The organism is Streptomyces sp. NPDC047974, from assembly GCF_040653375.1.
Lineage (GTDB): Bacteria > Actinomycetota > Actinomycetes > Streptomycetales > Streptomycetaceae > Streptomyces.
The window spans coordinates 57,672-106,843 of the sequence record NZ_JBEZNU010000026.1 but is presented as its reverse complement, the minus strand read 5'-3'; the positions used below and the strand labels follow the sequence as shown (position 1 = coordinate 106,843).

Below are 49,172 nucleotides of genomic sequence, written 5' to 3'. Positions count from 1 at the left end.
TCGACGAGCGCTGCCTCACCGGCTGCTCGGCCTTCGACGAGACCAACGCCCCCAACTGGCCCGACGTCCCGTACGACCAGTACTGCAAGGACGGCGCGACCGAGTGCGAGGACCAGTTCTCGCCGACGTTCTGGTCGCGCAAGCGCCTCACGTCCATCACCACCAAGGTGCTGACCGGCGGCGCGTACAAGGACGTCGACGGCTGGACGCTGACGCAGGGCTTCCCCGCGGCCGGTGACGGCATCTCGACCCCGATGTGGCTGAGCTCCGTCCAGCGCACCGGCAAGGCGGGCGCCACCGTCACGATGCCGCCCGTGACCTTCGCGGGCGAGCAGTTCGCCAACCGGGTCGACAAGACCGGCGACGGCCTCGCCCCCTTCGTCCGGCTGCGGCTCTACCAGGTCACCACGGAGACCGGCGGCACCGTCGGCGTCACCTACTCCCAGCCCGGGTGCACCGCGACCTCGCTCCCGGCGGCCGACGCCACCAACACCACCCGCTGCTACCCGGTGAAGTGGGCCTTCGAGGGGTATGAGCCCCAGCTCGACTGGTTCAACACCTACGTGGCCACCCAGGTCGTCGAGGGCGACAACCTCGTCGAGTCCCCCGACAAGGTGACCACCTACTCCTACCTCGACGGCGCCGCCTGGACGAAGAGCACCGACGAGTTCACCGAAGCCGAGGACCGGACGTACTCCGTCTACCGCGGCTACGAGCGGGTGCAGACCCGCACCGGTGCCGCCGACGACCCGAGGACCCTGACCGAGCGCCGCTACTTCCGCGGCCGCGACGGCACGAGCGTCGAGGACTCGGCCGGCATCGGGGTCACCGACCGCGAGCAGTTCGCCGGCATGCTCCGCGAGGAGGTCACCTACAACGGCGACGACACGACGAAGCCGCTGACGGCGAAGTCCTTCACGCCGTGGCGGTCGGCCGCCCTCGCCACCCGGACCCGCTCCGGCCTGCCCGCCCTGACGGCGCACCACGTCGGCACGGAGAAGGAGCAGAGCCGCGCCACGGTCACCGGCGGCACCCGCACCACCGAGCTCAGCCGCGACTTCGACGCCTACGGCATGGTCACCGCCGTCTCCGAGACCGGCGACACCGAGAAGCCCGGCGACGAGCGGTGCACCACCACGGCGTACGCCCGCAACACCGGGGCGAACATCCTCGACAAGGCCGGCCGGGTCGAGACCGTCGCCGTCCTCTGCGGCACGACCGTCTCCCGCCCCGCCGACGTCATCGACGACGTGCGCACCTCCTACGACGGCGGCGCGTTCGGCACGGCGCCCACCAAGGGCGACGTCACGAAGATCGAGCGGATCGAGGGCGACGGCACCGGGTACGCCACCACGTCCAGCACTCCGGTGACCGACTTCGACGTCTACGGCCGCGCCCTGTCCGCGACCGACGCCCTCGGCGCCACCACGACGACCCGCTACACCCCGGCCACCGGGGAGCCCCCGACGTCCGTGCTCGTCACCAACCCGCTCGGGCACGCGGCGACCACCACGATGGACCCGCGGCGCGGGCTGCCGACCCAGGTCAGCGACGCCAACGGCAAGATCACCACGACGGCGTACGACGGGATCGGCCGGACGACGAAGGTGTGGCTGCCGACCCGCTCCGCCGCCACGTACCCCGACTCGCCGAACCGGATCTTCGAGTACCAGGTGCGCAACGACGGCCCGACGGTCGTCACCAGCAAGTCGCTGACCCACGACGCGGACTACAAGACGTCCTACGCGTTCTTCGACGGCCTGCTGCGCGCCCGCCAGACCCAGGAGAACTCCCCGGACCTCTCGGGCCGGCTCGTCACGGAGAACTTCTACGACACCCGCGGCCAGGCCTGGCGCTCCTCCGGCGTCTACTACGCCACGGGCTCGGCGGAACCCGCCCTCGTCACCGGCGAGGAGCTGCACTACCCGGCGTCCACGGACACCCTGTACGACGGGGCCGGTCGCGTCACCGCCGTGATCGCCCGCCGCTTCGGCGACGAGACCAAGCGCACCACCACCGCGTACACCGGTGACACCACCACCGTGGTCCCGCCGAAGGGCGGCATCGCGACCACCACGGTCGTGGACGCGCTGGGCCGGACCGTCGAGCTGCGGCAGTACACGGACGCGGCCCGCACGCAGTCCCAGACGACGTCCTACCGCTTCGACCGGAAGGGCCGGATGGACCGGCTCGCCACCCCGGCCGGCGCCGCCTGGGAGTACGGCTACGACGTCCGCGGCCGCCAGGTGCGGACCGTCGATCCCGACAAGGGGGTGACGACCACCGGTTACGACGCGGGCGACCGGCCCGTCGACGTCACCGACGCCCGGCAGATCACCCTGCACACCGACTACGACGCGCTCGGCCGCAGGACCGCGGTCAAGAAGGGCACCACGACCCTGTCGTCGTGGGTGTACGACACCGTCGCCAAGGGGCAGCTGTCCAAGGCGAGCGTCTGGGCCGACGGCCAGGCGTACGAGTCCGCCGTGACCTCGTACAACAGCCTCTACAAGCCGGTGCTCACCCAGATGACGATCCCGGCCCGCGAGGGCGCGGCCGCCGGCGTCTACAAGTGGACGACCTCCTACAACCTCAACACCGGACAGGTGATGTGGACCATGCAGCCCGCGATGGGCGGACTGCCGGCGGAGAAGGTCGCCAACACCTACAGCCCGGTCACCGGGCTGCTCAGCACGGTCGGCGCGGGCACCGACGCCCTGGTGGCGCAGAGCGCGTACGACCACTACGGCCGGCTGATCCGCCGGAACCTCGGCTCCTTCGGCCAGCAGGTCATCCTCTCCCAGGTCTACGACGAGCACACCGGCGCGCTGACGGAGCGCTACGTCGACCGCGAGGTGGCGCCGCAGCGCATCGAGGACGCGCGCTACGGATACGACCCGGCCGGCAACATCACCTCCATCGCCACCGCCTACGGGCAGGACGCGACCCGCACCACGGACACCCAGTGCTTCGCGCTGGACTCCCTGGCCCGGATCACCGAGGCGTGGACCAACACCGGGACGGCCTGCGCCGCGGCCCCGTCGACGACGGTGGTCGGCGGACAGGACGCCTACTGGACGTCGTACACGTACGACGCGGTCGGCAACCGCAGGACCGAGACGCAGCACAAGACCGCCTCGGGTCCGACCGCCGACACGCTCCGCACCTACACGGCCCCGCCGACGGGCACCCACAAGCTGCCCAAGGTCACCCAGACCGGAACCAACCCCCACGAGGAGACCTTCACCTACGACGCCACGGGCAACACCGCCACCCGCAAGATCGGCGCCGCGGCCCAGCAGACCCTCAAGTGGAACGACCAGGGACACCTCGCGTCGGTCACCGAGGGCACCACGGAGAAGGCGGGCTACCTGTACGACACCGAGGGTCAGCGGCTCGCGGCGAAGGACGCCGACGGCACGACCCTCTACCTGCCGGGCGGCAACGAGCTGCACCTGAGCAAGACGGGGGTGCTGACCGGCACGCGCTACTACAGCGCCGGCGACCGGACCGTCGCGGTGCGGACGGGCGGGAAGCTGAAGTTCACCGTCTCCGACCACCACGGCACCGGCACCACGCAGATCACGGCCGACGCGGCGCAGACCGTCACGCGCCGCAAGACCGCGATCTTCGGCGGTCCCCGGGGCACCCAGCCGTCCGGCTGGACCGGTGAGAGGGGCTTCGTCGGCGGCACGAACGACACCGCCACGGGCCTGATCCACCTGGGCGCCCGCGAGTACGACGCGGCCCTCGGCCGCTTCGTCTCGGTGGACCCGCTCTTCGTCTCCGACGACCCGCGCCAGCACAACGCGTACGTCTACAGCAACAACAACCCGGTGACGCTCTCCGACCCGGCGGGCACGGAGATCGGCTCGATGCCGAACAGCTGCCTGTACGACCTGAAGTACTGCACGAACGACGAGAAGACCGGCAAGTCGGACACCGTCTGCTGCACCCACCTCGGCGGCGGCTCCGGCTCCGGCGGCGGCTCGGGCGGCGGCTCGGGCGACGGCTCGGGCGGCGGTTCCGGCGGTGGCTCGGGCGGTGGCTCGGGTGGCGGTTCGGGTGGCGGTTCGGGCGGCTCGACGCACTACTGCGACGGCTGCACCACGCTGATCAAGCTGCCTCCGAACGTGTACGTGCCGGACGGCGGGAAGGACGTCCTGTGGCACACGACGGTGCAGACCGGCCTCGGCACCTACACCGATTACACGACCGCGGCGATGCTCGACACCACGCAGGACGACACGGAGATCAGTTTCGTGTACAGCGAGCAGGCGATGTACGCGGCCTCCGAGGCGTTCGCGGACCAGTTCAACTGGAAGGTGGACGCCAAGACATCCTTCGGGGTGGGTCTTCCGGTCTTCAAGGGCGAGATCGAACTCACCGTGGGCGTCGGTGGCAACTACACCTGGACCAGTACCGACACCGCGACGCGCAGTGCGACCGTCACCAAGACGCACCCGCTGAAGGTCAAGAAGGGCGACATCTTCGGACTGTCGCCGTTCGGGCAGGCGAAGACCTTCTCGACCACCTACCACCACAAGGGCGGACGGACCTCCACCAAGACCTGGGGGACCTTCGACATCACGTCCTGGACCCCGGTCACGTACTCCGAGACCCCGCCCAACATCGCGTCCCTCAACGCCTCTGTGCTGCAGAAGGGAAGTGAGCCGTTTTGATCTTCTCGGTGTGGCGCCGGCGCATGAGGCCGGCGCCGGCCGCCCTCGCGGCCTGCCTCGTCCTCGCCGCCTGCGGTACGCAGGCCGCGAGGGCGGGCGGTCCCGCCTCCCCGTCCGCCTCTTCGGCTTCTTCCGGTCACTCAGGGGCGGAGCAGGTGGAGGCGGCCATGATCGAGCAGGCCCGGAAGAAGGGACAGGGACCCGACGGCTCCGGCGTCAGCAGGGTCGAGACGCCGCACGCCACGGCCTTCCTCTGGGAGGCGGCCGGGGACCGGCTGTGCCTCGGCGAGGCGGTGCTCGACGGCGGGCTGACGTCGTTCAAATGCGTCCGGTCCCTGGTGGCCGGGCCGCCGGACTCCCCGGCTGTCTCCCTCCTCTTCGGCCCCGGGGTGCTGGGCGAGGGAGGGCGGGTCGTCCTGGCCGGCCCTCCCGGCGGGACGATCGCTTCGGTCACGTACCGGGGCGCGAAGGCCGGGACGACGTTCGTCAGGTCGCTCTCGTCCGGCTGGGCCGGCCGCGACCTGTACTACGTGGTGCTGCCCGAGTTCCCGAAGGAGCCGCTCGGCGTGACGCTCCGTGCCGGAGGGAAGGAGCGTGTCGAGCACCTGCCGATGACCGGGTGACCGGCTGAGACGAAGGGAGCCCCGCTCCGGCGACGAGGTCGCCGGAGCGGGGCTCCCTCGCGTCCAGGGGGAAGCTCAGAGCGGCTTCACGAAGCAGAGGCTGCTGTCGTGGTCGCGGTAGTGGCCGAACTTGGCGGGGCTGGGCGCGTAGCCGCTGGAGGTGTAGAGGGCGATGGCCTCGGGCTGCTCGGTGCCGGTCTCCAGGACCATGCGGGTGTGGCCGGCGGCGCGGGCGTCGTCCTCCAGGAGGGCCAGGATGCGGCGGGCCAGGCCCAGGCCGCGGGCCTCGGGTATGACGTACATGCGCTTCAGCTCGGCGTCGCCGTCCGCGTACCCCTCCTCGTTCTCCTCCTGGCCGCGCCAGGCGCCGCTGGCGACCGGACGGCCCTCGGGGTCGTAGGCGAGGAGGTAGAGGCCCCGCGGCGGGGCGAACATCGAGGCGTCGAGCGGGGTGGCGTCGCCCTCGTCGTCGCCGTAGCGGACGACGTACTCGGCGAGTACCTCGGCCTGCAGTTTCGCGGAATCGGGGTGGTCGTAGGGGGTGGGCTCGATGCGCATGGCGTCGATCGTACGTGTATGCGAGTGGCGGGTGTCGGTATTCTCCCGGGATGTTCACTGTCACCAGCGCGAACGTCAACGGTCTCCGTGCCGCCGCCAAGAAGGGCTTCGTCGAGTGGCTGGCGGAGACCCCCGCCGACGCCGTCCTGCTCCAGGAGGTGCGCGCCGAGGAGGCGCAGCTGCCCGAGGAGGTCAGGACCCCCGAGGGCTGGTTCACCGCCCACGCCCCCGCCGCCGCCAAGGGCCGCGCCGGCGTCTCGCTCTACCTGCGGCGCGAGCCCGACGCCGTCCGCGTCGGCTTCGGGTCGGCCGAGTTCGACGGCTCCGGCCGCTACATCGAGGCGGACCTGCCCGGTGTCACCGTCGCCAGCCTCTACCTGCCCTCCGGCGAGGCGGAGACCGAGAAGCAGGACGAGAAGTACCGCTTCATGGGCGAGTTCCTGCCCTATCTGAAGGAGCTGCGGGTCCGCGCCGCCGCCGACGGCCGCGAGGTCGTGGTCTGCGGCGACTGGAACATCGCCCACCGCGAGGCCGACCTCAAGAACTGGAAGGCCAACCGCAAGAGCGCCGGCTTCCTCCCCGAGGAGCGGGACTGGCTCTCCCGGGTCCTGGAGGAGACCGACGGCGGGTACGTGGACGTGGTGCGGGCCCTCCACCCCGAGCAGGAGGGGCCGTACTCCTGGTGGTCCTACCGCGGCCGGGCCTTCGACAACGACTCGGGCTGGCGGATCGACTACCAGATGGCCACGCCGGGCCTGGCGGCGAAGGCCGTGAAGGCGTACGTGGAGCGGGCGGCCACCCACGCGGAGCGGTGGAGCGACCACGCGCCGGTGACGGCGGTGTACGCGCTGTAGGTGCCGCCGTCAGGCCCCCGGGCCGTGCAGGCGGCGGTCGAGGGCCAGCGAGAGCTCGGCCTCCACGACGGCCTTGGCCAGGGGGCGCAGGCGCTGGATGTCGGCGTCCTTCACGTGGGGGCCGAGGGCCTCGGTGAAGAGCTCGGCGAGGGCTTCGGCGTGCTCGCGGACGCGCGCGCCGGCCTTCAGGACCTCGGCGAGGGGGACGCCCTCGCGGACCAGGGCGGCCGAGACGTCGAGCAGCCGGCGGCTGATGTGGACGATCTCCTCGCCGTCGGTCGCCAGGTAGCCGAGGTCCAGGGCGGCCGCGAGGTTCTCCGGGGTGACCTCGCCGTCGAAGTGGTCGGCGAGCTCCTCGGGGGTGAGGCGGACCGGCTCCTCCTCGGTGGGGGAGCCGAGTTCCAGGACCTCGCCGACGTCCCGGCCCGATTCGAAGGCCGTGGTGAGGTCGGCGATGCCGGTGAGGGTGTGGCCGCGCTCCAGCAGGGCGGCGATGGTGCGCAGGCGGGCCAGGTGGCGGTCGTCGTACCAGGCGATGCGTCCCTCGCGGCGGGGCGGCGGGATCAGGCCGCGCTCGCGGTAGAAGCGGAGCGTGCGGACGGTGATGCCGGCCGCCTCGGCCAGCTCCGTCATCCGGTACTCGTGGGGTGGGTTCCCTGATCGTTCTGCCACACCGGCCAGCCTATGTTGTACCGCCGGTAACTTTCCCTCGCCGGACCCCTACCGCTCGGTATGGAGCTGCTCTACAGTCCGACTGTGCCAGTGATTGCTGGCGGAATCTTGGCCGGGCGCACGGGAGGCGGCATGGCGAAGCACGAGCACGTTCGGGTGGCGGTGATCGGATCGGGGTTCGGTGGGCTCGGGGCCGCCGTCCGGCTGCGCCGCGAGGGGATCACCGACTTCGTCGTCCTGGAGCGGGCCGACTCCGTGGGCGGCACCTGGCGCGACAACAGCTACCCCGGGTGCGCCTGCGACGTGCCCTCGCACCTCTACTCGTTCTCCTTCGCGCCCAACCCCGACTGGCCCCGGACCTTCTCCGGACAGCGCCACATCCGGGCCTACCTGGAGCACGTCGCCGACACCTTCGGGCTCCGGCCGCACCTGCGCCTGAACCACGAGGTCACGAAGATGGCCTGGAACGAGGAGGAGCTGCGCTGGGACATCGAGACCGGTCGCGGCAGCTTCTCCGCCGACGTCGTCGTCTCCGCCACCGGCCCGCTCTCCGACCCGAAGATCCCGGACATCCCGGGGCTCGACGGCTTCACCGGCAAGGTCTTCCACTCGGCCCGCTGGGACCACGACTACGACCTGAGGGGCAAGCGGGTCGCCATGGTCGGCACCGGCGCCTCCGCCATCCAGATCGTGCCCTCGATCCAGCCCGAGGTCGCCCGGCTCACCCTCTTCCAGCGCACGCCCCCGTGGGTCATGCCCCGCATGGACCGCGCCATCAGCGGCCCCGAGCGCTGGCTGCACCGCAAGCTGCCCGCCACCGCCACCCTGCGCCGCGGCATCCTGTGGGGCATCCGCGAACTCCAGGTCGGCGCCTTCACCAAGCACCCCGGCGAGCTCGGCCTGGTCGAGAAGCTCGCCAAGGCGAACATCGCCCGGGCGGTCAAGGACCCGGCACTGCGGGCCAAGCTCACGCCCTCGTACCGCATCGGCTGCAAGCGGATCCTGCTCTCCAACGCCTACTACCCGGCCCTCGCCCAGCCCAACGTCGACGTCGTCGCCGGCGGTCTGAAGGAGGTCCGCGGCAATGTCGTCGTCGGTTCCGACGGCACCGAGACCGAGGTCGACGCGATCATCTTCGGCACCGGCTTCCACGTCACCGACATGCCGATCGCCCCGCGCGTCGTCGGCGCCGACGGCCGCTCGCTCGCCGAGGCCTGGAAGGGCGGCATGGAGGCGCTGCGCGGCGCCACCGCCGCCGGCTTCCCCAACTGGATGACGATCATCGGGCCCAACACCGGCCTCGGGAACTCCTCCATGATCCTCATGATCGAGTCCCAGCTGAACTACATGGCCGACTACCTCCGCCAGCTGGACGTGCTGGGCGGCAGGGCCGCCCTCGCCGTCCGCCCCTCCGCCGTCAACGCCTGGAACCGCAAGGTCCAGAACCGCATGGAGCGGACCGTCTGGAAGGCCGGCGGCTGCGACAGCTGGTACCTCGACGCCAACGGCCGCAACACCACCCTCTGGCCGGGCACCACCGGCGAGTTCCGCCGCGAGACCCGGCAGGTCGACCTCTCCGAGTACGAGGTCCTCCGCGCCCCGAAGCCGGTGAAGGACCCGAAGCCGGTGAAGGCCGTGGAGCCGGTGAAGGCCGTGGAGCCGGTCGAGGACGCCGAGGCGGTCACGGACGCCGAGCCGGTCGAGGCCGTCCGCGCCGCCCGCAAGAAGGAGGCCGCATCGTGAACGTCCGCACCCTGACCGTCCGTTCCGCCGACGGCGCCGAACTGCACACCGAGGTGCACGGCCCCGAGGGCGCGCCCGCCGTCGTCCTCGCCCACGGCTGGACCTGCTCCACCGCCTTCTGGGCCGAGCAGATCCGGGACCTCGCCGTCGACCACCGGGTCGTCGCCTACGACCAGCGCGGCCACGGCCGCTCGCCCGTCCCCGCCGACGGCGGCTACTCGACCACCGCGCTCGCCGACGATCTGGAGGCGGTGCTCGCCGCCACCCTCGGGCCCGGCGAGCGGGCCGTGATCGCAGGGCACTCCATGGGCGGCATGACGATCATGGCCGCCGCCGCCCGTCCCGGCTTCGTCCAGCACGCCGCCGCCGTCCTGCTCTGCTCCACCGGCCCGTCCCGGCTCACCGCCGAGGCCACCGTCGTGCCCCTCGGGCCGGGCGGGCTCCGGACCCGGCTCACCGGCGCCGTCCTCGGCTCGAAGGCGCCGCTCGGACCCGTCAACGGGATCTCGAAGAAGGTCCTCAAGTACGCCACCATGGGCCCCGGTTCGGCACCCGGGCGGGTCGAGGCCTGCGCCCGGATCGTGCACGCCTGCCCCCGCCCGTCCCGCTACGGCTGGTCGCAGGTGCTCGCCCACCTCGACCTGGAGGCCGGCGTGCGCGACCTGCGGGTCCCGGCCGCCGTCCTCGTCGGCACCGCCGACCGGCTCACCCCGCCCGTCCACTCCCGGGCCATGGCCGAGGCGCTGCCGCACTGCACCGGGCTCACCGAGCTGGCCGGCATGGGCCACATGACGCCGGTCGAGGCCCCGGAGGCCGTCACCGCGCAGATCCGCGAACTGACGCTCACCTATCTCGGAGCGCGTCCGACCAGCAAGGAGGCAGGGGTATGAGCAGGGTCAGCCTGGAAGGACAGGTCGCGGTCGTCACCGGCGGCGCCCGCGGCGTGGGCGAACTGCTCGCCCGCAAGCTCTCCGCGCGCGGCGCGAAGATCGCCCTCGTCGGCCTGGAGCCCGAACTCCTCAAGGAGGTCGCCGGGCGGCTGCACACCGAGGCCGACTGGTGGGAGGCGGACGTCACCGACCACGAGGCGATGGCCCGGGTCGCCGCCGAGGTCAAGGAGCGCTTCGGGAAGGTCGACATCGTCGTCGCCAACGCCGGCGTCGCCGCCGGCGGCCCGTTCGTCGACTCCGACCCGGTCGCCTGGCGGCGGGTCGTCGAGGTCAACCTCATCGGCGGGGCGGTCACCGCCCGCGCCTTCCTGCCGGTCCTCATGGAGTCCCGGGGGTACTTCCTCCAGATCGCCTCGCTCGCCGCGATCACCCCGGCCCCGATGATGACCGCCTACTGCGCCTCCAAGTCCGGCGTCGAGGCCTTCGCGCACAGCCTGCGCGCCGAGGTCGCCTACAAGGGCGTGAAGGTCGGCGTCGGCTACCTCTCCTGGACCGACACCGACATGGTGCGCGGCGCCGACCAGGACGACGTGATGAAGGAGCTGCGGCAGCGGCTGCCGTGGCCGTCGAACCGCACGTACCCGCTCGGCCCGGCCGTCGACCGGATCGTCGAGGGCGTCGAGCGCCGCTCGGCCCATGTGTACGCGCAGTGGTGGCTGCGCGGGATGCAGTCCGTCCGCGGCTATCTGCCGGGCCTCATCGCCACCGTCGGCAAGCGCGAGGTGGCCCGCTTCGAGCCCCGCCTCGCCACGGTCTCCAAGGGCCTGGTGGGCGCGGGCGGCGCGGCCGACGAGCAGGCCCGCACCGAGAGGGCGTGAGGCCGCGGCCCACGGACCGTGACTGATCGAAATGCGTGCGATGTTCGCTCGTGCAAGGCTGGTCGAGGCCCTGGGGCATGCCGCCCCGCACCCCTCACACCCTTACTAGGAGTGAACCTTCATGGGCATCAAGGACCAGTTCCAGGACAAGGCGCAGGAGCTCCAGGAGCGCGCCAAGCAGGCCATGGGCAATGCCAAGGACGAGGCCTCCGAGCGCGCCCGGCAGGAGCGCGAGGGGTCGCAGGAGGCCAAGGAGCGCGGGCAGCAGCAGCTGCGCGAGCGCACCGGCCGCGACGAGGCCTGACGCCTGTCCTGTGACGGAAGGCGCACCCGGGACGCCGGGTGCGCCTTCCGCGTGTGCGCGCACGGCCGTTCCGGCGTGGCTTGAACTGCTCAACTCGCGCGCGCCCGCGCGTGGATCTTCGTACGCTCCCCTCATGTCCGTCGTACTCGAACGTCTCCGTCTCGACCACGCGCCCGCCCTGCTCGCCTTCGAGCGGGAGAACCGCGCCTACTTCGCCGCCACCGTGCCCGACCGGGGCGACGCGTACTTCGCCGACTTCGCCGCCCGCCACCAGGCCCTCCTCGACGAGCAGGAGGAGGGGACCATCCGCTTCCACGTCCTGGTGGCGGAGGACGGGCGGATCGTCGGCCGGGTCAACCTCGTCGACGTCGCCGACGGCGCGGCCGAACTCGGCTACCGGATCGCGGAGTCGGCCGCCGGCCGGGGCCTCGCCACCCGGGGCGTGCGGGAGGTGTGCCGGCTCGCCGTGGACGAGTACGGGCTGCGCCGGCTGTACGCGAAGGCGTCGCCGGAGCACGCCGCGTCCCGGGCGGTGCTCGCCCGGGTCGGCTTCGGGGCGGTCGGCGGGGAGCGGTTGAAGACCGGGGAGTCCGCGATCGCCTACGAGCTGGATCTCGGCGGCAGCTTCGGACGGGAGCGGTCCGGCACGGACTCGTAGCCGGGCGGGCTCGCGGCGGGCTCCGCTTCGAGCAGGGCGAGGGCCCGGTGGACGGCGTCGTCGAGCTGGGCGTGCCGGCCCTCGGCCCAGTCGAGCGGGGTGCGCAGGACGGCCAGGTCGGGTTCGACGCCGTGGTTCTCCACGGACCAGCCCCAGTCGGTGAACCAGGCGGCGTTCATGGGGACGGTGATCGTGGTGCCGTCGCCGAGCTTGTGGCGGCCGGTCATGCCGACGACTCCGCCCCAGGTGCGCTGGCCGACGACGGGGCCGAGGCCGAGGAGCTTGAAGGCGGCGGTGATCATGTCGCCGTCGGAGGAGGTGGCCTCGTCGGCGAGGGCGACGACGGGGCCGCGCGGGGCGTTGGAGGCGTAGCTCACGGGCTGGGCGTTGCGGGTGAGGTCCCAGCCGATGATCTTCCGGGTGAGGGTCTCGACGACGAGTTCGCTGATGTGGCCGCCCGCGTTGCCCCGGACGTCGACGATGAGGGCGGGCCGGGAGACCTCCATCCGCAGGTCGCGGTTGAACTGGGCCCAGCCGGAGCCGCCCATGTCGGGGATGTGGAGGTAGCCGCAGCGGCCGCCGCTCAGCTCGCGGACGACGGCCCGGCGTTTGGCCACCCAGTCCTGGTAGCGCAGCGGGCGTTCGTCGATCAGTGGGACGACGGCGACGCGGCGGGAGCGGCCCTCGCCGCCGGCCGGGGTGAAGGTGAGCTCCACGGTGGTGCCGCCGGTGCCGGCGAGCAGCGGGTAGGGGCCGGCGACGGGGTCGACGGGCCGGCCGTCGACGTGGGTGAGGGCGGCGCCCTCGCGGATGCCGGTGCCGGCGAGCGGGGAGCGGGCCTTGGAGTCGGAGGACTCGCCGGGCAGGATCCGCTTGACCACCCAACCGTCGTCGCGGGGCACGAGGTTGGCGCCGAGGAGGCCCTGGGGGCGCTGGTAGTGCGGCGGTCCCTCGTTGCGCCGGGCCGGGGTGACGTAGGCGTGGGAGGTGCCGAGCTCGCCCATGACCTCGCGGAGCAGGTCGGCGAACTCGTCGGGGGAGGCGACCCGTTCGAGCAGGGGCCGGTACTGGTCGAGGATCGCCGGCCAGTCGACGCCGCCCATGCCGGGCTCCCAGAAGTAGGCGCGGACGATCCGCCCGGCCTCGTCGTAGGCCTGGCGCCACTCGGCGCCCGGGTCGACCTCGTGGAGGATGCGGCGCAGGTCGAGGTAGACGGTGGAGTCGCCGTCGCCTGCCTCGGTGGCGGGGACGGCCCGCAGCTCGCCCTCGTCGAAGACGACGAGCCGGGTGCCGTCGCCGCTGACGGCGAACCAGTCGAGGTCGCGGGCGAGTTCGGTGCGGCGGGCCTTGGTGACGGAGAAGTGCTCCAGGGTGGGGCGGCCGGAGGTGTCGGCGGGGTTGGCGAAGGTCTCGCCGAGGGCGCCGGAGATGGGCCAGCGAAGCCAGACGAGGCCGCCGCCGGAGACCGGGGCGAGCGCCGAGTACTTGGAGGCGGCCACGGGGAAGGGGGTGACCCGGTCGGGCAGGCCCTCGATCTCGACGGTGACCGTGCCGTCGCCGCTGTCGGCGCCGTCGTCGGCCGGGTCGAGCCCGCCGGCCGCCGGGCGCCCGTCGGGCAGCAGCGCGAAGGGGGAGGGGGTCGCGGAGGAGAGCGGCACCAGGTAGGGGCGGCAGCCGAGGGGGAAGGAGAGGTCGCCGGTGTGGACGTCGTACACCGGGTCGAAGCCGCGCCAGGAGAGGAAGGCGAGATAGCGGCCGTCGCTGGTGAAGACCGGGTTCTCGTCCTCGAAGCGGCCGTTGGTGAGGTCGATGACCGTGCGCGGGCCCGGTCCCGAGATGCGGACCAGTTTGATGGAGCGCAGCGAGCGGCCGATGCCGGGGTGGGACCAGGTGAGCCAGGCGCCGTCGGGGGAGAAGGCGAGGTCGCGGACGGGGCCGTTGACGGAGCGGATGAGCTCGGTGACCTCGCCGTTGGAGTCCTCGGTGGCGTCGATGAGGAGGAGGCGGCCGTCGTTCGAGGCGATGGCGAGGCGCTCGCCGTCGGGGTCGGCGACGAGCTCCTCGACGCGGCCGAGCTCCCCGGCGGCGAGCCGGCGCGGCGGCCGGTCGCCGCTGGCCCGGGGGAGGTAGGCGATCTCGACGGCGTCCTCGCCCTCGGCGTCGGTGACGTAGGCGATCTGGCCGCCGCTGCCGAGCATCTCGGGGAGCCGGACGCGGACGCCGGGGGTGTCGGTGATGGTCCGGGCGGGCCCGTCCCGGTGCGTGAGCCAGTACAGGCTGCCGCGCACCCCGACGGCGCTGGCCCGGCCGGTCTCGTCGACGGAGAGCGCGTCGACGTGGCGGGCGGCCGGCACCTGGTAGGGGCGGCGGCCGGCCCGCTGTCCGCCGAGCCGCACCTCCAGGCGGCGCGGTGCGGCGCCGGCGCTCAGGTCGTCGGCGATCCACAGCTCGCCGGCGCACTGGTAGACGACCCGGCGCCCGTCGGAGGAGGCGTGCCGGGCGTAGAAGTCGGCGTGGTCGGTGTGGCGGCGCAGGTCCGTGCCGTCGGGGCGGCAGGAGTACAGATTGCCGACGCCCTCGTGGTCGGAGAGGAAGGCGATCCGGTGCCCCTCCTCGCCGGGCGGCGCGGCGACGAACATCGGGTCGGCGAGGTGGCCGCCGAGGTCCGGAAGGAGCCGCTCGCCGTGGAGCCAGAGCCGGCCGGTGGCGCCGCCCCGGTACCGCTTCCAGGCGGCGGGCTCGTGCGGCGGGGTGCCGGTGAGCAGGAGGGTGCGGCGCTCGCCGTCGACGTCCCGGACGGCGATGTCGGAGACCGGGCCCCAGGGCATCCTGCCGCCGGGCGAGCCGTCGGTGGCGACGGTGTGGGCCCAGGAGAAGTACGAGAAGGGCTGGCCCTGCGAGGAGACGGCGAGGATGTCGGAGCGGCCGTCCTTGTCCGGGGGCGACCAGCCGCAGACCCGGGTGTCGGTGGAGCCCCAGTGGGTGAGCTGGCGGGCGTGGCCGCCGTCGACCGGTACGAGGTGGATCTCGGGGTCGAGGCTGCGCCAGTTCGTGTAGGCGATGTGGCGGCCGTCGGGGGAGAAGCGGGGGTGCCCGGCCCGGGTGCGGTCGACGGTGAGCCGCCACGCGCGGCCGGGGCGATGGCCCTCGGGCACGAGCGGGGCGATCCAGAGGTCGTCCTCGGCCGTGAAGCACAGCAGGTCGTCGTGGAGGTGCGGGAAGCGGAGGTAGGCCACGTCGTCACTCACCCGTTCATGCTTTCCGCGCGGACGGGGTGCGGCAACCTGTGGACGCGAACCTCTGGACGACCGGGTGTGGCCCAGGACACGTACGAAACGGTTTCGTTTCGCTGGAGACGGGGGTACCTTCGTACCGTACGAAGAGTACGAAACCGTTTCGTTCGGTCCGGAGGTACGGCATGGCCCGCAGCAGACTCACCCCCGAGCGGGAGTCCGAGCTGTACGCGGCCGTCCTCGACCTCCTCCGCGAGGTCGGCTACGACGCCCTCACCATGGACGCCGTCGCCACCCGCACCCACTCCAGCAAGGCCACCCTCTACCGCCAGTGGGGGAGCAAGCCGGAGCTGGTCGCCCGGGCCCTGCGCCACAACAAGCCGGTCAACATCACCGAGATCGACACCGGCTCGCTGCGCGGCGACTTCCAGGCCCTCATGGCCCTCACCGACGACTGTCAGATGGAGAAGGACACCGCGCTGATGCGGGGTCTGGCCCATGCCGTCCACGACAACCCGGACCTGCACCGGGCCCTGCGCGAGCTGCTCATCGAACCCGAGCTGAACAGCTTCGACGAGGTCCTCGCCCGCGCGGTCCGGCGCGGCGAGATCGACCCGGACAATCCGGCGCTCAAGCTCGTCCCGCACATGCTGATCGGGGCGTTCGTCGCCCGCCCGCTGGTCGACGACCAGCCGGTCGACCACGCCTTCCTCAGCGCCTACGTCGACGCCGTCGTGCTCCCCTCACTCGGCGTCTGACCCGCACCACCCGCTAGTGCCCGTCTGACAATTCCCGCCGGGTCCGGCCCGAATTGTCAGACAGGCCCTAGTCCCCTGCTCCACCTGACTGCGCACCGCTCACGCCGTCGGGCCGGCTCCCCATGCCCTGTCCCACCCCACAATGGGAGTACGCACCCGTGGCCACCTTCCTGTACAAGCTGGGCCGCACCGCCTTCCGGCGCCGACGGCTCGTCGCACTGCTCTGGGTGGCGCTGCTCGCGCTCGCCGGAGTCGGCGCCGCCACCGCGCCCGCCGCGACCTCCAGCTCCTTCTCCATCCCCGGCACCGAGGCCCAGCGCGCCTTCGACCTGCTCGAAGAGCGCTTCCCCGGCGCCGGCGCCGACGGCGCCACCGCCCGGGTCGTCTTCAAGGCCCCCGACGGCGGGAAGATGACCGACGCGGCCCCCAAGGCCGTCGTCGAGGAGACCGTCGCCGCGCTGAAGTCCGGCTCGGACCAGATCGTCTCCGTCACCGACCCGTACACGGCGCAGGCCGTCTCCCAGGACGGCTCCACCGCCTACGTCTCCGTCGCCTACAAGGTGAACGCGATGGAGCTGACCGACGAGACCCGTGAGGCCCTCAAGCAGGCCGGTCACGGGGCCCAGGGCAAGGGCCTGACCGTCGAGCTGGGCGGCGACGCCCTCCAGACCATGCCCGAGACCGGCGCCGGCGAGATCGTCGGCGTGGTCATCGCCGGCATCGTCCTCGTCCTCACCTTCGGCTCGCTCGTCGCGGCCGGACTGCCGCTGCTCACCGCGATCATCGGCGTCGGCATCGGCGTCTCCACGATCACCGCGCTCGCCAGCGTGCTGGACCTCGGCTCCACGACCTCCACGCTCGCGATGATGATCGGCCTCGCCGTCGGCATCGACTACGCCCTCTTCATCGTCTCCCGCTACCGCGCCGAGCTCGCCGACGGGCGCAGCAAGGAGGAGGCCGCGGGCCGTGCCACCGGCACCGCCGGCTCGGCCGTCGTCTTCGCCGGACTCACCGTCGTCATCGCCCTCGTCGGCCTGGCCGTCGTCAACATCCCGATGCTGACGAAGATGGGCTTCGCCGCCGCCGGCACGGTCGTCATCGCCGTCCTGATCGCCCTCACCCTGATCCCGGCGCTGCTCGGCTTCGCCGGCGACAAGGTGCTCGGCCGCAAGCAGCGCAAGGGCACCGCCGACCCGGAGAAGGCCGCCAGGCCGAACGCCGGCACCCGCTGGGCCCGCTTCGTCATCCGCCGGCCGCTCTTCGTGCTCCTCGCCGGCGTCATCGGCCTCGGCGCCATCGCGATCCCGGCCGCCTCCCTGGAGATGGGCCTCCCCGACGACGGCGTGAAGCCGGTCTCCGCGACCGAGCGCCGCGCCTACGACCTGCTCTCCGACGGCTTCGGCCCCGGCTTCAACGGCCCGCTGCTCGTCGTCGTCGACGGCGACAAGGCCGCGGCCGACAAGACGGTCGACACCGTCAAGGGCCTCGACGGCATCGCCGCCGTCACCCCGGCCACCCCCAACAAGGCCGGCGACGCCGCCATGATCACGGTGATCCCGAAGGACCGCCCGTCCTCCGGCGCCACCGAGACCCTCGTCCACGACATCCGCGACGCCACCGGCGACGACGTCCTCGTCACCGGCGCCACCGCGATGAACATCGACTTCTCGCAGAAGATGAACGACGCCCTGGTGCCCTACCTGGCCCTCGTCGTCGGCCTCGCCTTCCTCCTGCTGACCGTGGTCTTCCGCTCGATCCTGGTGCCGCTCAAGGCCGCCCTGGGCTTCCTGCTCTCGGTGGTCGCCGCCCTCGGCGCCGTCGTCGCGGTCTTCCAGTGGGGCTGGCTGGGCAGCCTGTTCGGCGTCGAGCAGACCGGCCCGATCATGTCGATGATGCCGATCTTCATGGTGGGCGTGGTCTTCGGCCTCGCGATGGACTACGAGGTCTTCCTCGTCACCCGGATGCGCGAGGCGTACGTCCACGGCGAGCGGCCCGGCGAGGCGATCGTGACCGGCTTCCGGCACAGCGCCCGGGTGGTCACCGCCGCCGCGGTGATCATGATCGCGGTCTTCTCCGGCTTCATCGGGATGACCGACCAGATGATCAAGATGATCGGCTTCGGTCTCGCCGTCGCCGTCCTCTTCGACGCCTTCGTCGTCCGCATGGCGATCGTCCCGGCCGTCCTCGCGCTCCTCGGCCACAAGGCCTGGTGGCTGCCGAAGTGGCTGGACCGGGCGCTGCCCAACGTGGACGTGGAGGGCGAGAGCCTGGCCGCCCACGACGCCGGGACCGCGGTGAAGGACCTCGTGAAGGCCTGATCCGCCGCCGAACCCCGGGGCCGCCCCTGAGCGGGGGGCGCGCCCCGGACCGCGCCGGGACCTGTGGGGACGGGGAGCCGACGCGGCCGTACGCCGTCAGCGTGTCGTGAGCGACGACGCGCCGGCGGCGTACGTGTGCTCCAGGAACCGCGTCAGTGCGGCGTTGTCGAACTGGACGACGGCGACCTCGTCCCGGCCGTGGAACTCGACGACCGTCTGCACCCGCCCGCACGGCCACACCGCGATGTCGCCCCGGTGCGCGGGCTCCCGCAGCCCGTCCTCCAGGAGGGCGCGGGGGAAGGACCACTCGACCCCGCCGGGCAGCACGAAGCGGACGGTGGCGGGGGCGAAGCCGGGGTCGTAGCGGAGGGCGACCGCGACGGCCCGCGCGACGGGGGCGTCGTCGCTGATCAGCCGGGCTCGGGCATGGTCCTCGACGGCGCGCATGGGAAGGCTCCTCGGATCGTGGTCGAGTGCTTTTTGTTCCTCGATGTCGGATTCTTCCCCCGTAGTCGCGTGGTCACTCGCGACGTGTCCGGGCTCACACGCACCATCTTGTGATCCGGACGCTCTTGCAAGCTCTTTGCAGCTGCGCTCATCATTCGGTTCGTGCATGTACCCGACGGATTCATCAACGCCCCCGTATCGGCGGTCGCCGGCGTCGCCGCCGCGGCGGCCGTCGCCGTGAGCCTGCGCGGAGCGCGCAGGGAACTCGACGAGAAGGTCGCCCCGCTGGCGGGCCTCGTCGCGGCCTTCGTCTTCGCCGTCCAGATGCTCAACTTCCCCGTCGCGGCCGGAACGAGCGGCCACCTCCTCGGCGGGGCGCTCGCCGCGATCCTCGTCGGGCCGTGGACCGGCGTCCTGTGCATCGCCGTCGTCCTGCTCATGCAGGGCGTCCTCTTCGCCGACGGCGGCCTCACCGCGCTCGGCGTCAACATCACCGTCATGGGTGTGGTGACCGTCGTCACCGCCCACGTCCTCTTCCGCGGGCTCCGACTCGTGCTGCCCCGCACCCGGGGCGGCGTGACCGCCGCGACCTTCGTCGCCGCGCTCGTCTCCGTGCCGGCCTCGGCCGCCGCCTTCACCCTCATCTACGCGATCGGCGGCACCACCGAGGTGCCGATCGGCAAGGTCCTCACCGCGATGCTCGGCGTCCACGTCCTCATCGGCATCGGCGAGGCCGTCATCACCGCCCTCACCGTCGGCGCCGTCCTCGCCGTCCGCCCCGACCTCGTCCACGGCGCCCGCGGCCTCACCGCCCCGCTGAAGCTCCGGGTCGACGGCGAGCTGGTCGACGCGGCCCCGGCCCAGGCCCCGGCCGAGGCCCCCGCCGCGAAGAGCCCGAGGAAGGTCTGGATCGGCGGCGTCGTCACCGCCCTCGTCCTCGCCGGCGTCGTCTCCTTCTACGCCTCCGCCAGCCCCGACGGCCTGGAGAAGGTCGCCGCCGACCAGGGCATCGACGCCAAGGCCGAGGAGTACGAGCACGCCACCGCCGACTCCCCGCTCGCCGACTACGGCGTCAAGGGCGTCGACTCCGCCCGCCTCTCCGGCGGCCTCGCCGGCGTCATCGGCGTCGGCCTCACCCTGGCCGTCGGCACCGGCGCCTTCTGGGCCGTCCGCCGCCGCCGCGCCGCCGCCGAGACCGGCGCCCGGGTCTGACCCGTGGGAGCGGGCCACGCACACCGGCTGTACCGGCGGGGGGACTCGCCGGTCCACGGCCTGCCCCCGCACACCAAGCTCGTCGCCGTCCTCGGCTTCGTCCTGGTCGTCGTCACGACGCCCCGCGAGGCCGTCTGGGCCTTCGGCTGCTACGCGGCCCTGCTCGGCGCGGTCGCCGCGCTCGCCCGCGTACCGGCCGGCTTCCTGCTCCGCCGGCTCGCGATCGAGATCCCCTTCGTCGCCTTCGCCGTGCTCATGCCCTTCGTGGTCCCCGGCGAGCAGACCACGGTCCTCGGCGTCTCCCTGAGCGTCCCCGGCCTCTGGGGCGCCTGGAACATCCTCGCCAAGGGCACCCTCGGCGTCGCCGCCTCCGTGCTCCTCGCCGCCACCACCGAGCTGCGCGCCCTCGTCCTCGGCCTCCAGCGGCTCGGACTGCCGTCGCTGCTCGTCCAGATCGCCTCGTTCATGATCCGGTACGGGGACCTCGTCACCGACGAGATGCGCCGGATGTCCATCGCCCGCCGCTCCCGCGGCTTCGAGGCGTCCGGCGTACGCCACTGGGGCGTCCTCGCGAAGTCCGCGGGCGCCCTCTTCATCCGCTCGTACGAGCGCGGCGAGCGCGTCCACCTCGCCATGGTCAGCCGCGGCTACACCGGCACCATGCCGGTCCTCGACGCGACCGTGACGACCCGGGCCCAGTGGGCCCGCGCCCTGGCGCTGCCGCTGGCCGCCCTCCCGATCTGCCTCCTCGCCCTCCTCGGACGGACCCCATGACCGCTCCCTCGCTGGAAGTCTCCGGCCTCGCCTACGCCTACCCCGACGGCCACCAGGCCCTCTTCGGCGTGAACCTGAGCATCGGGCGGGGCGAGCGGGTCGCCCTCCTCGGCCCCAACGGCGCCGGCAAGACCACCCTCGTCCTCCACCTCAACGGCATCCTCGCCGCCGGCGCGGGCAGCGTGACCGTCGCCGGGCTGCCCGTCGGCAAGAAGCACATGGCGGAGATCCGGCGGAAGGTCGGCATCGTCTTCCAGGACCCCGACGACCAGCTCTTCATGCCGACCGTCCGCGAGGACGTGGCCTTCGGCCCCGCCGCGGCCGGGCTGCGCGGCGCCGAGCTCGACGCGGTGGTCGAGCGGGCCCTGTCCCGGGTCGGCATGGCGCAGTACGCGGACCGGCCGCCGCACCACCTCTCCTTCGGCCAGCGCCGCCGCGTCGCCGTCGCGACCGTCCTCGCCACCGAGCCGGAGATCCTCGTCCTCGACGAGCCGTCCTCCAACCTGGACCCGGCCTCCCGCCGCGAGCTCGCCGACGTGCTGCGCTCCCTGGACGTCACCGTGCTCATGGTCACCCACGACCTGCCGTACGCCTTGGAGCTCTGCCCGCGCTCGCTGATCCTCAGCGAGGGCGTGATCGCGGCGGACGGCCCGACCCGGGAGATCCTCGCCGACGAGGAGCTCATGGCCCGTCACCGGCTCGAACTTCCCTTCGGTTTCGTTCCGGGGTCCGTGGCCTGAGACCATGGGACCCGTTCGTACGAAAGGATGAGTGGGTCAGGTGGACGTCCAGGGCACGGTGGCACCGGGCTGGGAACCGGTCAGGGACGCGTTCCTGCGCAACTTCGAGCAGCGCGGCGAGAAGGGCGCGGCGGTCGCCGTCCACCACGACGGCGCCAAGGTCGTCGACCTGTGGGCCGGCACCAAGGACGCCGACGGCACGGAACCCTGGGCCGAGGACACCGCCCAGGTCGTCCGCTCCGCGACCAAGGGCGTCGCCGCCGCCGTCCCGCTCCTCCTCCACCAGCGCGGCCGGATCGACCTGGATGCCCCGGTGGCCACGTACTGGCCCGAGTTCAAGGCGGCCGGCAAGGACCGCGTGACGGTACGCCGGCTCCTCGCCCACCAGGCCGGCGTCCCCGTCCTCGACCGCCCCCTCGGCCTCGCCGAGGCCACCGACCTGGAGGCGTCCACCGCCGCCATCGCCGCCCAGGCCCCCGCCTGGGAACCCGGCACCGACCACGGCTACCACGCCCACACCTTCAGCTGGCTGCTCTCCGGCCTCGTCCACCGCGTCACCGGCCGCACCATAGGCCGCTGGGTCGCCGAGGAGCTCGCGGCCCCGCTCGCCCTGGACCTCTGGATAGGCCTCCCGGCCGCCGAGCAGCACCGCGTCGGCCGCCTGGCCCCGGTCGAGGCCCCCGAGGAGGCCGGCGCCCTCCGCCTCCGCCCCAAGCGCACGGTCACCGAGGCCTGGGAGGACCCCGGCTCCCTCACCCGCCGCGCCTTCGAGGTCATCACCCCGAAGCCCGACGAGAACGACCCCGCCTACCGGGCCGCCGAACTCCCCGGCTCGGCGGGCGTCGCCACCGCCCGCGCCCTCTCCCGCTTCTACGCCGCCACCCTCGGCCCCCTCGCCGACGGCACCCCCCGCCTCTTCGCCCCCGCCACCCTCGCCCTCGCCCGCACCGAGGAGTCGGCGGGCACGGACCGGGTCCTCCTGGTCGGCACCCGCTTCGGCCTCGGCCACATGCTCCACGGCCCCGCCTCCCCCCTCCTCGGCCCCACCTCCTTCGGTCACCCCGGCCGAGGCGGCTCCCTCGCCTTCGCCGACCCCGAATCCGGCACCGCCTTCGCCTACGTCACCAACGGCATGCGCAGGACGGTCACCTCGGACCCCCGCGCCCAGGCCCTGGTGAGGGCGGTCAAGTCCCTGCTCTGATGGGGCACATGAACCGCTTCGAAGGACAGACGGCACTGATCACCGGCGCGGGCAGCGGCATCGGCGCGGCGACGGCCCGCCGACTCGCCGCCGAAGGCGCGCACGTCCTCGTCACGGACCTCGACGAGGCGGCCGCCCGGAAGGTGGCCGCCGGCCTCCCGCGCGCGACCGCCCACCGCCTCGACATCACCGACCGCGCGTCCATCGACCGGCTGATCGCCGGCCTCCCCGCCCTCCACGTCCTCGTCAACAACGCCTTCGTCCCCTTCGTCGAGGACCCCGACGAGAACTGGCGCCGCCAGCTGGACGGCACCCTCCTGGGCGCCGTCCACTGCTCCGGCGCCGCCCTCCCGCGCCTGTCGGACACGGCGGGCGCGATCGTCACCATCGGCTCGGTCAACGCGGAGGCCTCCTTCGGCGACCACGCCTACAGCGCCGCGAAGGCCGCCCTCGGCTCCTTCACCCGCACGCTCGCCGCCGAAGCGGCCCCGAAGGGCGTCCGCGTCAACCAGATCCACCCCGGCACCGTCGCCACCCCCTCCTGGGCGGGCCGCGAACAGGCCCTCGCCGCCCTCGCCGCCCGCGCCTACCCCCTCGGCCGCGTCGGGACCCCCGACGACATCGCCGCCGCCGTCGCCTTCCTCGCCTCCGCCGACGCCGCCTGGATCACCGGCACCACCCTCCGCGTCGACGGCGGCCTGATGTCCGTGAACACCCACTTCCGCGAGATCCTGGACGGCCACTGACCCCGTCTCAGCCGCTGGTCAGCATCAGGCCGATGCCCGCGACCATCAGGCCGGCCGCGGCGACCCTCGGGCCGCCGAAGCGCTCCTTGAAGAAGAGGGCGCCGATGGCGGCGCCCACGATGATCGAGGACTCGCGGAGGGCGGCGACGGGGGCCAGCGGGGCCCGGGTCTGGGCCCACAGGACGAGGGCGTACGCGGCGACCGAGAGAGCGGCGCCGAGGAGCCCGCGCGCCGCGTGGGGCCGGAGCTCGGTGAGCAGGGCCCGGCGGCGCACCGCGCACGCGTACACCGGGATCGCCAGGCCCTCCAGGGCCATCAGCCAGGCGATGTAGCCGAGGGTGGTGCCGGAGGCGCGGACGCCGACGCCGTCGACGACCGTGTACAGGGCGATGGAGAGGCCGGTCGCGAGCGCGGCGAGGAGGGCGGGCCAGTGCGCGCCCCTGCCGCGGATGCCCCACAGGGCCAGGCCCGTCAGGCCCGCGCACGCGACCGCCACCCCGAGGAGCTGCCACCGGTCGGGGACCTCGCCCACGAAGACGGCCGCGAGGAGCGTGACCACCAGCGGCGCCGTGCCGCGCGCGATCGGGTACATCTGGCCGAAGTCGCCCAGGGTGAAGGACTTCATCAGCAGCGCGTAGTACGCGACGTGCAGGACCGCCGAGGCGAGCAGGTACGGCCACGCCCCGGCCGCCGGGAGCGGCGTGAAGGGGACCAGCGCCAGGCCGATCAGCGCCCCGCCGCCGGAGATGAGCGTGAAGGAGAGCAGCTGGTCGCGGATGTGGTGGGCCAGCGCGTTCCACGAGGCGTGGGTGACCGCCGCGACCAGCACCGCGCACGCGACCAGCGGCGTCACGCCGTACGCTCGCGCACGTCCGCGACGGTCGCGCCCGCGTGGGCGATCAGTTCCTTCGGGGGCAGCGCGAAGACCGAGTGCGGGGTGCCGGCCGCCGCCCACACCAGGGCGTGGTCGAGCAGCCCCTCGTCGGCGAGGACGCGGGTCCGGGTGCGGTGCCCGAAGGGCGGTACGCCCCCGATCGCGTACCCGGTCGTCTCCCGCACCACGCGCGCGTCCGCCCGCGTGACCTCCCCGGCGCCGAGCGCCTCCCGGACCCGCTCGACGTCCACCCGCGAGGCCCCGTCCATGAGGACCAGCACCGGCACCCCGTCGGCGGCGAAGATCAGCGACTTCACGATCTCGGAGACCGCGCAGCCGATGGCGTCGGCCGCCTGCTGCGCGGTCCGCGTCTCGTCAGGGAAGCGCCGCACCTCGACGTCGAGGCCCAACTCGGCGAGGGCGGCGGCGAACCGGGGGTGGGCGGAGGAAGCGGCGTCGGTCGTCATGCCCCGCACGGTAGCGGTGCGTGTACGGGGCACGCGACCGCATTCCGCCTGCCGGTCAGCCCGCCTTCAGCACGGCCGCCACCACCGGCCCCGCCGCGTCGCCGCCGTGCCCGCCGGCCTCGACGACGGCCGCGGCGGCGAGGTCACCGGAGTAGCCGGTGAACCAGCTGTTGGAGGTGGACTGGGTACCGACCTCCGCCGATCCCGTCTTCGCGCCCTTGGGCGACGGCACCCCCCGCATCGCCTCCAGGGCCGTGCCCTGCGAGGCGGTGGCCGCCGCGTTCATCATCTTCCGCAGCCCGCGGGCGACCTCGTCCGGCAGCCGCTCGGCGGTGGCGAACTCCCGCCCGTCCACGTCCTTCGGGACGAGGTACGGCTGGCGGAAGCCGCCGTCCTTCACGGTCGCGGAGACCGACGCCATGTTGAGCGCGTTCATGGTGAGGGCGCCCTGCCCGATGTACGAGGCGGCGGTCTCGGTGCCGCTGGACTCGGGCACCTCCCCGTCCTCGGTCAGCACGCCGACCGACCACACCTCGCCGATCCCGAACCACTTGCGGGCGGTGTCGCCGAGCGCGGTGTTGTGGACGCCCTTGTTCTTCAGCGGGTTGATCGCCTTGATGAAGGCGGTGTTGCAGGACCTGGCGAACGCGTTCGTCAGGTCGCCCTTGGTGGTGAAGTCCTTCAGGTTGTGGAACGTGTACCCGTCCCACTGCACGGTGGCCGGACACTCCACCGTCGAGTCCGGCCCGGCGACGTCGTACCGCATCATCATCGCCGCCGTCACGATCTTCATCGTGGAGCCGGGCGCCTGCTTCCCCTGGAACGCCGTGTTGAAGCCCGACGCCGGGTTGTTGGCGACCGCCCGTATCGCGCCCGTCGACGGTTCGACCGCCGCCACGGCCGCCGTCGGGAACTCCTTCACCGCCTTCTCCGCCGCCGCCTGCACGTCCGCGTCGATCGTCGTGCGCAGCTCGCCCGGCTTGCCCTTCGACAGCACGAGGAGCGTGGCGCTCGGCGTGCCGTTCGCGCTCTCGATCCAGGTCTCGACGCCCGCCTTGCCGCCCGTCTGGCCGCCGTACCGCTGCCGCAGCGCTTCCAGGACGGGCGCGAGCGAGGGGTACTTCTCCGGCGGCAGGGCGACGCCCTCGTGGTCGACGGCCTCGACCGGCGGGGCCTTCGCGGTGCCGGTCCGCAGCGTGGCGCCGGCGGTCAGCTTCGGGTGCAGCACGGCGGGCGTCCACTTCACCAGCGGGCGGCCGGTGGACTCGCCGCGGACGACGCCGAGCTTCGACTCGTACGTCCACGGCTTCGACACCCCGTCGTAGGTGACGGTCGCCTTCACCGTGAACGGCACGACCGCCCCGGTCGGCGTCCCGGCCGTGATGACCGCCTCCGAGACGCCCGCCCCCTCCCGGTACGCGGCGATCGCCGGGCCCGCCGTCACCGGGTCGTTCGTCAGCTGGCCCGCCTGGTCGGCCTCGCCGGCCGCCCACGCCGCGAGGAAGTCCCGCGCGGTGGCGGTCACCTCCTCCGACGTCACCGGCCCGGTCTTCGGTGCCGACTGCGTCCCGACGTCCGAAGAGCCGCCCGTGATCCCGTTCCAGAGGTTGTACCCCCCGTACGCGACCCCGCTCGCGACGACGACGAACACGCTCCCGACGATCCCGACCTTCGCTCCACTTCGCATCTCTGGGTTCCCTCCCCGTGTGGACCGTCGAGTCAAGCAGCCGCCACTGACAACTGTCGAGCGACGTCCGTCACTTCCGTCACCATGCCCGTCGGCCGCGTACAACCCTCGGGGCCGCTCGGGTGTCTTCCAGGTGAACGTGCGGACGCCCGCACGGCTTCACCACCGAATCTGGGGGGATTTCCGATGAAGCGCACGCACAGCAGCGCAGTGATGGCGACCGCTCTGCTCGCCGGTGTCGTTCCGCTGGTGCTCGGGGGAACGCCGGCCCTGGCCGCGACCGCCCCGGTGGCGGCGGAGGCGCAGGCCACGGTCGAGCCGGGCACGATCGTCCAGGAGGGCGGCCGTGCGACCGTCCCGGCCGGCACCGAAGGACCGGTGACGGTGAGGTTCACCGCCGCCCCGGCTGCCGGTTCGACCGGCCCGCTGACGGCTCGCGTACGCCTGCCGGTCACCGACTACCCCGCGGGCGGCTGGAACCCCTACCGCCTCTCCGACGCGATCGACTCCACCTGCTCGGCCGCCGGCGGTGCCTTCCAGAGCTGCGTCTGGCTGACCGACGATGACCTGAACGAGAACTTCTCCGGTGTCGCCGTCGACTTCCCGGCGGTGCAGACCGCCGACCGGATCGCGTACGCCGTCACCCTCGACCTCCCCCAGGGCCTGGAGTGGATCGGCTCCCTCGACGCACCCGTGACCCTGAAGGACTCCACCGGCAAGGTGGTGGCCGAGGGCCGGCTCGGCATCGACGTGACGGACGGCTCCGACTACCGCAACCTGCTCTTCGGCCGTGACCGCGACGGCGTCCTGTGGTCCTACCAGGGCACCGGCGACCCGGCGCGGCCCCTGCAGAGCAAGGTGCGGGTCGGCGGCGGCTGGCAGCAGTACACGGCGATCGCGCCGCTCGACACGACCGGCACCAACGGTCGCGGTGACCTCGTCGCCCGAGACCGGGACGGCGTCCTCTGGTTCTACGAGGGCAACGCCGACCCCACCGGCGCCGCCCCGTTCAAGCCCCGCGTGCGCGTCGGCGGGGGCTGGAACAAGTACACGGCCCTCACGGGCCAGAGCGGCGGTCTCGTCGCCCGCGACAGCGGCGGCGTTCTGTGGAACTACGAGCGCGTCCAGGAGCCCACCGGCGGAGACGTGTTCAAGCCGCGCGTGGCGGTCGGCGGCGGCTGGAACACCTACAACACGATGACCGACTTCGACAACGGCGGCGCCCTCGCCCGGGACAAGAGCGGCGTGCTGTGGAAGTACGAGCGCGCCCACTACGCCGGCTCGTACCCGGCGGAGCCGTACAAGCAGCGGGTCAAGGTCGGCGGCGGCTGGCAGATCTACACGGCCATCGCCGGTACGGGCAGCCTTCAGATGGACCCCGCGGTCGGCCCGCCGGACGACGTCGTCGCCCGCGACGCCGAGGGCCGGCTCTGGATCTACAAGAGCAAGTCCGGAGCCGGCGGCTGGGTGCCCACCACCCGCACCCTCGTCGGCGGCGGCTGGAACACGTACAACCTGATCTTCTGACCCCGGCCCCGAAAAAGACCGGCCGCGGATCCCGATTCCCCCCGGGGATCCGCGGCCTCGCCGTGCCCGGCCTCCTACCGCCCGCTCAGATCCAGGTGTCCAGCCACATCCTGGCCCGCCACTGGTCCATCGGGATCGGCGTCGCCGTGTAGATCGGCCAGAAGTAGACGAAGCCTCGCGAATCCCGGCCCGCACGGCCCTGACCAGTGACTTCTTCGGCGTCTGGGGCCGGCATGTCGGGGCTGGGCCGTCCCTGGGCCGTGACGGTCGCAAACAGGGCGACCTCGGCGACCTTCGGGGCGGCTCACGGACCGTCGGGAGTTCGTCCGCCGGGGCGGGGATCAGGCGCGTTGGAAGCCGTCGACGGCCATGGAGACGGTGAGGGCCAGGAAGGCGAGACCGACGGCGATGACGACCAGGAAGGCGAGCGTGCCCGCCGCCTTGGCAATCCACGATTTCGCATGGACCGGGTCGGCGGGGTTCCTCGGGTCGTAGGCGACCTTGACGGTCGGCGCGCTGCCGGAGATGTACGCGCCGCGGACCACGCCGTGCAGGTCGGTGTAGGCGTAGTCCTTGGGGCCGCGGCGCACCGCCTCGACGGTGATGCCGTACCGGGGGTAGGTCCACTCGCGGTACTGCATGGACAGGGCCGCGACCCCGAATGCGGCGATGCCCACGGCGATGGGGGTGAACACCAGGAACGCGACCGCGCGGCTCACCGACTCGACGACGTCCAGGGGCACGGCCACCCCGACCGCCACCAGGCCGGTGACCCATGCCGTGAGCCTGAACGCGCGCGTGTACCAGTCGTCATCGGACCCCGCCGGCGCGCTGTCGGTGACGAGAGCCGTGCCGTCGGCCGCCCGCTCCTCCGGCAGGAGCGCGGTGACGGCGTCGGCGAACGCCGTGGCCGCCACCTCACTCACGCCCCGGACCTCGTACGTGACCGGGGCCGTCCCGGCCGGGGCGGTCAGCTCCACGGCAAGGGCACGGCCCTCGGCGCCGACTCGGCGGACGGCCTGGAGCGGGATCCGCTTCTCCTTGCGCCGCCGGCTCAGGACGAGGACGTCGTCCTGAGCCTGGAGGGTGGTACCAGCGCGGCCCCGGAGGACGGGTATCGGTGAGGTGGTGGTGGACATGAGCGTCGATAGTAGGGCGGGGACGTCTTTCAGGCGTGGGGTTACCTGTACAGAGCCGCCGGGAACATCGGGCGCTCACCGCTGACGCCCTGCTCGCAGGCGGCTTGGCCCGCTAGCGGGGCCGCTAACGCTAGCGGGTGCTCCTACTGGCGCTAGCGGGGGACCAGGGCCGTCCTGGGCCGTCTGTGGGCCGTCGAAGGGTGGCCGATGGCCACCGAGAACCACCGACAACAACCAAGAGGGCGCGACCACCGGTCGCGCCCTCTTGTCGTGCTTTCCCAGCTAGATCCAGGTGTCCAGCCACATCCGGGCCCGCCACTGGTCCATCGGGATCGGCGTCGCCGTGTAGATCGGCCAGAAGTAGATGAAGTTCCAGACGATCAGGAGGACCAGGCAGCCCGCCACCACGGCGCCGATCGTGCGGCGCCTCTCGGTGGAGCCCTTCGGGCCGATGATGGCGCCGATCATCATGGCCACCGCCAGGCACAGGAAGGGGACGAGGATCACGGCGTAGAAGTAGAAGATCGTGCGCTCCTGGTAGCGGAGCCAGGGGAGCCAGCCGGCGGCGAAGGCGCAGAGGATCGCGCCGGCGCGCCAGTCGCGGCGGAACAGCCAGCGCCACAGGACGTACAGGAGGGCGGCGCAGCCGGCCCACCACAGGAGGGGGGTGCCGAGGGCGAGGATCTCCTGGGCGCACTTCTCCTTCGCGGAGGCCGGGCAGCCGCCGGTGCCGGGGGCGGGGGACTCGTAGAAGTAGGAGACGGGGCGGCCCGCGACCAGCCAGGACCAGGGGTTGGACTCGTACGTGTGGGGCGAGGTCAGCTCGACGTGGAACTTCCACACCGCGGACTCGTAGTGCCACAGGCTGCGCCACCACTGCGGCAGCCAGCTCCAGAAACCGGGGTCCACCGCGTCCTGCTCGGCGGCCCAGTTCCGGAAGTACCCCTTGTCGGAGACGAGCCAGCCCGACCAGGTGGCCAGGTACGCGGCGAACGCCACCGGCACCGTGGAGACGAAGGCGGGCAGCACGTCCCTCTTCAGGACCGCCACGTACGGGCGGACCGCGCCCGCCGTCCGCCGGGCGCCGATGTCCCACAGGACCGTCATCAGGCCGAACGCGGCCAGGAAGACCAGGCCGTTCCACTTCGTGGCGCCCGCGAGGCCCAGCATCACACCGGCCGCGAGCCGCCACGGGCGCCAGCCCAGGCGCAGGGTCTCGGCGATCTCCGCGTCCGGACGGAGGACTCCCTCCTCGTCCTCGGGGAGCGCGGCGGCGAGCCGTTTCCGCGACCGGTCCCGGTCGACGACCAGGCAGCAGAAGGCCGCCAGGATGAAGAACATCAGCACCTGGTCGAGGAGCGCGGTGCGGCTCATCACGAAGTGCAGGCCGTCGACGGCGAGCAGCAGCCCGGCGAGGCAGCCGAGGAAGGTGGAGCGGAAGAGGCGGCGGCCGATCCGGCACACCATCAGGACGGAGAGCGTCCCGAGCAGCGCCACCATGAACCGCCAGCCGAACGGTTCGAAGCCGAAGAGCTTCTCGCCCAGGCCGATGACCCACTTGCCCATCGGCGGGTGGACGACGTACCCCGGGTCGGTGGGGATCAGGACCGAGCCGGGGTCCTTCAGGATCGTCTTGTCGATGTCCTTGGGCCACGCCCCCTCGTACCCCTGGTTGATCAGGGCCCAGGAGTCCTTGGCGTAGTACGTCTCGTCGAATATCACCGCGTGCGGCTTGCCCAGGTTCCAGAACCGGAGCACCCCGGCGACGGCCGCGACGAGCAGCGGACCGCCCCAGGCGGACAGCCGCCACAGCCGGTCGGCGGCCGCGGGCCCGAGCCCCAGGAGGGACGTCACCCGCGGCGACGGCCGGGTGTACGGCGGGTCGAGCCGGTCCCGCGTGCCGATGGCGAGCGAGCCGGCGGCGGGCGGGCGGTAGCCGAAGCGCCGCAGCCGCAGCTGCCACGAAGAGGGCTCGGCCACGGTCGGCGCCATGGAGTGCTGGCCCTCCAGGGCCTCGGGTGCGGTACGGGTCACCGCGCCATCGTAGGGACTGCGCCTGTGCGCGTCGCCCGTCCCGGCGGTACGGGGCGCCGTGACGGGTGCGACTCCTGGGAGGATGGGACGCGTGACTGGAACGCTGGTACTCGCAGGGACCCCCATCGGTGACGTCGCGGACGCGCCGCCGCGGCTCGTCGCCGAGCTGGAGGGGGCGGACATCGTCGCGGCCGAGGACACCCGCCGGCTGCGCGGGCTGACCCGGGCGCTCGGCGTGCACACCACCGGGCGGGTGGTGTCGTACTTCGAGGGGAACGAGTCGGCGCGCACGCCCGAGCTGGTCGAGGCCCTGCAGGGCGGCGCCCGGGTGCTCCTCGTGACCGACGCGGGCATGCCGTCGGTCTCCGACCCGGGCTACCGGCTCGTCGCCGCCGCCGTCGAGGCGGACATCAAGGTGACCGCCGTCCCCGGCCCGTCCGCCGTGCTCACCGCGCTCGCGCTCTCCGGCCTTCCGGTCGACCGGTTCTGCTTCGAGGGCTTCCTGCCGAGGAAGGCGGGCGAGCGGCTCGGCCGGCTCAGGGAGGTCGCGGCCGAGCGGCGCACCCTCGTCTACTTCGAGGCCCCGCACCGGCTCGACGACACCCTCGACGCGATGGCCGAGGTCTTCGGCACCGACCGGCGCGCCGCCGTCTGCCGCGAGCTGACCAAGACGTACGAGGAGGTCAAGCGCGGCCCGCTGGGCGAGCTGGCGGCCTGGGCGAAGGAAGGGGTGCGCGGCGAGATCACGGTCGTCGTCGAGGGCGCCCCGGAGACCGGCCCCGAGGAGCTGGACGCGGCCGAGCTGGTGCGCAGGGTGCGGGTGCGCGAGGAGGCGGGGGAGCGGCGCAAGGAGGCGATCGCCGCGGTCGCCGTCGAGGCGGGGCTGCCCAAGCGGGAGGTCTTCGACGCGGTCGTCGCGGCGAAGAACGCGTCCTGACAATTCCAGGAAAGGCCCTGGAAACGGTAAAGGGCTAACCTTTAAGGCAAAGCCGAATCCGGCGCCGGGAGTCTTCAGAGGGCGCTTCGGCAAGGGAACGCCCAAAACCGTTCCACGGTTTCTTCCCCGCTGATGCGCTCCGGCCCGAAAAGGCGTCCACTGGACCAGTGGAGAGGAGCTGGCATGAGTGAGACCACCGGCACCGGAACGCCCGTCGTCCATGAGGCCTACGCCTTCGCCTGCATGAGGTGCGGGTACGGCTGGGAGCAGTCCTACGAGATAGAGCACCACACGGACGCGCACGGCCAGGCGTTCGTCGTGTACAAGGCGGACGGAGAGCGGGTCCCCTCCCCGCTCTCGAATCCGACCTGCATGAACTGCGGCGGCCATGTGGTGCGGATCATGCGCGCCGGGCAGGTGTCGACCGTGCTGGACCTGATCGCGTCGATGGAGCACCACGGGCGCGGGGCGAAGGAGACCAGTCCCGTCTCGGCGGCCGGACCGATCGGCCAGTCGCTGACCGAGGGCGAGGAGGCCCCGCCGCCGGTCCCGCACCACTGGCACCTCTCCGATCTGCTCCACCCCTTCCGCTCCCGGCACTGAGAGCGGGCGCCGGAACCGCCGCGCGGACGTGCTCATGGCCCTCGTACGATCGGGGCCATGAGTGCCAAGGACGCCCCGCCGCCGCTGCCCGAACCCCTCCTCGTGGAGGTCGCGGACTCGCACACCCACCTCGACATGCAGTCCGGCACGGTCGAGGAGGCGCTGACCAAGGCCGCGGCCGTCGGCGTCACGACGGTCGTGCAGGTCGGCTGTGACGTGAAGGGCTCCCGGTGGGCCGCGGAGACGGCGGAGCGGTACGCGAACGTGCACGCGGCCGTCGCCCTGCACCCCAACGAGGCGCCCCGGATCGTCCTCGGGGACCCCGACGGTTGGTCGCGGCAGGGGGCGCGGGAGGCGGGCGGCGACGCGGCGCTCGACGACGCGCTCGCCGAGATCGACCGGCTCGCCGCCCTTCCGCACGTCCTCGGCGTCGGCGAGACCGGCCTCGACTTCTTCCGCACGGGCCCCGAGGGCATGGCCGCGCAGGAGCGTTCCTTCCGCGCCCACATCGAGATCGCCAAGCGGCACGGCAAGACCCTCGTCATCCACGACCGGGAGGCCCACGCCGACGTGCTGCGCGTCCTGGACGAGGAGGGCGCCCCCGAACGGACCGTCTTCCACTGCTACTCCGGCGACGCCGCGATGGCGGAGATCTGCGCCGCCAAGGGCTACTACATGTCCTTCGCCGGCAACATGACCTTCAAGAACGCCCAGCCGCTGCGCGACGCGCTCGCCGTCGCCCCGCTGGACCTCGTCCTCGTCGAGACCGACGCCCCCTTCCTCACCCCGGCGCCCTTCCGGGGCCGCCCCAACGCCCCGTACCTGATCCCGGTCACGGTCCGGGCGATGGCCTCGGTGCGCGGGATCGACGAGAACGCGATGGCGGAGGCGCTCGCCGTGAACACGGCCCGCGCCTTCGACTACTGAGTGTGCATGTTCGGTTGCTGAATGTATAGCCGTGTGGTAAGCTGCACGCCTGCCTCGGCAGCGGTCAGGGCTTGGCCGTCCTGTGGACTTCGGTCGCAAGGGAGAAGCCCCCTCGTTCGCGAGGGGGAGGAGTCACAACGGTTACGTGTCGTAGCCGAGTCGTTCGCGAGAGTGGCCGGGATCGGGCGGTAGGGTCCCGGCCTCGTGAGCACTTCCCAGGGCAGTCACCGCGCCGGACGGCGGGGGGCGGCGGCCATGCTGCCCGTCCACGAGCAGCCCACCCAGGCCGTCCCCCTGACCGTCCCCCCGCAGGGCCGGGCCGCGGCCCGGCGCGGGGCCCGGCGCCGCAAGGCCGCCCGCCCGGCCGGCGACGGACTGCGCAGGCTCGTCCCGCAGGCCCTCGTCGTCGCCTTCCTGGCCGGCGGCACCAGCGCCTTCGTCGCCGACGACAAGGCCGTCCGGCTCACCGTCGACGGCGTCCCCCGCACCCTGCACACCTTCTCCGACGACGTGCGGGAGCTCCTCGCCGACGAGGGCCTGGAGGTCGGCGAGCACGACCTCGTCGCCCCCGCCCCCGGGGCGCCGCTGGCCAGCGGCGACGAGGTCGTCCTGCGGTACGGCCGGCCCGTCGCCCTCACCCTCGACGGCTACCGACGCCAGGTGTGGACCACCGCCGACACCGTCGACGGCGCCCTGCGCCAGCTCGGCGTCCGCGCCGAGGGCGCCCATCTGTCGGTCTCCCGCTCCGCCGCGATCTCCCGCACCGGCCTCGCGCTCGACGTCCGCACCGAACGCGCGGTCACCTTCCTCGCCGACGGCCGCGAGCGGACCGTCCGCACCAACGCGGCCACCGTCGCCGAGGCCCTCGACGAGGCCGGCATCACCCTCGGCGGCGAGGACACCACCTCCGTCCCCCGGGACGCCTTCCCCCGCGACGGGCAGACCGTCACCGTGCTGCGGATCACCGGCTCCACCCAGACCCGCGAGGAGGCCGTCCCGTACGCCGTCGAGCGCGTCCGCGACCCGGAGCTCTTCGCCGGCACCGAGGTCGTCGAGCGGCAGGGCGTGCCGGGCCTGCGCCGGATCACGTACCACCTGCGCTCCGTCAACGGCGTGAAGCAGAAGCCGCGCCGCACCGGCGAGGAGCTGGTCCGCGAACCCGTCTCCCGCAAGGTCCGCGTCGGCACCCGCGCGCTCCCCGGCTCCGTGGCCGGCGCCGACGGCCTGAACTGGGGCGCGCTCGCCGCCTGCGAGTCCGGCGGCCGGCCGGGCGCGGTCGACCCCTCGGGGACGTACGGCGGCCTCTACCAGTTCGACCCCGGTACGTGGCGCTCCCTCGGCGGCACCGGCGTCGCCCAGAACGCCCCCGCCGCCGAGCAGACCTTCCGGGCGAAGAAGCTCTACGTCCAGCGCGGCGCGGGGCCCTGGCCGCACTGCGGACGCAGGTTGTTCCAGTGACCGGCACGGCGACCCGTAGGCTGTACCGGTGAGCACCACCACCGGCCCCGACGGCCCCGACGCCCTCCTCGGCCCCGCCGACATCCGTGAGCTGGCCGCCGCCCTCGGCGTGCGCCCCACGAAGCAGAAGGGCCAGAACTTCGTCATCGACGCCAACACCGTCCGGCGCATCGTCCGCACCGCGGGCGTCCGCCCGGACGACGTCGTCGTCGAGGTGGGGCCCGGACTCGGCTCCCTCACCCTGGCGCTCCTGGAGGCCGCCGACCGGGTGACCGCCGTCGAGATCGACGACATCCTGGCCGCCGCGCTGCCGTCGACGATCGCCGCGCGCATGCCGGAGCGGAAGGACCGCTTCGCGCTGGTCCACTCCGACGCCATGCTCGTCCAGGAGCTGCCCGGCCCGGCGCCGACCGCGCTCGTCGCCAACCTCCCGTACAACGTGGCCGTGCCCGTCCTGCTCCACATGCTCGACCGCTTCCCGACCATCGAGCGGACCCTCGTCATGGTCCAGGCCGAGGTCGCCGACCGGCTCGCCGCCGGACCGGGCAACAAGGTGTACGGCGTCCCCTCCGTCAAGGCGAACTGGTACGCCGAGGTCAAGCGCGCCGGGGCCATCGGCCGCAACGTCTTCTGGCCCGCGCCCAACGTCGACTCGGGTCTCGTCTCCCTGGTCCGCCGCACCGAGCCGATCGCGACCACCGCCACCAAGGCGGAGGTCTTCGCGGTCGTCGACGCGGCCTTCGCGCAGCGCCGCAAGACGCTGCGGGCCGCCCTCGCCGGCTGGGCGGGCTCGCCCGCCGCCGCCGAGGAGGCGCTGGTGAAGGCCGGGATCTCGCCGCAGGAGCGCGGCGAGGCGCTGACGGTCGAGGAGTTCGCCCGGATCGCGGAGAACAAGCCGGAGGCGCGGGCGTGAACGGCGTGACGGGCGCGAGCGGTGTGACCGTACGGGTCCCGGCCAAGGTCAACGCGCAGCTCGCGGTGGGCGCGGCCCGCCCCGACGGCTTCCACGACCTCGCCAACGTCTTCCTCGCGGTGTCGCTGTACGACGAGGTCACCGCCACCCCCGCCGACCGGCTGACGGTCACCTGCGAGGGCCCCGACGCGGACAAGGTCCCCCTCGACGGCACCAACCTGGCCGCCCGCGCCGCCACCCTCCTCGCCGCCCGGCACGGCCTCTCCCCGGACGTCCACCTGCACATCGCCAAGGCGATCCCGGTGGCCGGCGGCATGGCCGGCGGCAGCGCGGACGGCGCCGGCGCCCTCCTGGCCTGCGACGCCCTGTGGGGACTCGGCACCCCGCGTGACGTGCTCCTGGAGATCTGCGCCGAACTCGGCTCCGACGTCCCCTTCAGCCTCGTCGGCGGCGCGGCGCTCGGCGTCGGCCGCGGCGAGCGGCTGACGGAACTGCCGGTGGCCGGGCCCTTCCACTGGGTCTTCGCGGTCGCCGACGGCGGCCTGTCGACGCCCGCGGTGTACGGCGAGTTCGACCGCCTCGCCGAAGGCGTCGAGATCCCGGAGCCCGCGGCCGCCCCGGAGCTCCTGGACGCCCTGTCCTCCGGCGACACCGCGGCCCTGGCGGCCGCGCTGTCGAACGACCTCCAGCCCGCGGCGCTCTCCCTGCGTCCCTCCCTTGCCGCCACCCTCACGGCCGGTACCGAGGCCGGCGCCCTGGCGGCCCTGGTCTCCGGCTCGGGCCCGACGACGGCGTTCCTGGTGAAGGACGCGGACGCGGCGGACCAGGTGGCGCGGGCCCTGCGCGCCTCCGGCACGTGCCGCGCCACCCACACGGCGACCTCGCCGGCGCCGGGCGCGACGGTCGTCTAGAGCTTGTTCTTGGAGAGCGTGGCCAGGAGCAGGTTCGGGTCGGGGTCCAGCGTGTTGAAGAAGGCCGCGCTGTTCACGTAGACGGTCTTGTGGCGCACCGCCACGGAGGTCGGGTCGTCGAGCCCGTCCGTGCCGGTGAGCACGGTCTTGTGGGTGCCGTCCGGCCGGACGAGCTCCAGCTTGTCGGCCATGATCAGCGCGGCGAGGACCGTGTCGCCGTGCCCGGTGAAGTCGAAGTCGTCGATGAAGTCGAGACCGGTCGCCCGGGTCTCGGTCGGGCCGGCGGTCAGGTCCTTTCGGACCGGGATCCGCAGCAGGGTCCCCTGGGCGGTGTTGGACACCCAGACGGCGCCGTCGTGGACCTTGAGGCCGTTGGCGCCGAACGGGACCTCGGCGGTGGGTTCGAGCGCGGCCCCGGTGGCCCAGGCCGTGGGCTCGCCGCCGGTCACCGGGAGGCTCCACACCCTGCCGAGCCGCGTGTCGGCCGTGTAGAGGGTGCCGCACTTCTCGTCGAGGGCCAGGCCGTTGGGGAAGGCGTCGGCCGGGAAGAAGCCGATCTGTTCCGGCGTGCCGCCACCGGGCGGGATACGCCAGATGCCGGTTTCCTTCCTGCCGGTGGCGTAGGTGACGTACAGGGTGCCGTCGTGGGCGCGGGCGATGCCGAGGGCGACGGCCCCGCCGACGGGGGTCTGCGCGTCCGGCACCTCGGGCAGGGTGGCGAGGATCGTCGTCTCGCCCTGCCGGGTGACGCGGGCGACCTGGTGGGCGAAGGCGAAGGTGATGTCGGCGGAGCCGTCGGGTTCGAGGGCGATGTTCTCCGCGTTCTGCCCGGCGGCGAAGTCGAAGTGGGCGACGACACGGGGATCGGTGACGGTCGGGTCGCCGGCCGACGCGGGGCCGGCGGCGAGCACGGTGAGGGCGACGGCGGCGCCGGCGGCGGCCGCCAGGCGTGGGTGTCTCGACATGGATCTCTCCTCGGAGGTGGTGGGTGATCCGAGGAGAACATGACGGTTTGCGGGGTGCGTCCTCCGGCAGCCCCGGCCGGGAGGTCGCCCGCGTGGCCGACGGCGTGAGCCGGTTGGCAGGCGTGCGCGGGCGGCGGACGCGGGCGCCGACACCCCGTACTCAGGCGCCGGTTGAGTATCCGCGCCCTGACGGAGCCCCGGGCCGGCGAGGGACGGTGGCGCCATGGGAATCAGCGCGCGTGAGCTCGCCGCCGCCACCCCGGCGGCGCGCGACCGGTATGTGGACCTGCTGCGGGTCGTCTCGCTCGGGGTCGTCGTCCTCGGCCACTGGCTGATGGCGGCCGTGACCCAGGACGGCGTCGGCAACCTGCTGGCGGTCGTGCCGGAGCTCCAGGCGGCGACCTGGGCGCTCCAGGTGATGCCGGTGTTCTTCTTCGTGGGCGGCTTCGCGCACGCCCTCGCCCACCGCTCCCGCCCCCGGTACGCGGACTTCCTGCGGGCCCGGCTGCGCCGGCTGCTGCGGCCGACGATGGTGTTCGTCGCGGTGTGGGGCGCGGCGGCGCTCGCCCTCCAGGTGGCCGGGGCCGACGGCGGGCTGACCGGTGTCGCGCTGCGGCTGGTCACGCAGCCGCTGTGGTTCATCGGGATCTACCTCGCGATGGTCGCCTTCACCCCGCCGCTGCTGCGGGCGCACGAGCGGTACGGCTGGGGCGCCTTCGCGGGGCTCGCGGCCGCCGCCGTCCTCGTCGACGCGGCGCGCTTCGCCGCCGGCGTCCCGTACGTCGAGTTCCTGAACTTCGCGTTCGTCTGGCTGGCCGTGCACCAGCTGGGCTTTCTGAAGGCCGACGGCATGATCCGGCGCCCGGCGCTCCTCGCGGCGGCGGGGCTCGCCGGAGCGGGCCTGCTCGTGGCCTTCGGCCCGTACCCGCTGTCCATGGTGGGGATGCCCGGCGAGAAGGTGTCGAACATGGCCCCGCCGACGCTGGCCCTGCTCTGCCACGGCCTGTGGCTGATCGGCGCGGTGGAGCTGCTGCGCGGCCCGGGGGCGCGGTTCGCGGCCCGGGCGCGGGTCTGGCGGACGGTGGTCGCGGCCAACGGCATCGCGATGACGGCCTTCCTGTGGCACCTGACGGCGATGCTCGGCGTGTACGGCGGGATGCTCGCGCTCGGCGTGCGGCTCCCGGCCCCGGCGACGGCCGCCTGGTGGGCGCAGCTGCCGCCCAGGCTCCTCGCGGCGGCCGCGCTGACCGCGCTCCTCGTCGCGGTCTTCCGCCGCTTCGAGGCGCCCGCCCCCGTCCCCCGCACCGGCGGCTCGGGACCGCTCGCGGCGCTCGGCATCGCCCTCGCCCTCCTGGGCGTCCTGGGCCTGTCGATGACGGGCTTCGGCGGCCTCCTGGAGGGCCACACCGCCACCCTGATCGCGGTCAGGGTGACCGCGCCGGCGGCGGTCGCGATGGCCCTGGTGGGCTGGCTCCTGGTCGACCGGCCGGGCCGCTCCCGGTCCTGACCCGGTCGGCAGGGCCGCCGAGGGGCGCGGGGACGTACCCTGGTACGTCGATCGATCACCCCGCACTGGAGTCAACGTGGCCGTCAACCTGGTCAATGTCGAGAACGTCAGCAAGGTGTACGGCACCCGTGCCCTGCTCGACGGGGTCTCGCTCGGCGTCTCCGAAGGGGACCGGATCGGGGTCGTGGGGCGCAACGGCGACGGCAAGACCACTCTCATCCGGATGCTGGCGCGCCTGGAGGAGGCCGACACCGGCCGCGTCACGCACAGCGGCGGGCTGCGGCTCGGGGTGCTGACCCAGCACGACTCGCTCGACCCGAAGGCCACCATCCGGCACGAGGTCATCGGCGACATGGCCGACCACGAGTGGGCCGGCAGCTCCAAGATCCGGGACGTGCTCACCGGCCTGTTCGGCGGGCTCGGCCTGCCCGGCTTCGAGCACGGCCTCGACACCGTCATCGGCCCGCTCTCCGGCGGCGAGCGCCGCCGCATCGCGCTGGCCAAGCTGCTCATCGAGGAGCAGGACCTGCTCGTCCTCGACGAGCCCACCAACCACCTGGACGTCGAGGGCATCGCCTGGCTCGCCGGCCACCTCCAGACCCGCCGCTCGGCGCTCGTCTGCGTCACCCACGACCGCTGGTTCCTCGACCAGGTCTGCACCCGCATGTGGGACGTGCAGCGCGGTGACGTGTTCGAGTACGAGGGCGGCTACTCCGACTACGTCTTCGCCCGGGCCGAGCGGGAGCGGATCGCCGCCACCGAGGAGGTCAAGCGGCAGAACCTGATGCGCAAGGAGCTGGCCTGGCTGCGCCGCGGCGCCCCGGCCCGCACCTCCAAGCCCCGCTTCCGCATCGAGGCGGCCAACGCGCTCATCGCGGACGTGCCGGAGCCCCGGGACTCCACCGAGCTGATGAAGTTCGCCAACGCCCGGCTCGGCAAGACCGTCTTCGACCTGGAGGACGTGACCGTCACCGCCGGTCCCAAGACCCTCCTCCAGCACCTGTCCTGGCAGCTGGGCCCCGGTGACCGCGTCGGACTCGTCGGCGTCAACGGCGCGGGCAAGACCTCACTCCTGCGGGCACTGGCGGATGCCGCCACCTCCCAGGGCGAGAAGCAGCCGCCGGCCGGCCGGGTCGTCGTCGGCAAGACCGTGCGCCTCGCCTACCTCTCCCAGGACGTCACCGAACTCCCCGGGCAGCTGCGGGTCCTGGAGGCCGTGCAGCAGATCCGCGACCGGGTCGACCTCGGCAAGGGCCGGGAGATGACCGCCGGGCAGCTGTGCGAGCAGTTCGGCTTCGGCAAGGAGAAGCAGTGGACGCCGGTCGGCGACCTGTCCGGCGGCGAGCGCCGCCGGCTCCAGCTGCTCCGCCTGCTGATGGACGAGCCGAACGTCCTCTTCCTCGACGAGCCCACCAACGACCTCGACATCGAGACCCTGACCCAGCTGGAGGACCTCCTCGACGGCTGGCCGGGCTCCATGGTCGTCATCTCCCACGACCGCTTCTTCCTGGAGCGCACCACCGACCGCACCTTCGCCCTGCTCGGCGACCGGGCCCTGCGGATGCTGCCGCGCGGCATCGACGAGTACCTGGAGCGGCGCCGCCGGATGATCGAGGAGGCCGCCCCGGCGCCCGCCGCCGCGGCCGCCCCGCAGCAGAAGGCCGGGGTCTCCGCCGCCGACGCCCGCGCCGCGAAGAAGGAGCTCCAGAAGGTCGAGCGGCAGCTCGACAAGATCTCCGAGCGGGAGACGAAGCTGCACGCGCAGATCGCCGACAACGCGACCGATTTCGAGAAGGTCGCGAAGCTCGACGCCGAGTTGCGAGAACTTTCTGGAGAACGTGAAGAGTTGGAGCTGCGCTGGCTCGAACTGGCCGAGAACGCATAACGAGGGCATCACGGACCGGTCCTCCCTTGGGCACAAGGGATGGACCGGTCGCTTTTGCGCCACCGGGTGAGTGGTAGAAAGAAAACCCGCTCACAGCAAGGGGGAAGCGCTGATGACCCAGCCGCCCAGCAACCAGCCGCCGGGGGGCTTCGGAGCTCCCCAGGATCCGAACCAGGGCGGCATGCCGCCCGTCCCGCCGGCGCAGCCGCCGCAGATGCCGGCCCAGCCGCCGCAGATGCCGCCGGTCCCGCCGCAGGCGCCCGGCCAGCCGCCGCAGGCCCAGCCCGGCTACGGCTACCCGCAGCAGCCGCCGCAGCACCAGCAGCCGGTCCCGCCGCCGTACGGCTACCCGCAGCAGGCCCCGCAGCCGGGGCCGTACGGCCAGCCGCAGCAGCCGGGTCCGTACGGGCAGCCGCAGCAGCCGGGCCCCTACGGCGGCTACCCGGGCCAGACCCAGCCGATGTACCCGGGCGCGCCCGCCCCGGACGGCGGTTCCGGCGGGGGCCCGTTCAAGGGCCGCACCGGCCTCGTCGCGATCGTCGCGGCGGCCGCCGTGCTCGTCGCCGGTGTCACCACCTGGGCCGTCGTCGGCGGCGGTGACGACGAGAAGCCGACCGTCGCGCAGCCGACGGCGAGCGCCTCCAGCGCCACCACCGGCCCGAAGCCGACCGAGTCGGTCGACCCGGGCGACGGCTCCGGCGACGGCGACAAGGGCGGCGAGGACGACCTCAACGCGGCCCGCCAGGAGGGCGAGGCGAAGGTCAACTTCCTCACCACCAACGACGTCGACCTGCCCCGCAACGGCTCCGAGGTCTTCGGCCCCTGGATCGTCGGCGACACCGTCGTCAAGGCGATGTACAAGGGCGTCTCCGGCTACTCCCTGACCGACGGCGCCAAGAAGTGGTCGGTCGACCTGCCGTTCAAGCTGTGCGCGGCCCCGGCCCAGCCCGGCGCCAACGGCATCATGGTCTTCGGGTACGAGGAGAGCGCCAAGGACGGCGCCAAGTGCTCGATGCTCCAGCAGATCGACCTCAAGACCGGCAAGGCGGGCTGGAAGAAGGCCGTCCCGAAGCCGACCGGCCTCTTCGCCTTCTCCGACAACACCCTCGCCATCGGCGGCAACACGGTCACCGCGGCCGGCAGCAGCAGCGCCTACGGCTTCTCCCTCACCGACGGCAAGCAGGTCTTCACCGGCCCCACCGGCGACTGCAAGCCGTACGCCTACGCCGGCGACGCCACCAAGCTGATCGCCGCCAGCCAGTGCCGCACCGCCGACGTGAGCAAGGAACAGCACACGATCAGCGAGGTCGACCCCAACACGGGCAAGGCCAAGTGGACCTACCGGCTCGCCGCCACCTGGGAGGTCGACAAGGTCTACTCGGTGAACCCGCTCGTCGTCTCCGCCTTCCAGCGCGAGCAGAAGAAGTGGTCGATCGTCGCGCTCAAGCCGGACGGCAAGGTGCGCTCCGAGATCCAGGGCGGCAAGGACAAGTACGCCCCGCGCTGCGGCGGCGGCCTGGTCATCTTCGGCCGCAACCTCCAGGGCTGCACCGGCGTCGCCGCCGGCGGCGACACCTTCTACATGGCGACCGACACCGCGTACGGCACCTCCAACGAGGTCGTCGCCTTCGACCTCAACACCGGCAAGCCGAAGTGGCGTTCCAAGGCCCCCGACGAGCAGCAGATGTCCCCGCTGCGCATGGAGGGCGGCGAGGTCCTCGCCTACGTCTCGCCCAAGTACGACAAGGGCGGCGCGGTCGCGACGATCGCCCCGGCCGGCGGCGCGCCGAAGATCCTCCTCAAGCACCCCGTGTCGGTCGCGCAGATCGAGAGCGGCTTCTTCAGCGCGGGCTACGCCTACGGCAACGGCACCTTCGTGATCGCGGCGGGCCGGGTCTCGGCGTCCAGCGACGCCGAGGAGAAGGAGACCAAGACGATGATGGGCTTCAGCAAGTGACCCAGCCGCCCCCGCCCCCGAACCAGCCGCCGAACCAGCCCCCCGGCCCGCCGCCGGGCGGCTTCGGCGCCCAGCAGGACCCGGGCCAGGGACAGGGCCAGGGCGGCTTCGGCGCGCCCACGCCCCCGCCCCCGCCGCAGGGCCAGCCGGGCTACGGCCACCCGCAGCCCCCGCAGGGGCAGCCCGGCTACGGCCACCCGCAGCCCCCGCAGGGCCAGCCCGGCTACGGCTACCCGCAGCAGGCTCCCCAGCAGGCCCCGCAGTACCAGCAGCCGGTTCCGCCGCCGTACGGCTACCCGAACCAGCCGCAGCAGCCGCAGCAGCCGTACGGCTACCCGACCGCGCCGCAGCAGCAGGTCCCGGCCGCCGCTCCGGGCGGCCGCCGGAAGCTGTCCGCGCAGGCGCAGATCATCGTCGCGGCGGCCGTGGCCGTCGCCCTGATCGTCGGCGGCGGCATCTGGTACGCCAACTCCGGCTCGGACCCGTCCCCGGACGCCAAGCCCACCGGCGGCACCAGCCAGTCCCCGAACGGCGGCGGTGACGGCGGCGCCTCCGGCGGCGGCGACGGCCCCGCCGCCAACGGCCTGGGCGGCAAGGGCAAGGAGAAGCCGGGCGGCAAGACCGGCGCCCGCCTCGCCTTCCGGATCGACGTGCCGCAGGTGCCCGACACCACGCCCGTCGACGGCTCCTGGCTCACCGACAAGACCTTCGTGAAGACGGGCGTCAACTCGGTCGTCGGCTACGACATCGACAAGGGCACGGTCTCCTGGACGATCCCGCTGGCCGGCCAGGTCTGCGGCGCGTCCCGGCACAAGACCGAGGACAACAAGGTGCCGGTGCTCTTCGAGGAGAAGAAGCGCGTCGCGCCCCGGTACTACCAGAGCTGCAACCAGGTCGGCATGCTCGACCTGAACACCGGCAAGCTCCTGTGGTCCGCCTCCGTCAGCGGCGGCGGCGACGAGAAGGCCCGCTTCAGCGAGGTGACTCTCGGCGGCGGCACCGTCGCGGCCGGCGGCACCGACGGCGGCGCGGCCTTCGACGCCGCCACCGGCAAGGTGCTCTGGAAGCCGCAGTCCAACGACCAGGGCTGCTACGACATGGGGTACGGCGGCGGCGCCGGCCTCGTCGCGGTCCGCAAGTGCGGCAAGTACGGCGCCCAGACCATCTCCGTCCAGAACCTGGACCCGAAGTCGGGCAAGCCGCTCTCCGAGTTCAAGATGCCGCAGGGCGTGGAGTACACCTCGGTCGTCTCGACCAAGCCGCTGGTGGTCGCGGCCAACGTCGGCGACGCCGCCGACGACGGCAGCAGCATCTCGGACTTCTTCTCCATCGACGAGAAGACCGGCAAGCTGCGGACCAAGATCACGGCCAACCCGGACCGCTACGCGGCCGAGTGCGGCGCCACCTCGGTGGAGGAGTGCTCGCAGGCCCTCGTCGGCGACGACCGGCTCTACCTGCCGACCGAGGAGCACGAGGGCTCCACCGGCGAGTACGGCGACGAGACCAACGAGATCGTCGCCTTCAGCCTCGCCGACGGCAAGATGGCGCCCGAGAAGGCCGACGCGGGCGACGGCTACGTGCTGATGCCGCTGCGCATGGACGGCGGCGACCTCATCGCGTACAAGATGCCCCCGCACGACAAGGGCGGGCAGCTCGTCTCCGTCCACGCGGGCACCATGAAGTCGACGCTGCTCCTGGAGAACCCCTCGGACAAGGCGAACCGGTCCATCGAGTCCAGCTTCTCGATCACCGGCGCCGAACTCCTCTACGGCGACGGCCGGTTCTTCATCTCCGGCACCTACGCCAACAAGCCGAGGGAGTCCGGCTCCGCCCTCGACAAGAAGTACCTCGCGGTCTCGTTCAGCACCAAGGGCTGACGTCCGCGACCGACGCGAAGGGCCTCCCCGGGACACCGGGGAGGCCCTTCGCGCGTCCCGTCCCCCTTTCGGGCGGCGGAGGTTGACGGACCGCGGGGCGGGGGAGCGTGTAGCTTGCCGGGATCAGAAGTGCCGGGGGACGGCAGGCCCGGGGGATGGGGGATGACGGGATGGGCGTTCGGCTCGTGGTCGTGGACGACCACCGCCTGCACGCGGAGGCGCTCGCCTCGGCGCTGAAGCTGCGCGGGCACCGGGTGCTCGCGGCGGCCGCGCCGGGCGCGGGGGCGGCGGAGGTCGTGGTGGGCCGGGCCCCCGAGGTGTGCCTCTTCGGCACCGCGGCACCGGCCGCCGCCGGGGCCTTCGAGCCGGTCGCGCGGATCAAGCGGGAGCGGCCGCAGGTGGCCGTGGTCGTCCTCGGGCCGGTGCCGTCGCCGCGCGGGATCGCCGCCGCCTTCGCGGCCGGGGCGTCCGGGTACGTCCGGCACGACGAGCGGATCGAGGGCGTCGAGCGGGCCCTGCTGAAGGCGCGGGCGGGGGAGGCCGCCGTGGCGCCGCAGCTGCTCGCCGGGGCCTTCGCGGAGCTGCTGAACCCGGCGGCGCAGCCGGACGACGAGGCGCAGCGCCTCCTCGGGCTGCTGACCCACCGCGAAGTGGAGGTCCTGGTGCGGGTGGCCGAGGGGGAGGACACCCGGCTGATCGCGGCGGGGATGGGGATCGCGCCGAGCACGGCGCGGACGCACGTGCAGCGGGTGCTGATGAAGCTGGGCGTCGGGTCGCGCCTGGAGGCGGCGGCGCTGGCGGCGAGGACCGGGCTGCTCGACCGGGCGGTGCCGAGGCAGCGCACGGCGTACTGAGTACGGGGTACCGGGCCACCGCGGAGGGGTCCCGTGGGGCCGCGCCCTTGACCCTGATGTTCGGTTGTGGTTCTTTGTGCGTGGTTCTGTTTGTTCGCGCCCGGAGGGCACCCCGTGAAGAAGACCGTCACCACGCTCGCCGACGGGCGCGAGCTCATCTACTACGACCGTCGCGACGACCTCGTCCGCACCGCCGTCGACCCGCGCCCCCTCACCCCCGTCACCTCCCGCTCGGAGATCCGGTACGACGAGCTGACCGGCGACCACGTCGCCGTCGCCTCCCACCGGCAGACCCGCACCTACCTCCCGCCGGCCGACGCCTGCCCGCTCTGCCCGGCCAGGGACGGCCGCGAGAGCGAGATCCCCGAGGAGGGCTACGAGGTCGCGGTCTTCGAGAACCGCTTCCCGTCCCTCTCCGGCGGCGTCGGCCGCTGCGAGGTCGTCTGCTTCACCGACGACCACACCGCCTCCTTCGCCGACCTCACCGAGGAGCGGGCCCGCCTCGTCCTCGACGCCTGGACCGACCGCACCGCCGCCCTCTCCGCCCTCCCCGGCGTCCAGCAGGTCTACTGCTTCGAGAACCGGGGCCAGGAGATCGGCGTCACCCTGCCCCACGCCCACGGCCAGATCTACGCCTTCCCGTACATCACCCCCCGCACCGCCCTGATGCGCCGCCGCATCGACGAGCACCGCCGGGAGACCGGGCGCAACCTCTTCGACGACCTCGTCGCCCGCGAGCGCGCCGACGCCGAACGGGTGGTCCTGGAGACCGAGCACTGGATCGCCTTCGTCCCGTACGCCGCCAAGTGGCCGTACGAGGTCCACCTCCATCCCCGGCGGCGCGTCCCCGACCTGCTCGGCCTCGACGAGGCCGCCCGTGCGGAGTTCGCACAGGTCCATCTGGAACTCTTGAGGCGCTTCGACCGGATCTTCGGCCCGGCGGAGCCGCCCACGCCCTACATCGCCGCCTGGCACCAGGCGCCCTTCACGGACGAGCGGCGGGAGGACTTCGGGCTGCACCTGGAGCTGTTCACGGTCCGGCGCGCCTCCGGCAAGCTGAAGTTCCTCGCGGGCACCGAGTCCGGCATGGGCGCGTTCATGAACGACATCCGGCCGGAGGACGCGGCCCGGCGCATCCGAGAGGTGGCAAGCGCATGACGACGGCCAAGAAGTACCTGGTCACGGGCGGGGCGGGCTATGTGGGCGGCACGGTCGCCGCCCACCTCCTGGAGCGGGGGGACCGGGTCACCGTCCTCGACGACCTCTCCACCGGCTTCCGGGAGGGCGTCCCGGCCGGCGCCGAGTTCGTCGAGGGCCGCGTCCAGGACGCCGCCCGCTGGCTCGACGGCTCCTACGACGCCGTGCTGCACTTCGCCGCGTACTCGCAGGTCGGCGAGTCCGTCGCCCAGCCGGAGAAGTACTGGGAGAACAACGTCGGCGGCACCATGGCGCTGCTCGCCGCGATGCGCACGGCCGGCGTCCGCCGGCTGGTCTTCTCCTCCACCGCCGCCACCTACGGCGAGCCCGAGGCCGTCCCGATCACCGAGGCCGCGGCCACCGCCCCCACCAGCCCGTACGGGGCGAGCAAGCTGGCCGTCGACCACATGATCACCGGCGAGTGCGCCGCCCACGGCCTCGCCGCCGCCTCGCTGCGCTACTTCAACGTCGCCGGGGCGTACGGGGGGCTCGGCGAACGCCACGACCCCGAGTCGCACCTCATCCCGCTGGTCCTCCAGGTCGCCCTCGGCCGCCGCGAGGCCATCTCCGTCTACGGCGACGACTACCCGACCCCCGACGGCACCTGCGTCCGCGACTACATCCACGTCGCCGACCTCGCCGAGGCCCACCTCCTCGCCCTCGACGCCATGACCCGGGGCACCGTGCCGGCCGGCGAGCACCTGGTCTGCAACCTCGGCAACGGCAACGGCTTCTCCGTCCGCGAGGTGATCGAGACCGTCCGCGAGGTCACCGGCCACCCGGTCCCGGAGATCGCCGCCGGGCGCCGCCCCGGCGACCCGGCCGTCCTCGTCGCCTCCGCCGACGCCGCCCGCGAGCGGCTCGGCTGGATCCCGTCCCGCCCCGGCCTGGCGGACGTCGTCGCCGACGCCTGGGCCTTCGCCCGGCACCGACAGGAGGAGGGCGCATGAGCGTCGCCGCCGGCTTCGAGGCGCTGTACGGCGCCGCGCCCGACGGGGTCTGGGCCGCCCCCGGGCGGGTCAACCTCATCGGGGAGTACACCGACTTCAACGACGGCTTCGTGCTGCCGCTCGCCCTGCCGCACACCACCGTCGCCGCCGTCTCCCGCCGCGACGACGGCGTCCTGCGGCTGCACTCCGGAGATGTCGACGGCGGGATCGTCCAACTCGACGTGACGGACCTGGAACCCCTCTCCGGCGGCGGCTGGGCCGCCTACCCGGCCGGGGTCGTCTGGGCGCTGCGGGAGGCCGGGCACCCGGTGGCCGGCGCCGACGTGCACCTCTCCTCCACCGTGCCGACCGGCGCCGGGCTCTCCTCCTCGGCGGCCCTGGAGGTCGTCACCGCCCTCGCCCTGAACGACCTCTTCGGCCTCGGGCTCACCCGGCCCGAGCTGGCCCGGATCGCCCAGCGCGCCGAGAACGCCTTCGTCGGCGTGCCCTGCGGCGTCATGGACCAGATGGCCTCCGCCTGCGCGGAGGAGGGCCACGCCCTCCACCTCGACACCCGGGACCTGTCCTACCGCCAGGTGCCCTTCGACCTCGCCGCCGAGGGGCTCGCGCTCCTCGTCGTCGACACCCGGGTGAAGCACGCCCTCGGGGACGGCGCGTACGCGGAGCGGCGCGCCGGTTGTGAAGCGGGCGCGCGGGCGCTCGGGGTGCGTGCCCTGCGCGAGGTGGACGCCGCGCATCTGTCCGCCGCGCTCGACCGTCTGAGCGACGGGACGATTCAGCGGTACGTCCGGCACGTGGTGTCGGACAACGACCGGGTGGTCCGGGTGATCGCCCTGCTCGACGCCGGCGCGACCCGGGCGGTCGGCCCGCTCCTCACCGAGGGCCACGCCTCGCTCCGGGACGACCTGCGGGTCTCCTGCGCGGAGCTGGACCTGGTGGTCGAGGCGGCGAACGCGGCCGGGGCGCTCGGCGCCCGGATGACCGGCGGCGGCTTCGGCGGCTCGGCGGTGGTCCTGGTCGAGGCGGACCGGGCGGAGGACGTCGCGGCGGCGGTCCGGAAGGCCTTCGCGGGCGCCGGGTACGCGGAGCCGGGGATCTTCCCGGCCGTCCCCTCGGCGGGCGCCCGCCGTCTCTGAGGAGCCCCGGACGGCCACACGGACGGTCGACTTCGGACACTTCCGCCCATCGGCCCCCACGGCGGTGCCCCGCCCC

40 protein-coding genes are annotated in these 49,172 nt (G+C 73.2%); 30 read left to right on the top strand and 10 right to left on the bottom strand.

Annotated features, from left to right (window positions below; translation table 11 throughout):
• Together AB0E19_RS29985 and AB0E19_RS29980 are read left to right on the top strand one after the other, a co-directional pair.
• The coding region (locus tag AB0E19_RS29985) for an RHS repeat-associated core domain-containing protein (protein WP_362185325.1) at positions 1 to 4,682 on the top strand (4,682 nt) is incomplete at its 5' end.
• A 167-nt stretch (positions 4,683 to 4,849) separates the two neighbouring features.
• Positions 4,850 to 5,305: a hypothetical protein gene (locus AB0E19_RS29980; RefSeq protein WP_362185324.1), complete on the top strand. Its 456-nt coding sequence runs from the start codon at positions 4,850 to 4,852 to the stop codon at positions 5,303 to 5,305.
• A 75-nt stretch (positions 5,306 to 5,380) separates the two neighbouring features.
• Here the strand turns inward: AB0E19_RS29980 and AB0E19_RS29975 are convergent, their stop codons facing one another.
• Positions 5,381 to 5,863: a GNAT family N-acetyltransferase gene (locus tag AB0E19_RS29975; protein ID WP_362185323.1), complete on the bottom strand. Its 483-nt coding sequence runs from the start codon at positions 5,861 to 5,863 to the stop codon at positions 5,381 to 5,383.
• Between the two features lie 50 nt (positions 5,864 to 5,913).
• On the opposite strand from AB0E19_RS29975, the gene AB0E19_RS29970 reads away from it, so the two are divergent.
• Positions 5,914 to 6,717: an exodeoxyribonuclease III gene (locus AB0E19_RS29970; RefSeq protein ID WP_362185322.1), complete on the top strand. Its 804-nt coding sequence runs from the start codon at positions 5,914 to 5,916 to the stop codon at positions 6,715 to 6,717.
• Positions 6,718 to 6,726: 9 nt separating this feature from the next.
• Here the strand turns inward: AB0E19_RS29970 and AB0E19_RS29965 are convergent, their stop codons facing one another.
• Positions 6,727 to 7,350: a MerR family transcriptional regulator gene (locus AB0E19_RS29965; protein WP_362185330.1), complete on the bottom strand. Its 624-nt coding sequence runs from the start codon at positions 7,348 to 7,350 to the stop codon at positions 6,727 to 6,729.
• A 171-nt stretch (positions 7,351 to 7,521) separates the two neighbouring features.
• Here AB0E19_RS29965 and AB0E19_RS29960 point away from each other — a divergent pair, with 171 nt between their 5' ends.
• The 5 genes from AB0E19_RS29960 to AB0E19_RS29940 all read left to right on the top strand — a co-directional run bounded on the left by AB0E19_RS29960 (position 7,522) and on the right by AB0E19_RS29940 (position 11,862).
• Positions 7,522 to 9,132 carry an NAD(P)-binding domain-containing protein gene (locus AB0E19_RS29960; protein WP_362185321.1) on the top strand — a complete coding sequence of 537 codons (1,611 nt, stop codon included), beginning with the start codon at positions 7,522 to 7,524 and terminating at the stop codon, positions 9,130 to 9,132.
• Positions 9,129 to 10,022, top strand: a complete 894-nt coding sequence (locus AB0E19_RS29955) for an alpha/beta hydrolase (protein WP_362185320.1) — start codon at positions 9,129 to 9,131, stop codon at positions 10,020 to 10,022. Before AB0E19_RS29960 ends, AB0E19_RS29955 begins: the two co-directional genes overlap by 4 nt.
• Complete coding sequence (locus AB0E19_RS29950; protein WP_362185319.1) at positions 10,019 to 10,900, top strand: SDR family oxidoreductase; 882 nt, start codon at positions 10,019 to 10,021, stop codon at positions 10,898 to 10,900. The genes AB0E19_RS29955 and AB0E19_RS29950 overlap by 4 nt, the downstream gene beginning before the upstream one ends.
• 121 nt (positions 10,901 to 11,021) lie before the next feature.
• Positions 11,022 to 11,204: a hypothetical protein gene (locus AB0E19_RS29945; RefSeq protein WP_362185318.1), complete on the top strand. Its 183-nt coding sequence runs from the start codon at positions 11,022 to 11,024 to the stop codon at positions 11,202 to 11,204.
• 133 nt (positions 11,205 to 11,337) lie between these two features.
• Positions 11,338 to 11,862: a GNAT family N-acetyltransferase gene (locus AB0E19_RS29940; RefSeq protein ID WP_362185317.1), complete on the top strand. Its 525-nt coding sequence runs from the start codon at positions 11,338 to 11,340 to the stop codon at positions 11,860 to 11,862.
• Here AB0E19_RS29940 and AB0E19_RS29935 read toward each other — a convergent pair.
• Positions 11,805 to 15,110 carry a S41 family peptidase gene (locus AB0E19_RS29935; protein WP_362185316.1) on the bottom strand — a complete coding sequence of 1,102 codons (3,306 nt, stop codon included), beginning with the start codon at positions 15,108 to 15,110 and terminating at the stop codon, positions 11,805 to 11,807. The two genes, AB0E19_RS29940 and AB0E19_RS29935, sit on opposite strands and share 58 nt — an antisense overlap.
• 170 nt (positions 15,111 to 15,280) lie before the next feature.
• Between AB0E19_RS29935 and AB0E19_RS29930 the strand changes: the two genes are divergently transcribed.
• Both AB0E19_RS29930 and AB0E19_RS29925 read left to right on the top strand, forming a co-directional pair.
• Entirely contained in the window at positions 15,281 to 15,853 is a 573-nt protein-coding gene (locus AB0E19_RS29930; protein ID WP_362185315.1) for a TetR/AcrR family transcriptional regulator, read from the top strand.
• A 158-nt stretch (positions 15,854 to 16,011) separates the two neighbouring features.
• Positions 16,012 to 18,171, top strand: a complete 2,160-nt coding sequence (locus AB0E19_RS29925) for an MMPL family transporter (RefSeq protein ID WP_362185314.1) — start codon at positions 16,012 to 16,014, stop codon at positions 18,169 to 18,171.
• Positions 18,172 to 18,267: 96 nt separating this feature from the next.
• On the opposite strand, the gene AB0E19_RS29920 is transcribed toward AB0E19_RS29925, so the two are convergent.
• On the bottom strand, positions 18,268 to 18,618 hold the full coding sequence (locus AB0E19_RS29920; protein WP_362185313.1) for an SsgA family sporulation/cell division regulator: 351 nt from the start codon (positions 18,616 to 18,618) through the stop codon (positions 18,268 to 18,270).
• Positions 18,619 to 18,780: 162 nt separating this feature from the next.
• Between AB0E19_RS29920 and AB0E19_RS29915 the strand changes: the two genes are divergently transcribed.
• The 5 genes from AB0E19_RS29915 to AB0E19_RS29895 are packed head-to-tail and all read left to right on the top strand — an operon-like array spanning position 18,781 to position 23,291.
• Positions 18,781 to 19,830 (top strand): energy-coupling factor ABC transporter permease, encoded by a 1,050-nt coding sequence (locus AB0E19_RS29915; protein WP_362185312.1) that lies wholly within the window; start codon positions 18,781 to 18,783, stop codon positions 19,828 to 19,830.
• Between the two features lie 3 nt (positions 19,831 to 19,833).
• Positions 19,834 to 20,604 (top strand): cobalt ECF transporter T component CbiQ, encoded by a 771-nt coding sequence (gene cbiQ, locus AB0E19_RS29910; protein ID WP_362185311.1) that lies wholly within the window; start codon positions 19,834 to 19,836, stop codon positions 20,602 to 20,604.
• Entirely contained in the window at positions 20,601 to 21,344 is a 744-nt protein-coding gene (locus AB0E19_RS29905; protein WP_362185310.1) for an ABC transporter ATP-binding protein, read from the top strand. The genes cbiQ and AB0E19_RS29905 overlap by 4 nt, the downstream gene beginning before the upstream one ends.
• Before the next feature lie 40 nt (positions 21,345 to 21,384).
• The gene (locus tag AB0E19_RS29900; protein WP_362185329.1) at positions 21,385 to 22,545 is read left to right on the top strand and encodes a serine hydrolase domain-containing protein; all 1,161 of its coding nucleotides are present in this window, start codon (positions 21,385 to 21,387) and stop codon (positions 22,543 to 22,545) included.
• Between the two features lie 8 nt (positions 22,546 to 22,553).
• Positions 22,554 to 23,291: an SDR family oxidoreductase gene (locus tag AB0E19_RS29895; protein WP_362185309.1), complete on the top strand. Its 738-nt coding sequence runs from the start codon at positions 22,554 to 22,556 to the stop codon at positions 23,289 to 23,291.
• A gap of 7 nt (positions 23,292 to 23,298) precedes the next feature.
• Here AB0E19_RS29895 and AB0E19_RS29890 read toward each other — a convergent pair whose 3' ends face one another.
• The 3 genes from AB0E19_RS29890 to AB0E19_RS29880 are packed head-to-tail and all read right to left on the bottom strand — an operon-like array spanning position 23,299 to position 26,319.
• Positions 23,299 to 24,144: a DMT family transporter gene (locus AB0E19_RS29890; protein WP_362185308.1), complete on the bottom strand. Its 846-nt coding sequence runs from the start codon at positions 24,142 to 24,144 to the stop codon at positions 23,299 to 23,301.
• Positions 24,141 to 24,632: a YbaK/EbsC family protein gene (locus AB0E19_RS29885; RefSeq protein WP_362185307.1), complete on the bottom strand. Its 492-nt coding sequence runs from the start codon at positions 24,630 to 24,632 to the stop codon at positions 24,141 to 24,143. Before AB0E19_RS29885 ends, AB0E19_RS29890 begins: the two co-directional genes overlap by 4 nt.
• Positions 24,633 to 24,687: 55 nt before the next feature.
• Positions 24,688 to 26,319, bottom strand: a complete 1,632-nt coding sequence (locus tag AB0E19_RS29880) for a penicillin-binding transpeptidase domain-containing protein (protein WP_362185306.1) — start codon at positions 26,317 to 26,319, stop codon at positions 24,688 to 24,690.
• Positions 26,320 to 26,505: 186 nt separating this feature from the next.
• Between AB0E19_RS29880 and AB0E19_RS29875 the strand changes: the two genes are divergently transcribed.
• A complete protein-coding gene (locus AB0E19_RS29875) occupies positions 26,506 to 27,846 on the top strand; it encodes a tachylectin-related carbohydrate-binding protein (protein WP_362185305.1) in 1,341 nt (446 codons plus the stop codon).
• 341 nt (positions 27,847 to 28,187) lie between these two features.
• Here AB0E19_RS29875 and AB0E19_RS29870 read toward each other — a convergent pair whose 3' ends face one another.
• Complete coding sequence (locus AB0E19_RS29870) at positions 28,188 to 28,985, bottom strand: hypothetical protein (protein ID WP_362185304.1); 798 nt, start codon at positions 28,983 to 28,985, stop codon at positions 28,188 to 28,190.
• A 282-nt stretch (positions 28,986 to 29,267) separates the two neighbouring features.
• On the bottom strand, positions 29,268 to 31,019 hold the full coding sequence (locus AB0E19_RS29865) for a phospholipid carrier-dependent glycosyltransferase (RefSeq protein ID WP_362185303.1): 1,752 nt from the start codon (positions 31,017 to 31,019) through the stop codon (positions 29,268 to 29,270).
• Positions 31,020 to 31,110: 91 nt separating this feature from the next.
• Here AB0E19_RS29865 and rsmI point away from each other — a divergent pair, with 91 nt between their 5' ends.
• From rsmI to AB0E19_RS29835, 6 genes are all read left to right on the top strand, one after another.
• A complete protein-coding gene (gene rsmI, locus AB0E19_RS29860; RefSeq protein ID WP_362185302.1) occupies positions 31,111 to 31,956 on the top strand; it encodes a 16S rRNA (cytidine(1402)-2'-O)-methyltransferase in 846 nt (281 codons plus the stop codon).
• A gap of 183 nt (positions 31,957 to 32,139) precedes the next feature.
• Entirely contained in the window at positions 32,140 to 32,559 is a 420-nt protein-coding gene (locus AB0E19_RS29855) for a hypothetical protein (protein WP_362185301.1), read from the top strand.
• Positions 32,560 to 32,616: 57 nt separating this feature from the next.
• On the top strand, positions 32,617 to 33,486 hold the full coding sequence (locus AB0E19_RS29850) for a TatD family hydrolase (RefSeq protein WP_362185300.1): 870 nt from the start codon (positions 32,617 to 32,619) through the stop codon (positions 33,484 to 33,486).
• Positions 33,487 to 33,741: 255 nt separating this feature from the next.
• Entirely contained in the window at positions 33,742 to 34,944 is a 1,203-nt protein-coding gene (locus AB0E19_RS29845; protein WP_362185328.1) for a ubiquitin-like domain-containing protein, read from the top strand.
• Positions 34,945 to 34,972: 28 nt separating this feature from the next.
• A complete protein-coding gene (rsmA, locus tag AB0E19_RS29840; RefSeq protein WP_362185299.1) occupies positions 34,973 to 35,857 on the top strand; it encodes a 16S rRNA (adenine(1518)-N(6)/adenine(1519)-N(6))-dimethyltransferase RsmA in 885 nt (294 codons plus the stop codon).
• 5 nt (positions 35,858 to 35,862) lie between these two features.
• Complete coding sequence (locus AB0E19_RS29835; RefSeq protein ID WP_362185327.1) at positions 35,863 to 36,768, top strand: 4-(cytidine 5'-diphospho)-2-C-methyl-D-erythritol kinase; 906 nt, start codon at positions 35,863 to 35,865, stop codon at positions 36,766 to 36,768.
• Here AB0E19_RS29835 and AB0E19_RS29830 read toward each other — a convergent pair.
• A complete protein-coding gene (locus AB0E19_RS29830) occupies positions 36,765 to 37,733 on the bottom strand; it encodes a hypothetical protein (protein ID WP_362185298.1) in 969 nt (322 codons plus the stop codon). The genes AB0E19_RS29835 and AB0E19_RS29830 overlap by 4 nt on opposite strands.
• Before the next feature lie 223 nt (positions 37,734 to 37,956).
• Here AB0E19_RS29830 and AB0E19_RS29825 point away from each other — a divergent pair, with 223 nt between their 5' ends.
• The 8 genes from AB0E19_RS29825 to galK all read left to right on the top strand — a co-directional run bounded on the left by AB0E19_RS29825 (position 37,957) and on the right by galK (position 49,096).
• Positions 37,957 to 39,240, top strand: a complete 1,284-nt coding sequence (locus AB0E19_RS29825) for an acyltransferase family protein (RefSeq protein ID WP_362185297.1) — start codon at positions 37,957 to 37,959, stop codon at positions 39,238 to 39,240.
• Between the two features lie 76 nt (positions 39,241 to 39,316).
• Positions 39,317 to 41,125: an ABC-F family ATP-binding cassette domain-containing protein gene (locus AB0E19_RS29820; protein ID WP_362185296.1), complete on the top strand. Its 1,809-nt coding sequence runs from the start codon at positions 39,317 to 39,319 to the stop codon at positions 41,123 to 41,125.
• 112 nt (positions 41,126 to 41,237) lie between these two features.
• Positions 41,238 to 43,082, top strand: coding sequence for a PQQ-binding-like beta-propeller repeat protein (locus tag AB0E19_RS29815; RefSeq protein WP_362185295.1), 1,845 nt, complete (start codon positions 41,238 to 41,240; stop codon positions 43,080 to 43,082).
• Positions 43,079 to 44,959, top strand: coding sequence for a PQQ-binding-like beta-propeller repeat protein (locus tag AB0E19_RS29810; RefSeq protein ID WP_362185294.1), 1,881 nt, complete (start codon positions 43,079 to 43,081; stop codon positions 44,957 to 44,959). Before AB0E19_RS29815 ends, AB0E19_RS29810 begins: the two co-directional genes overlap by 4 nt.
• A gap of 170 nt (positions 44,960 to 45,129) precedes the next feature.
• Complete coding sequence (locus AB0E19_RS29805; RefSeq protein WP_362185293.1) at positions 45,130 to 45,813, top strand: response regulator transcription factor; 684 nt, start codon at positions 45,130 to 45,132, stop codon at positions 45,811 to 45,813.
• Positions 45,814 to 45,927: 114 nt separating this feature from the next.
• Positions 45,928 to 46,971 (top strand): galactose-1-phosphate uridylyltransferase, encoded by a 1,044-nt coding sequence (gene galT / locus AB0E19_RS29800; protein WP_362185292.1) that lies wholly within the window; start codon positions 45,928 to 45,930, stop codon positions 46,969 to 46,971.
• A complete protein-coding gene (galE, locus tag AB0E19_RS29795) occupies positions 46,968 to 47,960 on the top strand; it encodes a UDP-glucose 4-epimerase GalE (RefSeq protein ID WP_362185291.1) in 993 nt (330 codons plus the stop codon). The genes galT and galE overlap by 4 nt, the downstream gene beginning before the upstream one ends.
• A complete protein-coding gene (gene galK, locus AB0E19_RS29790; protein WP_362185290.1) occupies positions 47,957 to 49,096 on the top strand; it encodes a galactokinase in 1,140 nt (379 codons plus the stop codon). Before galE ends, galK begins: the two co-directional genes overlap by 4 nt.
• Positions 49,097 to 49,172 lie beyond the last annotated feature (76 nt).

Bases quoted from the DNA above. Each gene is read 5' to 3' on its own strand.
- AB0E19_RS29970 (WP_362185322.1), top strand. From the start codon at position 5,914: ATGTTCACTGTCACCAGCGCGAACGTCAACGGTCTCCGTGCCGCCGCC.
- AB0E19_RS29870 (WP_362185304.1), bottom strand. From the start codon at position 28,985: ATGTCCACCACCACCTCACCGATACCCGTCCTCCGGGGCCGCGCTGGT.
- AB0E19_RS29950 (WP_362185319.1), top strand. From the start codon at position 10,019: ATGAGCAGGGTCAGCCTGGAAGGACAGGTCGCGGTCGTCACCGGCGGC.
- AB0E19_RS29815 (WP_362185295.1), top strand. From the start codon at position 41,238: ATGACCCAGCCGCCCAGCAACCAGCCGCCGGGGGGCTTCGGAGCTCCC.
- AB0E19_RS29850 (WP_362185300.1), top strand. From the start codon at position 32,617: ATGAGTGCCAAGGACGCCCCGCCGCCGCTGCCCGAACCCCTCCTCGTG.
- galE (WP_362185291.1), top strand. From the start codon at position 46,968: ATGACGACGGCCAAGAAGTACCTGGTCACGGGCGGGGCGGGCTATGTG.
- galK (WP_362185290.1), top strand. From the start codon at position 47,957: ATGAGCGTCGCCGCCGGCTTCGAGGCGCTGTACGGCGCCGCGCCCGAC.
- AB0E19_RS29980 (WP_362185324.1), top strand. From the start codon at position 4,850: ATGATCGAGCAGGCCCGGAAGAAGGGACAGGGACCCGACGGCTCCGGC.
- AB0E19_RS29895 (WP_362185309.1), top strand. From the start codon at position 22,554: ATGAACCGCTTCGAAGGACAGACGGCACTGATCACCGGCGCGGGCAGC.
- AB0E19_RS29940 (WP_362185317.1), top strand. From the start codon at position 11,338: ATGTCCGTCGTACTCGAACGTCTCCGTCTCGACCACGCGCCCGCCCTG.
- AB0E19_RS29975 (WP_362185323.1), bottom strand. From the start codon at position 5,863: ATGCGCATCGAGCCCACCCCCTACGACCACCCCGATTCCGCGAAACTG.
- AB0E19_RS29845 (WP_362185328.1), top strand. From the start codon at position 33,742: ATGCTGCCCGTCCACGAGCAGCCCACCCAGGCCGTCCCCCTGACCGTC.
- AB0E19_RS29885 (WP_362185307.1), bottom strand. From the start codon at position 24,632: ATGACGACCGACGCCGCTTCCTCCGCCCACCCCCGGTTCGCCGCCGCC.
- AB0E19_RS29875 (WP_362185305.1), top strand. From the start codon at position 26,506: ATGAAGCGCACGCACAGCAGCGCAGTGATGGCGACCGCTCTGCTCGCC.
- AB0E19_RS29805 (WP_362185293.1), top strand. From the start codon at position 45,130: ATGGGCGTTCGGCTCGTGGTCGTGGACGACCACCGCCTGCACGCGGAG.
- AB0E19_RS29965 (WP_362185330.1), bottom strand. From the start codon at position 7,350: ATGACGGAGCTGGCCGAGGCGGCCGGCATCACCGTCCGCACGCTCCGC.
- AB0E19_RS29855 (WP_362185301.1), top strand. From the start codon at position 32,140: ATGAGTGAGACCACCGGCACCGGAACGCCCGTCGTCCATGAGGCCTAC.
- AB0E19_RS29960 (WP_362185321.1), top strand. From the start codon at position 7,522: ATGGCGAAGCACGAGCACGTTCGGGTGGCGGTGATCGGATCGGGGTTC.
- AB0E19_RS29905 (WP_362185310.1), top strand. From the start codon at position 20,601: ATGACCGCTCCCTCGCTGGAAGTCTCCGGCCTCGCCTACGCCTACCCC.
- AB0E19_RS29930 (WP_362185315.1), top strand. From the start codon at position 15,281: ATGGCCCGCAGCAGACTCACCCCCGAGCGGGAGTCCGAGCTGTACGCG.
- AB0E19_RS29825 (WP_362185297.1), top strand. From the start codon at position 37,957: ATGGGAATCAGCGCGCGTGAGCTCGCCGCCGCCACCCCGGCGGCGCGC.
- AB0E19_RS29920 (WP_362185313.1), bottom strand. From the start codon at position 18,618: ATGCGCGCCGTCGAGGACCATGCCCGAGCCCGGCTGATCAGCGACGAC.
- AB0E19_RS29880 (WP_362185306.1), bottom strand. From the start codon at position 26,319: ATGCGAAGTGGAGCGAAGGTCGGGATCGTCGGGAGCGTGTTCGTCGTC.
- AB0E19_RS29830 (WP_362185298.1), bottom strand. From the start codon at position 37,733: ATGTCGAGACACCCACGCCTGGCGGCCGCCGCCGGCGCCGCCGTCGCC.
- AB0E19_RS29945 (WP_362185318.1), top strand. From the start codon at position 11,022: ATGGGCATCAAGGACCAGTTCCAGGACAAGGCGCAGGAGCTCCAGGAG.